This window comes from Methanosarcina siciliae T4/M (genome assembly GCF_000970085.1).
GTDB lineage: Archaea > Halobacteriota > Methanosarcinia > Methanosarcinales > Methanosarcinaceae > Methanosarcina > Methanosarcina siciliae.
This window is the reverse complement of the sequence record NZ_CP009506.1, coordinates 692057-748563: the sequence shown is the minus strand read 5'-3', so window position 1 is coordinate 748563 and position 56507 is coordinate 692057. Positions and strand designations below refer to the sequence as shown.

General features: G+C 45.6%; 53 protein-coding genes, 1 tRNA gene, 1 other RNA gene and 1 pseudogene (1 of these 56 cut by a window edge). 24 read left to right on the top strand and 32 right to left on the bottom strand.

Going from position 1 to position 56507, the window contains the following annotated elements; all coding sequences use genetic code 11:
- Positions 1–90 precede the first annotated feature (90 nt).
- The 6 genes from MSSIT_RS03400 to cofD form a co-directional block, all read right to left on the bottom strand.
- Complete coding sequence (locus MSSIT_RS03400; protein ID WP_231590396.1) at positions 91–705, bottom strand: exosome complex RNA-binding protein Csl4; 615 nt, start codon at positions 703–705, stop codon at positions 91–93.
- A gap of 758 nt (positions 706–1463) precedes the next feature.
- Complete coding sequence (locus MSSIT_RS03395; protein WP_048170022.1) at positions 1464–2057, bottom strand: METTL5 family protein; 594 nt, start codon at positions 2055–2057, stop codon at positions 1464–1466.
- 195 nt (positions 2058–2252) lie between these two features.
- Positions 2253–3260 carry a diphthamide biosynthesis enzyme Dph2 gene (dph2, locus tag MSSIT_RS03390; protein WP_048170020.1) on the bottom strand — a complete coding sequence of 336 codons (1008 nt, stop codon included), beginning with the start codon at positions 3258–3260 and terminating at the stop codon, positions 2253–2255.
- Positions 3241–3810: a hypoxanthine/guanine phosphoribosyltransferase gene (hpt, locus tag MSSIT_RS03385; RefSeq protein WP_048170018.1), complete on the bottom strand. Its 570-nt coding sequence runs from the start codon at positions 3808–3810 to the stop codon at positions 3241–3243. Before hpt ends, dph2 begins: the two co-directional genes overlap by 20 nt.
- 459 nt (positions 3811–4269) lie before the next feature.
- The gene (locus MSSIT_RS03380) at positions 4270–6342 is read right to left on the bottom strand and encodes an FmdE family protein (RefSeq protein ID WP_048170016.1); all 2073 of its coding nucleotides are present in this window, start codon (positions 6340–6342) and stop codon (positions 4270–4272) included.
- A gap of 334 nt (positions 6343–6676) precedes the next feature.
- Positions 6677–7600, bottom strand: coding sequence for a 2-phospho-L-lactate transferase (gene cofD, locus MSSIT_RS03375; RefSeq protein ID WP_048170014.1), 924 nt, complete (start codon positions 7598–7600; stop codon positions 6677–6679).
- Positions 7601–7724: 124 nt separating this feature from the next.
- Between cofD and MSSIT_RS03370 the strand changes: the two genes are divergently transcribed.
- The 5 genes from MSSIT_RS03370 (at position 7725) to MSSIT_RS03350 (ending at position 10891) form a co-directional block, all read left to right on the top strand.
- Positions 7725–8930, top strand: coding sequence for an HD domain-containing protein (locus MSSIT_RS03370; protein ID WP_048170012.1), 1206 nt, complete (start codon positions 7725–7727; stop codon positions 8928–8930).
- A 17-nt stretch (positions 8931–8947) separates the two neighbouring features.
- Positions 8948–9328, top strand: coding sequence for a prenylated flavin chaperone LpdD (lpdD, locus tag MSSIT_RS03365; RefSeq protein WP_048170010.1), 381 nt, complete (start codon positions 8948–8950; stop codon positions 9326–9328).
- On the top strand, positions 9328–9879 hold the full coding sequence (locus MSSIT_RS03360; protein WP_048170007.1) for a UbiX family flavin prenyltransferase: 552 nt from the start codon (positions 9328–9330) through the stop codon (positions 9877–9879). Before lpdD ends, MSSIT_RS03360 begins: the two co-directional genes overlap by 1 nt.
- Before the next feature lie 146 nt (positions 9880–10025).
- A tRNA-Pro gene (locus MSSIT_RS03355) sits at positions 10026–10100 on the top strand.
- A gap of 362 nt (positions 10101–10462) precedes the next feature.
- Positions 10463–10891, top strand: coding sequence for a hypothetical protein (locus tag MSSIT_RS03350; RefSeq protein ID WP_048170005.1), 429 nt, complete (start codon positions 10463–10465; stop codon positions 10889–10891).
- A gap of 215 nt (positions 10892–11106) precedes the next feature.
- Here the strand turns inward: MSSIT_RS03350 and MSSIT_RS03345 are convergent, their stop codons facing one another.
- Both MSSIT_RS03345 and MSSIT_RS03340 read right to left on the bottom strand, forming a co-directional pair.
- Entirely contained in the window at positions 11107–13224 is a 2118-nt protein-coding gene (locus MSSIT_RS03345; protein ID WP_048170003.1) for an ATP-binding protein, read from the bottom strand.
- Positions 13214–14554: a DNA double-strand break repair nuclease NurA gene (locus MSSIT_RS03340; RefSeq protein ID WP_048170001.1), complete on the bottom strand. Its 1341-nt coding sequence runs from the start codon at positions 14552–14554 to the stop codon at positions 13214–13216. Before MSSIT_RS03340 ends, MSSIT_RS03345 begins: the two co-directional genes overlap by 11 nt.
- 406 nt (positions 14555–14960) lie before the next feature.
- Here MSSIT_RS03340 and MSSIT_RS03335 point away from each other — a divergent pair, with 406 nt between their 5' ends.
- Entirely contained in the window at positions 14961–15551 is a 591-nt protein-coding gene (locus tag MSSIT_RS03335) for an O-methyltransferase (RefSeq protein ID WP_048169998.1), read from the top strand.
- A gap of 346 nt (positions 15552–15897) precedes the next feature.
- On the opposite strand, the gene MSSIT_RS03330 is transcribed toward MSSIT_RS03335, so the two are convergent.
- From MSSIT_RS03330 to MSSIT_RS03320, 3 genes and pseudogenes are all read right to left on the bottom strand, one after another.
- Entirely contained in the window at positions 15898–16260 is a 363-nt protein-coding gene (locus MSSIT_RS03330) for a hypothetical protein (RefSeq protein WP_048169997.1), read from the bottom strand.
- Positions 16261–16271: 11 nt separating this feature from the next.
- A pseudogene (locus MSSIT_RS21625) lies at positions 16272–17066 on the bottom strand (aldehyde dehydrogenase family protein).
- A 224-nt stretch (positions 17067–17290) separates the two neighbouring features.
- Positions 17291–17788: a hypothetical protein gene (locus MSSIT_RS03320; protein ID WP_048169996.1), complete on the bottom strand. Its 498-nt coding sequence runs from the start codon at positions 17786–17788 to the stop codon at positions 17291–17293.
- Positions 17789–17996: 208 nt separating this feature from the next.
- On the opposite strand from MSSIT_RS03320, the gene MSSIT_RS03315 reads away from it, so the two are divergent.
- Entirely contained in the window at positions 17997–19001 is a 1005-nt protein-coding gene (locus MSSIT_RS03315; protein WP_187151855.1) for a PHP domain-containing protein, read from the top strand.
- Between the two features lie 13 nt (positions 19002–19014).
- Here MSSIT_RS03315 and MSSIT_RS22820 read toward each other — a convergent pair whose 3' ends face one another.
- Positions 19015–19215 (bottom strand): hypothetical protein, encoded by a 201-nt coding sequence (locus tag MSSIT_RS22820; RefSeq protein ID WP_148704835.1) that lies wholly within the window; start codon positions 19213–19215, stop codon positions 19015–19017.
- Between the two features lie 379 nt (positions 19216–19594).
- On the opposite strand from MSSIT_RS22820, the gene MSSIT_RS03305 reads away from it, so the two are divergent.
- The 5 genes from MSSIT_RS03305 to MSSIT_RS03280 all read left to right on the top strand — a co-directional run bounded on the left by MSSIT_RS03305 (position 19595) and on the right by MSSIT_RS03280 (position 25199).
- A complete protein-coding gene (locus MSSIT_RS03305; RefSeq protein WP_048169993.1) occupies positions 19595–21394 on the top strand; it encodes an ABC transporter substrate-binding protein in 1800 nt (599 codons plus the stop codon).
- A gap of 253 nt (positions 21395–21647) precedes the next feature.
- The gene (locus MSSIT_RS03295) at positions 21648–22595 is read left to right on the top strand and encodes an ABC transporter permease (RefSeq protein ID WP_048169987.1); all 948 of its coding nucleotides are present in this window, start codon (positions 21648–21650) and stop codon (positions 22593–22595) included.
- Positions 22592–23563 carry an ABC transporter permease gene (locus MSSIT_RS03290; protein ID WP_048169984.1) on the top strand — a complete coding sequence of 324 codons (972 nt, stop codon included), beginning with the start codon at positions 22592–22594 and terminating at the stop codon, positions 23561–23563. Before MSSIT_RS03295 ends, MSSIT_RS03290 begins: the two co-directional genes overlap by 4 nt.
- Positions 23560–24519 carry an ABC transporter ATP-binding protein gene (locus tag MSSIT_RS03285; RefSeq protein WP_048169982.1) on the top strand — a complete coding sequence of 320 codons (960 nt, stop codon included), beginning with the start codon at positions 23560–23562 and terminating at the stop codon, positions 24517–24519. The genes MSSIT_RS03290 and MSSIT_RS03285 overlap by 4 nt, the downstream gene beginning before the upstream one ends.
- Complete coding sequence (locus MSSIT_RS03280) at positions 24510–25199, top strand: ABC transporter ATP-binding protein (protein WP_231590394.1); 690 nt, start codon at positions 24510–24512, stop codon at positions 25197–25199. Before MSSIT_RS03285 ends, MSSIT_RS03280 begins: the two co-directional genes overlap by 10 nt.
- A 114-nt stretch (positions 25200–25313) precedes the next feature.
- Here MSSIT_RS03280 and MSSIT_RS03275 read toward each other — a convergent pair whose 3' ends face one another.
- From MSSIT_RS03275 to MSSIT_RS03260, 4 genes are all read right to left on the bottom strand, one after another.
- Positions 25314–26033, bottom strand: a complete 720-nt coding sequence (locus tag MSSIT_RS03275; RefSeq protein ID WP_048169977.1) for a dihydromethanopterin reductase (acceptor) — start codon at positions 26031–26033, stop codon at positions 25314–25316.
- A 195-nt stretch (positions 26034–26228) separates the two neighbouring features.
- Positions 26229–26867 (bottom strand): DUF447 domain-containing protein, encoded by a 639-nt coding sequence (locus MSSIT_RS03270; RefSeq protein WP_048169975.1) that lies wholly within the window; start codon positions 26865–26867, stop codon positions 26229–26231.
- Positions 26864–27904 (bottom strand): triphosphoribosyl-dephospho-CoA synthase, encoded by a 1041-nt coding sequence (locus MSSIT_RS03265; RefSeq protein WP_048169973.1) that lies wholly within the window; start codon positions 27902–27904, stop codon positions 26864–26866. Before MSSIT_RS03265 ends, MSSIT_RS03270 begins: the two co-directional genes overlap by 4 nt.
- The gene (locus MSSIT_RS03260; protein WP_048169971.1) at positions 27891–29030 is read right to left on the bottom strand and encodes a methanogenesis marker 9 domain-containing protein; all 1140 of its coding nucleotides are present in this window, start codon (positions 29028–29030) and stop codon (positions 27891–27893) included. Before MSSIT_RS03260 ends, MSSIT_RS03265 begins: the two co-directional genes overlap by 14 nt.
- Positions 29031–29354: 324 nt before the next feature.
- On the opposite strand from MSSIT_RS03260, the gene rnpB reads away from it, so the two are divergent.
- Positions 29355–29716: RNase P RNA component (rnpB, locus tag MSSIT_RS21515), an RNA gene on the top strand.
- A 34-nt stretch (positions 29717–29750) separates the two neighbouring features.
- Here rnpB and MSSIT_RS03255 read toward each other — a convergent pair.
- From MSSIT_RS03255 to hdrE, 6 genes are all read right to left on the bottom strand, one after another.
- Positions 29751–30920 (bottom strand): geranylgeranyl reductase family protein, encoded by a 1170-nt coding sequence (locus tag MSSIT_RS03255; protein WP_048169969.1) that lies wholly within the window; start codon positions 30918–30920, stop codon positions 29751–29753.
- A gap of 238 nt (positions 30921–31158) precedes the next feature.
- Entirely contained in the window at positions 31159–32283 is a 1125-nt protein-coding gene (locus tag MSSIT_RS03250) for a geranylgeranyl reductase family protein (RefSeq protein ID WP_048169967.1), read from the bottom strand.
- A gap of 175 nt (positions 32284–32458) precedes the next feature.
- The gene (locus MSSIT_RS03245; protein ID WP_048169964.1) at positions 32459–33091 is read right to left on the bottom strand and encodes a DUF116 domain-containing protein; all 633 of its coding nucleotides are present in this window, start codon (positions 33089–33091) and stop codon (positions 32459–32461) included.
- A complete protein-coding gene (locus MSSIT_RS03240) occupies positions 33084–33719 on the bottom strand; it encodes a DUF116 domain-containing protein (protein ID WP_048169962.1) in 636 nt (211 codons plus the stop codon). The genes MSSIT_RS03245 and MSSIT_RS03240 overlap by 8 nt, the downstream gene beginning before the upstream one ends.
- A gap of 166 nt (positions 33720–33885) precedes the next feature.
- Positions 33886–35142, bottom strand: coding sequence for a dihydromethanophenazine:CoB--CoM heterodisulfide reductase subunit HdrD (gene hdrD, locus MSSIT_RS03235; protein WP_048169960.1), 1257 nt, complete (start codon positions 35140–35142; stop codon positions 33886–33888).
- Between the two features lies 1 nt (position 35143).
- Positions 35144–35926, bottom strand: a complete 783-nt coding sequence (hdrE, locus tag MSSIT_RS03230) for a dihydromethanophenazine:CoB--CoM heterodisulfide reductase subunit HdrE (RefSeq protein ID WP_048169958.1) — start codon at positions 35924–35926, stop codon at positions 35144–35146.
- 190 nt (positions 35927–36116) lie between these two features.
- Here hdrE and MSSIT_RS22810 point away from each other — a divergent pair, with 190 nt between their 5' ends.
- Positions 36117–36305: a hypothetical protein gene (locus tag MSSIT_RS22810; protein WP_156158779.1), complete on the top strand. Its 189-nt coding sequence runs from the start codon at positions 36117–36119 to the stop codon at positions 36303–36305.
- Between the two features lie 250 nt (positions 36306–36555).
- Here the strand turns inward: MSSIT_RS22810 and MSSIT_RS03220 are convergent, their stop codons facing one another.
- On the bottom strand, positions 36556–37230 hold the full coding sequence (locus MSSIT_RS03220) for a nitrite/sulfite reductase domain-containing protein (protein ID WP_048169955.1): 675 nt from the start codon (positions 37228–37230) through the stop codon (positions 36556–36558).
- A 683-nt stretch (positions 37231–37913) separates the two neighbouring features.
- Positions 37914–38297: a ferritin-like domain-containing protein gene (locus tag MSSIT_RS03215; RefSeq protein WP_048169953.1), complete on the bottom strand. Its 384-nt coding sequence runs from the start codon at positions 38295–38297 to the stop codon at positions 37914–37916.
- A 295-nt stretch (positions 38298–38592) separates the two neighbouring features.
- Between MSSIT_RS03215 and MSSIT_RS03210 the strand changes: the two genes are divergently transcribed.
- From MSSIT_RS03210 to MSSIT_RS03185, 6 genes are all read left to right on the top strand, one after another.
- On the top strand, positions 38593–38790 hold the full coding sequence (locus MSSIT_RS03210; protein ID WP_048169951.1) for an ATP-binding protein: 198 nt from the start codon (positions 38593–38595) through the stop codon (positions 38788–38790).
- Between the two features lie 37 nt (positions 38791–38827).
- On the top strand, positions 38828–39586 hold the full coding sequence (locus MSSIT_RS03205; protein ID WP_048169949.1) for an RNA methyltransferase: 759 nt from the start codon (positions 38828–38830) through the stop codon (positions 39584–39586).
- A gap of 116 nt (positions 39587–39702) precedes the next feature.
- On the top strand, positions 39703–41808 hold the full coding sequence (locus MSSIT_RS03200) for a minichromosome maintenance protein MCM (protein WP_048169947.1): 2106 nt from the start codon (positions 39703–39705) through the stop codon (positions 41806–41808).
- Between the two features lie 145 nt (positions 41809–41953).
- The gene (locus tag MSSIT_RS03195) at positions 41954–42244 is read left to right on the top strand and encodes a DUF424 domain-containing protein (RefSeq protein WP_048169944.1); all 291 of its coding nucleotides are present in this window, start codon (positions 41954–41956) and stop codon (positions 42242–42244) included.
- A 133-nt stretch (positions 42245–42377) separates the two neighbouring features.
- A complete protein-coding gene (locus MSSIT_RS03190; RefSeq protein WP_048174475.1) occupies positions 42378–43001 on the top strand; it encodes a hypothetical protein in 624 nt (207 codons plus the stop codon).
- Between the two features lie 31 nt (positions 43002–43032).
- Positions 43033–43992 (top strand): coiled-coil protein, encoded by a 960-nt coding sequence (locus MSSIT_RS03185; protein ID WP_048169941.1) that lies wholly within the window; start codon positions 43033–43035, stop codon positions 43990–43992.
- A 460-nt stretch (positions 43993–44452) separates the two neighbouring features.
- On the opposite strand, the gene MSSIT_RS03180 is transcribed toward MSSIT_RS03185, so the two are convergent.
- The 5 genes from MSSIT_RS03180 to MSSIT_RS03160 form a co-directional block, all read right to left on the bottom strand.
- On the bottom strand, positions 44453–45076 hold the full coding sequence (locus MSSIT_RS03180; RefSeq protein ID WP_048169940.1) for an S-layer protein domain-containing protein: 624 nt from the start codon (positions 45074–45076) through the stop codon (positions 44453–44455).
- Positions 45060–46037, bottom strand: coding sequence for a biotin--[acetyl-CoA-carboxylase] ligase (locus MSSIT_RS03175; RefSeq protein WP_048169938.1), 978 nt, complete (start codon positions 46035–46037; stop codon positions 45060–45062). The genes MSSIT_RS03180 and MSSIT_RS03175 overlap by 17 nt, the downstream gene beginning before the upstream one ends.
- Before the next feature lie 117 nt (positions 46038–46154).
- The gene (locus MSSIT_RS03170; protein WP_048174474.1) at positions 46155–47636 is read right to left on the bottom strand and encodes an acetyl-CoA carboxylase biotin carboxylase subunit; all 1482 of its coding nucleotides are present in this window, start codon (positions 47634–47636) and stop codon (positions 46155–46157) included.
- A 22-nt stretch (positions 47637–47658) separates the two neighbouring features.
- Positions 47659–49377, bottom strand: a complete 1719-nt coding sequence (gene oadA / locus MSSIT_RS03165) for a sodium-extruding oxaloacetate decarboxylase subunit alpha (protein WP_048169936.1) — start codon at positions 49375–49377, stop codon at positions 47659–47661.
- A 470-nt stretch (positions 49378–49847) separates the two neighbouring features.
- On the bottom strand, positions 49848–50834 hold the full coding sequence (locus tag MSSIT_RS03160; protein WP_048169934.1) for a class I SAM-dependent methyltransferase: 987 nt from the start codon (positions 50832–50834) through the stop codon (positions 49848–49850).
- A gap of 315 nt (positions 50835–51149) precedes the next feature.
- Between MSSIT_RS03160 and MSSIT_RS03155 the strand changes: the two genes are divergently transcribed.
- Positions 51150–51371 carry a histone family protein gene (locus MSSIT_RS03155; protein ID WP_226990742.1) on the top strand — a complete coding sequence of 74 codons (222 nt, stop codon included), beginning with the start codon at positions 51150–51152 and terminating at the stop codon, positions 51369–51371.
- A gap of 162 nt (positions 51372–51533) precedes the next feature.
- On the opposite strand, the gene MSSIT_RS03150 is transcribed toward MSSIT_RS03155, so the two are convergent.
- The 3 genes from MSSIT_RS03150 to MSSIT_RS03140 form a co-directional block, all read right to left on the bottom strand.
- Positions 51534–51797, bottom strand: a complete 264-nt coding sequence (locus MSSIT_RS03150; protein ID WP_048169933.1) for a 4Fe-4S binding protein — start codon at positions 51795–51797, stop codon at positions 51534–51536.
- A gap of 179 nt (positions 51798–51976) precedes the next feature.
- A complete protein-coding gene (locus MSSIT_RS03145; RefSeq protein WP_048169932.1) occupies positions 51977–52489 on the bottom strand; it encodes a COG2426 family protein in 513 nt (170 codons plus the stop codon).
- Between the two features lie 131 nt (positions 52490–52620).
- Entirely contained in the window at positions 52621–53625 is a 1005-nt protein-coding gene (locus tag MSSIT_RS03140; RefSeq protein WP_048169931.1) for a replication factor C small subunit, read from the bottom strand.
- A 232-nt stretch (positions 53626–53857) separates the two neighbouring features.
- Here MSSIT_RS03140 and MSSIT_RS03135 point away from each other — a divergent pair, with 232 nt between their 5' ends.
- The 3 genes from MSSIT_RS03135 to MSSIT_RS03125 form a co-directional block, all read left to right on the top strand.
- Positions 53858–54691, top strand: a complete 834-nt coding sequence (locus MSSIT_RS03135; protein WP_048169930.1) for a hypothetical protein — start codon at positions 53858–53860, stop codon at positions 54689–54691.
- A gap of 342 nt (positions 54692–55033) precedes the next feature.
- The gene (locus MSSIT_RS03130; protein ID WP_048169928.1) at positions 55034–56086 is read left to right on the top strand and encodes an epoxyqueuosine reductase; all 1053 of its coding nucleotides are present in this window, start codon (positions 55034–55036) and stop codon (positions 56084–56086) included.
- 282 nt (positions 56087–56368) lie between these two features.
- Positions 56369–56507, top strand: the start of a protein-coding gene (locus tag MSSIT_RS03125; RefSeq protein WP_231590393.1) for a DUF2284 domain-containing protein. The gene runs 416 nt beyond the window's last position; 139 of the gene's 555 nt are visible here — the first part of the coding sequence; its start codon is at positions 56369–56371; its stop codon lies beyond the right edge, outside the window.

Here is a 56507-nt window from a genome sequence, read left to right as displayed (position 1 = left end):
TATAGCTGGCTATATTACAGCCTGCCGCAAAATGCATAATCCGTCATAACATGCCGAACCCTGCATAAAGTAAGATGGGGAAAGAGAAATTTACTGGATTCCTTTCCCGTACTCGGTTGAGATCTTGCGGGTTTCAGTCATATTGCAGACCGGGCATTTAAGCTTTTTCCCTTCCAGGACAAGTTCGCCTCTGCAGTTTGAGCAGTAAGCTTTTACAACTCCAAGGGAATCTTCGGATGTTGTAAGGCGCATTCTGTCAACGTCAATGACTCTGGCTTTTATGATATCAGAGGGTCTGAACTCATCTGAGAGTCTCTTTACATAGGAGTCCCTCACATTTGAAACATGGACATCCCCTGGCCTTGAGTTGACAATTTCCCTGTTCTCTTTTCCTTCTATGCCTGCAACTTCCACCATCGCCCCGGACTCGCGGACGTCAGTGATCTTGCCGTAAACTATGTCCCCTACCTTAAGGATATTTGGGGTAAGGGTTTTTGGCTTAACCGAGACCACTCTGGCTTTTCTGTCAATGAGCACACTTCCTGTGGCAGTGGAATAGATATCCCCACCAATTATTGTGGCCCCGGAACCTGGCTTAAACTCTTCTGTAGTTCCGACAAGTTCACCCGGAAGGACAAAGCCTCCTTTTTCAAGGTCTTCTTCAGATCTGACGGGTTCTCTGGCTGGCGGCCTGAACCCCGGCATTTCCTTCCTATCTCGGGGAGATTTCTTAGAATATGGGAATCTTCTCTTTTTTCCAAGGTCACCTTTGAACTGGTCCTTTGACTGATCTCTGGACCCACGGGACTGACCTTTAAACTGATCCCTTGAACGACCTTTAAACTGGTCTCTGGACTGGCCGCGGGACTGATTTTTAAACTGATCCCTTGGCTGATCCCTTGGCTGGCCCTTAAACTGTTCCCTGCTTTCTGCAGCTACCGGAACCGATTTTTCAGCAACCGGTTTTCCTTCCCCAGGGCCTGTTAATTTTTTCCTGGTAGTCTTATTTTTTCGGATTCTAATAATGATCCCTCATTCGAATTATCGTTAATAGTAGGTGTAAATAAGTTGTTTTATCGAATTTCAGAAATTTTCAGAGAGTTTTTGGCGGCAATTGAACCCATAGAGAATTTGTCCTCGGGAGGAATAAGGATCAATCTCCTTCCGAAGTATTTTCCAGTCAATTCTTCCCTTACAGATGGCATACGTTTCTATGTATACAGATTGTTTTGCAGAGCAAATATTATTATAAAGTAGCCATCCAATTACCAGAATTACCTCCCCGATATATCTATCCAAACCTGGGATATTTCATTGTTGTGGAGAATTCCATTGTTACGGATATTCTCTACACCATTGACAAGTTCTCTATACAAGAGATTTATTATTCCGCCTTTCAAAGTGAGATCTGAAGATGCAAAGCTGTAAAACACGAAGCCGGAAATGGCTCCTGAACACAAGCTTTATTTATGAACAGAAATCCTGTAAATCTCTACCTCAATAATTTCTCTTTCTTTTTGATGGAAGTCGAAAGTCCTTTTAAGAGGAAATTTCGCAACGTATGAGTGTGTAATGACCGCAGGCTTAATGAACTTTTGGATAAAAGCAAGGCTTCCACGGTTGTGGATGGAATATATTACCTCACTTGTTCTTAATGCTGACGAAAGAAACGGCCTATCCCTGCCTTTAACTCTTGCCCCGAAAGGAGGATTCATAAGTGTGGTTTTTAAGTGCCCTGAAACGTCCGAAATATCCGAGCAAATGAACTCAACCTCCACTCCGACCTTTTTGGCATTTTTTCTGGCAACCTCAAGCGCTATTGGGTCCGTATCATATCCCACGACCTTCCTGGCTCCCAAAAGTTTTGCCCCTATTGCAAGAATCCCTGTACCGCAGCCCAGGTCCTGGACCGATTCTTTAAGGTCTCCCTGCATGTAAGCAAAATGGAGGATTTCCGCCGCAAGAGGAGAAGGGGTCTGGTATTGCTCCAGCTCAAGTTCGGGACTGGAAAAATCTTCTACTTCTTCAAGCAGCATCTCAAGTTTTCTCTGTTTCATGTCTGTTGAATTTTATTGGTTTCACATTTGATGCGCATTCTCTGTTTCGTTTTTCAAGTACTCTCGGATTTCTTTGTGAGTATTCTCGGATTTCTTTGTGAATATTCTCAGATTTCTTTGTGAGTATTCTCGGATTTCTTTGTGAATATTCTCAGATTTCTTTGTGAGTATTCTCGGATTTATATCCGTAAAGGGTTATACAGGCTCCTCGGTAATTTCATCGAGTACAAGCCTTTCCCATTCCCGTTCTTCAAGCACGATCTCAAACTCCTGGGGAGTCAGCATTGGAGAGGGGAAACGGCCAACTTCGTCCACGGCAAGCCGTGGGCAGGCAGTATTTACAAAAGCATCCACTTTGAACTGAAGTAACTGGTCAGGGGTTACGAGATCGATAAGGATCAGGTGAGCTTCTTTTCCGTGTTTTTTTGCAATTTCTTTGAGAGAAGAGGCGAGTTCCATCCTCATCTGTCCGTTTTTGCTTGAGACAATGATCCCGAAAACCTGTGCATCCAGAGACTTTGCAATTACCGCACTCCGCTGGCGGAGAATCCTTGAAGGGTCAACTTCCCGGACTTCTCCGGAAAAGGGGTCAGCTGCAAGGACACGTTTTTTTGTAGAAAGGGCTACCCCCAGCGGATGGAAGTCCCCGCTTCCGATATAAAGGTACTCATCACAGACTTCATCCCTTGCTGCCGAGAAATTGCAGCCGAGTACCTGCCCTGCATAGGCAAGCCTGGAGTCCCCGCGCCCGATGACGCAGGTCTTTCCCCCGCTCTCAAGCACCCTGCACACGTCAGGGAGTTTGTGGACATGCTGGACAGTGGTAATCAGTCCGATTATCTCTCCTTTAAGTTCCGGAAGAGCCTTCTCGACAACGGGTCGGACATCAACCGAGGAGCGGGTTTCGATAAAGTACACCTTATCCGAAAGCCGGACATCTTCCAGTTCCGCATGCCCGAAGTGGAAAAGAAGCTCAACATGGTCAAGAAGCGTCCTGTCAAGGTCGCACGCTCCGAAACAGGGATCGCCCGAGATGAGCACCTCAGCTCCGGTTGCCTTCTCAACGATTTTTGCAAGCTCCGGACCTTTGCGTTTCAGCCCTTCAGGAAACTGAAAGCCCACACGCTTTGCTTTCGTATCCTTTATCACGCTAATTATATAGTCAGGCCTTAAATCAAACGCTTCACTGATCCCCAAAGACATCCTGAATCTCCACGCCCTTCTCGCTCACATCAATTGTGACGAGAATCTTGGGTTCAACTCCGAGTTCCTTTAACTTAAGAAGTCCGTCTCCACGCCCTATAACGGAAATTACATCCGTGATCTCGACACCCATATTCTGCAGTGCCTTTGCAAGAGCGAGAAGCGTTCCACCGGTACTGACAACGTCGTCCACGATGACGACTCTGTCTCCCTTTTTGAGCCCGTTTATATAGAGAGTCCCTTTAGAATAGCCTGTACTCTGGGAAAGTTCAACTTCCCCTTCAAGGAAGTAAGGCCGCTTCCGGACAATAGTCAGAGGAATTCCTGTTTTCAGGGAGAGAGCATTTGCAACAGGGATACCCATAGCCTCTACGGTAAGAATAGTGTCAACATTCAGATCTGCTATCCTCTCAATGTAATCGGAGATCTCTTGTACCAGCCGTGGATCGATGGAAGGGACACCATCAGAAATAGGATGGATAAAATAGTTATATTCCCCTCGCTTGATCACAGGGGATTTAACCAGTGAGTCTTTCAGTCTTTCAAGCATGGTTTTAACCTTTTTCTGGCTGTTTCAATATTCCGGGAAGTAAAAAAACCCTGAGATCAGATCCTGCACCCTCAAGTATACTTCCTTTCAATGCGGATGCTAATAAACAAACCCGCTTTCCGGAAAGATAAATCGAAGTCAGGAAACATCGAAGTACTTGATATAGCTTTGGTTTTCCGGATGCTATTTCTATTTACACCGGAATGCAGGAAATTTGTAATATTGATAGTTAAGTCAGTGTTAATAAATTTAAGGATAATAAAGGTAAGAAATTATAAAAAATAAGGAAATATGTAAAACCCATTAAAAATAAACAGGGTAAAAAAGAAATCAAGGGAAAAAAGAAATAAGGGTAAAAAACCTCAAAGTTTTCAATCGTTAGCATCAGGAATTTTACCCTGTTTTAGACATATTCATCCCGTTACCAGTTCAAAGGATTCCATGTTTCAGACGCTCGCATCAGTTGAGCAGTCCGAGAACTTCATAGGGATTCGTATCTGCCAGTTTCATTTCGCTCAGGGTATCCGAATCAATGTCGATGACTGAGATTTCCGTAACAAGGCCATCCCAGTTATCCGGGTCCATAAGCCAGAGGTCTTTCAGGTATTTCGAGACCCATGCAGGATCGTCATCTTTTGCCCTGCACTGCGCATTTACAATATCAGAGTTATATCCGAGCACCACGGCTTTCAGAGTTCCGGCATTATTATCCTTGACAACGAAAATTCCGGCAAGGGAGCTGTCAATTGCTTCTATATCTTCGTCAGTCAATTCGGCAACCCAGATTCCTCCTGTTCCGGGAGTGGCATCCCAGCGCTGTAAGAAGACGTCCTCTTTACACCACTGAGGGGAGGAAAAAACCGTATAACTTACCCCATCCTCAAGCGGGTAATTATCTTCCAGCCAGTTTGCAAGTACATAGCCACTTGAAACCCCGGGACAGAAGTGGTTGTGCAGTCCCAGGCACTGCATCAGTTCATAGTCAAGATCTCCGGTGGCCCAGGCATTGCAGATTGTAAGAATGGCAAATTCACGCCCGTTAAACACCTTTGAGTTTACCTTTTCACTCCAGGCATTTACGGACTTCTTGTTTTTGGAAAGGGTATCAAAGTCTATATTTTCGGTCACCTGATAGCTGATCTCATTCTCATCTTCGTATGAAACCTCGATATAAGTGCAGTCCCCGCTGGATTTGTCAAAGAAAGCAAACCAGAGAGGGGCATTTCTTGCGTTCTGGACTGCAAGCAGGTTCTGTGTGTACTGTAAATCCCTTCCGTAAAACTCCGAATAGAAGTCATTCAGAAAAAGATCAGATTCTGCAGGAGAACCGATATCCGTCAGTATGAAAGTATCTTCAGAGCTAAGGTCTCCGAGACTTTCTTCGGCTGCGGCAAAAACCTGACCCATCAGCTCATCGGCCCCAGCTGAGGAATTACCATTTCCTTCCGGGTTGAGCAGGCCGAGAACAACATAAGGATTGACTCCCGCCAGTTTCATTTCGTTCAGGGTATCCCCATCAATGTCAATAACTGCAATTTCGGTAACAAGACCTTCTTCATCCCAGTTATCCCGGTCCATGAGCCAGAGGTCCATAAGATATTTAGAAATCCAGGAAGGGTCGTCCTCGTTTGCCCCGCACTCCGCATTCACAACATCAAAGTCAAACCCGAGTGCCACCGCTTTCATGGTTCCGGCATTCTTGTCCGTAACTACAAAAATCCCGGCAGGAGAGTTCCCGATTTCTTCTATTTCTTCGTCCGTCAGGGCAGAAACCCAGATTCCTCCTTTTCCGGGAGTGGTGTCCCAGCGCTTTACGAAAACATCTTCTTTGCACCAGTTAGGACAGGAGAAAACAGTATAACTTACCCCTTCGTCAAGCGGGAAATTATCTTCCATCCAGCTTGCAAGTATATAGCCGCTTGAAACTCCGGGACAGAAATGGTTGTGCAGTTCCAGGCACTGCATCAGTTCATAGTCAAGATCTCCGGTGGCCCAGGCATTGCAGATTGTAAGAATGGCAAACTCGCGTCCGTCAAACACTTTAGAGCTTACTTTTCCACTCCAGGCATCTATGGACTCCTGGCTTTCGGACAGGGTATCAAAGTCTATATTTTCCGTTACCTGATAACTAATCTCATTCTCATCCCCGTATGAAACCTCGATATAAGTGCAGTTCCCGCTGGATTTGTCAAAGAAAGCAAACCAGAGAGGGGCATTTCTTGCGTTCTGGACTATAAGAAGGTTATCTGTGTACAGTAACTCCCTTCCGTAAAACTCCGAATAGAAATCATCCAGAAGAATGTAAGATTCCGCAGGAGAACCGATGTCCGTGATGACAAGGGTATCTTCAGACCCGAGAACTCCCAGATCTGCTTCGGCTGCGCCAAAAACCTGAGCCATCAGCTCGGAGTTATCAGCTGCAGCTGCCATCCCGGGTATTGAACCCAGGAATAAAACGAGCATCGTCAGCAAAACAAAACCCGTGATTTTTGTTTTGATCTTCTGATTAGCAATTCCACTATTTCCAAACATAATTCTTCCTCTACTGCCTATAATTAAGCTATTTAACCTGACAAAAAAATAATATTTGCCAGGAGAATAGAGTTTAACAATTAAGATAAAATCCAAAATTTATGTTTTTTAGTGTTACAAAGAGTATAAAAAGTGATACATAAAACTTTCGAATTTTGTTAGCGTTGAAGACAACATATGTAAAAAAAAATGAGAGTAAAGAAAGATGAAAAACTAGGGAAAAAAGAGAAGAGAAAACAAAAAAAAGAAAAAAAGGGAAAATGAAAGAGAAGTGGGAGAAAAAAATCAGAAATAAAAGGGAAAAGAAAAAAGAAGGGAGAATAAATTAGATAAATCAGGAGACTGTATCAAAAATCCCGACTATGAACTCTGCCAGTTCCCTGCTTTTCTCCGTGGAGGTCATGAGGGTATCTGCACGGGAGGCCTGACACCCAAGCCTCTCAAAAGCGAATTCGTCCGCCCTGTCCCTTTCATCGAAGACAAAAACGTCAAGGAATTCCTGATAGTACTCCGCAACGCCCATGGAAGAGACCTCAAGCCCACAGGCCTGCATAAGCTTTCCGGCAGGACCGCTGACAGGAGCATTTCCTATTATGGGGCTAACTGCAATCACCTTTTTCCGTTTCAGCAGTTCTCTCATTCCCGGCAGGGAAATTATAGGCCCTATGCTGGTTATGGGGTTGCTCGGACCGATGAGGACTTTGTCGTCTTTCTCTAAGGCTTCCAGAACCTTTTTAGCGACCGAAGCTTCGGAAACGCCCCGGATATCAACTCCAAGTACATCGGGGTTCCCGTGTTTTCCGACCCAGAAGTCCTGGAAATGCATAACCCCTTGAAGAGTCTCGATATAGGTCGAAACCGGGTCATCGGACATTGGCAGAATGTTTGCATCGATCCCGAAGAAGGAGGAAAGCTTTACTGTTGCTTCCGTAAGGGATGAGCCTCCCCTGATGAGATTTGAGCGGATAATATGGGTTGCCCTATCCCTGTCCCCCAGCTTCATGCTTTCTTCGACCCCGAGTTCGTGCATGCGCTCGTAAGTCCTGAAGGTATCGTCTTCTATGCCCCACCATTTCTTCCGGTCGATCTGGTCCGAGAAGAGATAGAGCACCGTATCAAGGTCTGGAGAAATCAGGTTCCCAGAAACCCACAGGTCTTCGGCAGTGTTTACAACAACGGTCAGTTCCTCCGGTGGGAGGATTTCCTTGAGCCCGTCAAGGAGTTTGGGAGTTCCGGTGCCGCCTGACAATATGATCATGATAATACCTGTTCCGGATTTATTCAGCCATCGGGTAGCAGGTTATCCTGCAATTTTCACTTTCAAAGTAACAGCATCAAAGTAATAGATACAACAATATATAATGACATCTGTCTAAAGAACAATGAAAGTAGTCCTTGATCCCGTACACGGTTACATCGAACTGGATGAAATCGTCCAGGAACTTCTGGCTACCCCCCAGATCCAGCGACTGAGAAGAATCATGCAGCTTGGCTTTTCAAACCTTGTTTATCCGGGAGCAAACCACAACCGCTTTGAACACTCCCTGGGAACCATGCATCTTGCCACCATGCTGATGAAAAACCTCGACTCTATTGAAGAAGATAAAAAAATGGAGATCAGAGCTGCCGCCCTTTTGCACGATGTGGGGCACGGACCATTTTCTCACGTAACCGAGAACATCATAGACAAGTATACGAGGCGCAGGCATGATGACGTAAGGGACATTGTAAGGAAAGGGGAAATAAAAGAAGCCCTGAAAAAACACGGGATTTCCCCCGGGAACCTTGCAAAACATATCAAAGGTGAGACTTCATTAGGGCAGATCCTCAGCAGCGAGATCGATGTGGACAGGATGGACTACCTTGTCCGGGACTCCCATTATACAGGGGTTGCCTTCGGGGTTGTGGACTACAACCGCCTGATCAACCAGATGCATTTTTACGAAGACAGGCTTGTTATCGACTACGGGGGATTGAAAGCTGCCGAATCCCTCCTGGTCTCCCGGTTCTGGATGAATACCTCGGTTTACTATCACCACGTAACCAGGATCTCGGAAGCAATGTGCTCAAGGGCCGTGGAATATATGGTCGAAAACGGGGAACTTGACCCGAAAAGGCTCAGGCAAATGGACGACATAGACCTGGTAGCCGCCATGCGAAACTCAAGCGGGCATGGGGGAGAACTTAGCAAGCGGCTGGACGCACGCAAACTCTATAAGCGGGCGCTTTATACAGGACTTGGGGAAGCAGGGAAAGGAGTGCTCAAGTACCGGGATAAAATTGAGAGAGCCGAGAAGGAGATTGCAGAACTTGCAGGGGTAGACCAGGAATGCGTGCTTGTGGATATTCCGAAAACCCCGGAAATGCTGGAAATGAAGGCAATGATAAAAACAGACCACAAGATAATACCGCTTAAAGAAGCTTCCCACTTCGTCTCAATCCTGCAGGAAGCCCATATGGATAACTGGAGGATGGGGGCCTACAGCCCGAAAGAGCACTGTGAAGCCGTGGGGAAGGCTGCAAAGGAATACTTTAACATCAAGAAAGCCACAAAGCAGTTTAAACTGAGCGACCTTGAAAAAATATAAGATACCGGAGCAAAACTTTGTTCAGAACCACAAGGAAAGCCGGCAGGATAGAAATCATCCTCGAAGCAAAAAAGCTCGGAGAAGACTACCTGCTTACCCTTACCGGCGGAAAGGAGCATGCGGGCGCGGTTGCAGTAGGGCTTTTTGATGAAAAAAGCGGAAGAGCAAGCTCTTCTGTGCTTACCCTTCCCGGACACAGGGAAGAACAACTTGCCCTGGACAGTGCAAGGCGAATAAGCAGAGCAACAGGAAAAACTTCGGTGGTTGTTGCCGGCATCCATGCGGATAATATCAGCCCGGAAGAGATTAAGGAGATTGTCTCAGCCGCAGGGGAAATGATTGGGAGTTTCATCGCCTCCTGTGAAAAAAGTGACATGACAGCAAGGAGAAGCGAGTAATGGAAATAATCGTAGGTATAAGCGGGGCTTCGGGGGTACAGTACGGGATCCGTCTACTTGAAGTGATGGAAGAAAAAGGAATCGAAACCCATCTTGTACTGACAGAGGCTGCAAAACAGATAATCGAGATCGAAACTGATTACTTACCCCTTGAAGTGGAAAAGCTTGCGACCTGGAATTATTCCCAGAAGGATTTTTCAGCCCCAATAGCCAGCGGTTCTTACAAAACCACAGGAATGGTTATTGCTCCCTGCAGCATGAAAACCCTCGGAGCGGTTGCAAACGGGATATCTGACACCCTGCTTACACGGGCTGCAGACGTCTGCCTGAAAGAAGAGAGAAAACTGGTCCTGATGACAAGAGAAACTCCCCTGAACCTGATACACCTTGAAAACATGCTAAAGGCTAAACGGGCAGGCGCAAGCATTCTCCCGGCATGTCCGGGCTTCTATTCGCGGCCGAAAACCCTTGAAGATCTCATAGACACAATGGCTGGCAGGGCACTTGACCTTTTAGGAGTGGAAAACGAAATTTATCGCCGCTGGGAGTAAAGGAGAAGGCCGGAGAGGTGAAAGATCCCGGCACAAATACCATAAAGTAAGTAACCCGGAACTTTTGATCCGCAAAACCCGGGTACATGCGCATGTTCTAACGAAAGCTATATAAAGGATAATCCCCTTTGAGAGGAAGCCCTTATGGGATAGTAGGGTAGCTTGGTCCATCCTCGAGCGTTTGGGACGCTTGGACTGCGGTTCAAATCCGCGCTATCCCATTCTTTTTCATCTTTTTTATAGAATTCATGGTAGATTGTTTAAGAGTTTACTTTCTCTGAATTGCTTTCTTACTCTAGTTTTTACTTTCTTACCTGTTCACAGCGCAAAAAATAGTATATGGAAGGAGCACATTCTAAAAAGGTTAAATATTAAGTGCCATCTTTATAAATGAAGCGCGATTTTAATACAGAAAACAGATAATCTTGTATTGAGTGTGAATGAAACACTCCTCAGAATTAATTGATTTAGAATCATTTTAATACAGAAACTGATTACTTATTTTAGGTGTGAATAAGTAATCCCTGGAACTCACCCATTAAAATTACAATATGTGAGCCATTGAATGTAGGGGTAAAATATCATGAAACAGACTCTTGAAACATTAAAAGGAAAGATCGCCGAAAACACCCTGAAATCCGGAGACATCTTTGCATTTACGGATAAGCTTAAAGAAAGTATGCGGAAAGGAACTCCGATTGTCAGGAACGTCTCGCCTGCAAACATCGACCTGCTCAAAGTGTATGCTTTTGCCCTGCGGAAGATGGAGATGACAGAGGAAGATCAGGCAAGCGAACTGAGAGCCGGAGATTGGAGAGACAGTATCGATGACTTCAGCCAGCTCAAGTATTTTATAGATGAAATGCAAGAAAGCGAGCTTGTCAAAAACGTTGCCTGGAACGTTCATGCAAATGTAATTTATGATATCCCTAACCCGGATGCATATAAAAGGTATGTATACTGGAAGATCAAGTCAGTTCTCGATAATATGGAACTCTGTGAACTGGTTTAAGTTGAAAAGCAGGGACAGAACACATAGAAAAATAAAAAGAAAGAGCAAAAAAGAAGAAACCCATGCCTGTACTTCTAGCAGGCATGGGCTGATCACCCTTTCTTGAGAAAATAAATGACTCATTCTTGAGAAATAAAGTTTCATAAATATTCAGGCATTGTACATTTTTTATTAGTTTTCGGCTTTTATTTCTCATTTTTTTGTTTCAAACCTTCTTAGCGGTGCCTCACAACGCAATTCGAAAGCCCGAGGATTTCCACAATGTCACTGTTGTCAGGACTGTGAATTATCATCTGCCCTTTCTTGAGGTATGGAACCCTGCGTTCGTATTCTTTGGGAACTTTCAGGGACGAGATTGCGGCATCGTTATTGAGGTTAAGGATCAGCTTTGTGTTGATCTGCTTGATGACCGTGTCATCGATATCCTGAGGATCCTGCGTGATCAAAAAGAGCCCCAGCGCTTCTTTTCGGCCCTGGCGGGCCGCATCTGCGAAACGGGAGATGATAAGGCGAGCATGTTCCCCGTTTGCCTTTGAAAGGTAGCGGTGAGCCTCATCAAGTGCCAGGATAATCGGGGTTTCTTTGATGGCATCAACCCCTGTGGTGTTGAGCTTGTTGTCAACAATAAGGCTCATGATTGTAAGCACTATGAGATCCCGGATCCTTGGAGAACTTATGTACTCTGTCGGGAAAACCGAAATCTGCCCCGACTTGAAGATCTTGTCCAGGAGATCGGTGATCGGGGTTGCATCCCGGTCAAACACCTTTGAGAAAAAGCGGCTACTTACTCTCCGCACTATCCCGTCATATGAAGACTCATGGATTCTGTTACTATCAACATAATAAGAACGCGTACCTTCATTTTCAATATGGTTAATGAAGTTCCGGTAGGTATGCGGCACGCTTGACTTGAAGAAGTCCCCGAGAAGGACTTCAAGCCCTATATACTGAAGTTCGGACATCCCGGCTGCTGCAATCAGCCAGGAGTTGTGTTCCACAAGGGAAAAAGGAATTGTAAACTCGACCTGTTCCGCCCTTGACTTATCTCCGGGATACTTCTGCCCCTCGACCTTTGCCACAAAAGCCTTTGTGGACCGAACCCTGCCGTAAGTGACGTTTTCGGACTCAAACCCGAACTTATCCTCTTCGGTCAGGGTTTCGTTATCCTCGAAAATCTGGGAGTATTCGTCCTGGGGGTCCATGATTACCAGGCAAGGGTTTTTCCGGGCTTTGTCCTGAGAGTTCCGCAGCCTGTACCGGTTGTCTTCAGTCATGAACTGGCGCAGGATGTTTTTTGAGAGGAAAGTCTTTCCTGTCCCGGTACTCCCGCAGACCAGCATGTGCCTGAAAATTAGAGGGTCACCCATCAAGTAGTCATTTCTCAGGTAATAAGCAACGGTTTCGGGCTCGGAGTGGGTTTTTACAAGTTCTCCCCCTACACTGAGGTGCCCCAGGAAAACTCCCTCCTCCGGGATGTTAAGCCCGGTCTGGACTTCAAGCCTGTCCGTAACAGGCAGAATAGGGGTGTTCGGGCGGGGAATCCGGTCTGCCATCCTGCGTGTGAGGGCACTTTCAGCTTTTTTCCTGTACAGGATACAGAGGGGGTCAAGGCAGGCAAGGAACTTGTAATCGGCTTCGTTTACAGGATTTGCCCGGGCATTCAGCATGCGCCTTGAGTGGATTTCAGTTGCATCATCCACTGCAAACTCCTGCCTGTACTGGAGTTTTCCGACCCTTGCAAAGAGTTTTTCTCCGCCCTCATACGGCACGACAACATAGGTCCCGAGCCTGATCTCACTCCTGCGGGCAGAAGCAATGTATCCCGTGATTGTAGCTCCCGAGTGGGTAATTTCCAGAGGCTCTATGCCGGTAGTGACAATTCCGAAAGCTTCATCAAGAGAAGGAGAGGCTCTTGAGGGTTCAGAATCATAGTCGTCGAATAATTCAAAGGCAAGTTCGTCTTTATCGGAAAGAGTACTGGTGGCTGTAGTTGAAGCTGTAGTAGACCTCGTACGTGAATCACCATTTAAAGAGTTATGCGGATCGACTTCCGTGGGAGCTTCAGCCGAGGAAACGGGGAATTCTTCAAAATCCGGCAGCGAATCCGGGACGGAGGTCTCCGTAAGCAAATCTTTTTCCGGTTCTTTATGTTCCGGTTTTTTATGTTCCAGAGCTTTATGTTCCAGAGCTGTATGCTCCAGCTGTTCATTTTTATTCCCGGAAATTTCCTCCGGGCCTGTGTTCTTATCTGAGGAAGCGCTCTTTTCAGGAACCTGGGTCGGTTTTGACTTCCCGGAAATAAAAGCCAGAATATCGGCATCTTCATACTTCATTGAACTTACCCCACCGAGTATCGTTATAAGAGATATCAGGATTCATACTTTCAAAAAATTTATCGATCTCCTGCCTCTCCACTTTCCTGATTTTTGCGAGGTGGTCTGCCTTTGTGAGGGTGAGGGGAAAACCATGCAGAGAGAGGTCAAAGAGCACCTTTTTGGTAATTTGCATGCGCAGGAAATCATCCTTAATAAGTCCATAAGGAGCTTCAACCTTAAAAACCACATCCGTGGAAGGCACGAAAAGCATGAAGAAACAGAGGGCATAATCCTCAGGCAAAAACTTATGCCTGAGCTCTTGCTGGAACGCATCTCCTGCTGCAAGAGGAGAAGTCCCGTTAAGCATCCTTTCGTAAAACCTGTTGGGCTGTAAAAACCAGTTGGTGTAAGTAATGTAAGTATTTCTTGAACCGTTATACTTGCCGTTTTTCCCGTTAGCTTTCGAATTCCGGCCTTCAGGGCCCTGTCCTCTCTGGCCTTCAACTTTGGAAGGAGAGAGGAGATTTCGGAAAAATTGAGAATCAAGCATCCAGGGAAGGTCAAATCCTTCCTTCTTCTTCCGGACGCTGTCCATGATCTGCACGTCAGTCGGATTCTTTACAAAACCTATCACAGGTCTCTTTTTTTCCAGGAAATGATCCATAATATCAATGTAATTCTGGAGGATTTTTCGGGCATCGTTGTTCCGCCCAATCTGCACTTCCTCGTCGTCCAGCACCATCCAGTACATGAGTTGTTTCGGATAAAGAGGGCCATCCATTATGAAAAAGCTCTCCGGCTCCAGCATGTCCTTCATAAAAAGCATATGTTCGGATTCTGCAAGGTACATGGCAAAGCTGTGCACCATGTCAGGAGCCTTTCTTTTCAGTTCATCCGGAGCAATCGTAACCAGCTTTGCCCTCCCGAGCCCTTCATCGAAGGTTTCCCATCCCGATGTTGCCCTCATTGCTATCCGCTGCGAAGAAGAGTAAGCCGCACAGACAATTGTCCTGCACCTCTGAATATCAAGATCTGTAGGGGTTGCAGCCAGCCCGCAGTGACAGAAATCCACAAAAAGTCCGCTGTCATAAGTCCTGGGATTCGTACTCCCGCTGTCACAGGCATAAGTAACCGGATACGGGTCTTCTCCCTGTGCCATCAGCTCGGTCCTGACCATCCCCCGAAAGAGCCTGTCCACAGCCTTCAGGATCACTTTACCGTCAATCTTCAACTCCTTAAGCAGAGAATAAATATCCGTTGCCGTTTTCGGCTCATCAAGTTCAAATGAACGGTCAATCCTTTCTGCAAGCTCCGAGATTTTATGCATATGCACGGGCTCAAGGGTCATGAATAAAAGATACTTTAAGAGTAATATATATTTGTTGAGTGGAGAGAAGAAAAACGCAGCACTATTGAGAAAAATGTACAGGAGATTAATAAATAGGCCCTCAGTCTATTTATTAGAAACTTTTATTAAGTAACTGATAGTGCACAACATAAACAAAAAAGTTTTAGAATAATTTGAGCCAAATTGAGAATTTCTACAAAGCCGACTGTAGGGCTTCTTACTCATTCTCCTATTTTTAACTATTTTTTTTTCATTTACGTCTAAAATTTTAATGCAAGATAATTCGGTTTGTGGACGTATTTAAATAAAAAAATGACAAATAAACCGATATCTATGAAGGTTTAAAGATATGTCTTAAATACATAACGAGTTATACGAAATTTAAACTGATACTGAGGATGACGACATGTTCCATGACATATTCGACCCTATAAAGGAACGAATGAATTACCTTGAGTTTATCGATAAAAATGATAGAATTAATGGAACACCGAAATTACACAGGTTAAGACAGATTCCGCCGGAAACCGGTAAGTTTATTGCGCTCATGTTATCTGCCTCCCCGGATGGGGTAGCTACGGAGATCGGTACAAGCGCGGGTTATTCATCCATGTGGCTTGCACTTGCATGTATAGAGACAAAACGTAAATTGATCACATTCGAGATACAGGAAGAAAAAGTAAAAATGGCACGTGAAACCTTCTCTAAAGCCGGAATAGAGAACATCGTAGAACTCGTACATGGCGATGCCAGACACCTGATAAGCCGATACACCGGGATTTCCTTTTGTTTCTTAGATTGCGATAAAGAATATTATCTTGATTGTTATGAGGCAGTCATACCTAAAATGATTAGAGGTGGCATATTGATAGCTGACAATGTGATAAGTCACGCTGCTATGCTCAAGCCATTTCTTGACTGTGTGTACAATGATCAGCGAGTCGACGCAGTACTTGTCCCACTTAAAAACGGAGAGTTGGTTTGCCGGAAAAGATGAATTTCCCGAATGTACAAGAGCAGTATAAGTAGCCATATATTAAAAGCCGATCGGGGTACTATTAAGTCTTCGTCTGCTACATAGAATGTGTTCTTTCCGAGAAAGAAACCGCTAACAGTAAAACGGCTTCAATATATTCTAGAAGTTACGCACTTGAGATCAAAAATCAAGCACAATAGACGTTGTATTCATATATGAGAATTAATCTGAAAAATGTTTGCTGTTATTGATTTCTCGTTTCAGCCGCGTAAGTCCTACAAAAAAGAAGACTAAAAGGGTATAGAGTAAATTTTACAGAAAATTAGGCACACTGCCCACGTTACTCAGTTTACTTTTATTTATTATTTCATTTCTTTTTGCTTATTTCATCTTTTACCTCTACCAATTTACCGCGAAGATCACTATATTCGTTTTTTAAGTTTTCAATGTCTACCGGAATAGTTTTCATCCTTGTCTCTATCAGCTCTTTCATCTGTTCATTTTCAATTTCATCGGATATTTTGCAGCTTAAGTCTTTCTTGATATTTCCTATCTCTTCGAGATATTCATCGAATTTATCGACAAAAGCTGTCATCTTTAATTCTCTGGCTACAGTTTGCAGACTTTCTAATTCATCTATCAGAGCATTTGCAGTATTATTCAGATCGTTCATTCTCTGTTCTAACCTGGTTAATCTGGACAGTATATCCTGTTCAGCTAATTCGGACAACGCATTCCCCCTTAAGCTATTGAACATATTGTCGTATTATTTTGCCACATAATTGGTACATAAATTAAAATCAAAATTGTTCTGTAAGGGTCTCCGGACCAGATCTTGGCCCCAAGCCCGAATTCTGTGGAGTTTGCAATTTCCACTGCTTCGTCCTCGTCCTTTGCAGTGATAACCGGTGCAACAGGCCCGAAAATCTCAATATTGCATACTTCCATATCGGTACTGGCTGCCGGGATAATAGTCGGATTGAAGAAAAAGCCTTTTTCATGCTCTTCTCCGTAAGTTTGAGGCTCCGCTCCTTTCTTGCATCTTCCAGAATTTTTTCAAGTTTTTCGACAAATTTTTTTTGCAAGAGGGCCGAGATCGGTTTCTTCGTCCATCGGGTCCCCGATTTTCAGTTCCTGCATATGGCGTTCAAATGCCTCGATAAAATCCCCCACAACTTCTTTTACAATAATAAATCTCTTGGCAGCGGTACAGCTCTGTCCTTCATCTTTCAGTAATCCAGCCGCATTTTCTGCATAATAGTCACAGAGCCTGGCGCATTTTTGGACTTCACTTCTGGACTGCCTGATAGGTTCCCCCATCTCCTCCGTAATAACCCCGGCATAAATTTCAGTATTCTGTCGAAGTACCTTCGCAACATTCGAGAAAGATTTTGCTCTCTCCTCTGCCGGCAATGAACTCCACTCTGAAAAAGCAGCCCTCGATTTTTCAATCCGGGTTCTGCATTCTTCGATAGAAAAAGAATCATAAGTCCGGTTTATTTCTTCGGTATAAGGATTAACGGATTTGATTTTCATACTCTCCCCCAAAAAGAGTCACTTATTGATATTGAATTCCTCCGGTATTATAATTTAAGGAAAAATAAAATACGAAAAGGACGAAATGTATTGGGAAGTCTTATTGTTTTCGGAATAAAGGTACAGAGAAAGAAATATGTTTTTTCGGGGGAGAGACGTATGAATATGCTGGAAAGCGGAATGGGAAAAATAAAAGTTTAGATCTAAAATTATTTCAGTGCCTCTCATTTCAGCATCCCGTTTTTCCAGAGAAACCTCTTCTTCGGACTCCGTTCAAACTTCTCAAAAAGCTCCGGGGAAAGTGCAGGATAATTTGCCTCCTCAAGAGGGACACAGAACATCCTTTTTGGTTTTCGGGCCTTCCCACCGAGTCCTATAACCACAAAAAAAGGGACAAGATTATCGTTTGCAAAGGTTCTGTAACGCCCGAGCTGCTTTGGACTTGACCACTGGAGTTTGCCTTTGAAGAGTTTTGACCTGTACTTGCATTCCACGCAGAAGATTTCATTGGTCCGCCTGTAGCGAAGGACGAGGTCAGGGCCACAGTCGGATTCTACGAAACGGGTATGCTTTCTTGTCATATCCGTGGTCCACTGCACGATGGAGAAACCTTTTTCATCGAAGAGATCCACAACGTATTTTTCAAAGTCATCTCCTTTTTGCTCGGCTTCCTTTTCAAAAATAACACTGATAATTTTTCTTAGTTTTTGGAAGAACCCCATATCTGATCACTATCGTTTTTGTGAAACTATCGGGATACTTTAGCATATTTATAAACATGGTGGTATGAAACACAAAAAATATGGATTGTACGCCAAGAGAAATTCCCGGAAAACCTTAATTTAAAAAAAGGACTATACTATAGTAGGAGAAATATAAAGCCAAAATAAAATAATCCGGAATAAAATTAAAATCTCAGGATTCTACGCCATGGGGGGAAGGCAGAGGAATTACGAGGAAAAGCTGATTGCACCTGAACGGGCAGCCGAGCTTATGGAAGAGGGCTGGAAACGGGCAGACCTGCACGTACATTCTACCTGTTCTTTTGACGTGCTCCCGGCAAAAGATTTGAGCCCCGAGAGCCTCTATGAAAAAGCCCTCGGAATGGGTATGGATTTTGTCACATTTACGGACCATGATACGGTCGATGCATACGATATTCTCGGATGGGACAGAGAACAACTGGTCCCTGGCGTTGAAATGGCCGTTTATGACCCGGAGTTTGCAGGGCACACACTGCACGTGAATGTTTTTGAACTTTGTAGAGAGGACTTTTCAGAACTGACTGAGATTTCAAAAATAGAACATGACCTGAAGGGTTTTATAAGATACCTCAAACGCCATAAACTGCCCTTTATCTACAACCATCCCTTCTGGTTTGAGCTTCACCAGGAACCCGACATCTTTGCAGTGCCTAAACTGGCAAAACTCTTTCCCGTACTTGAATATAACATGCATGAGCTCAAGCAGAAAAACGAGCTTACGATCGCCCTTGCGGAAAAGTTCGGCAAAGGCATCGCTGCAACAACGGACAGCCACTCTGGAGGGATTGGGAAGGTGTATACGCTTGCAAAGGGAGACAGCTTCAGGGAGTATTTCAAAAACATAGAGAGAGGAAAAAGTTACATTGTTCCTGAAGACCTGACAAGGGAAATTCTGATGGAAGAAATGAATACATGGATAGACCTGATATTTGAAAAGAGCCAGAGAACCCGCGATATAAAAAGGTACCTGACAGGAATAAAACCCCTCGATACAATGGTAAGGATCTCGAGGAGCACACTTTTAAACTACTCTCCAAGGCTGAACAGGACAACCATGAGCCTGCTCTACATGATATCAAATACCGGGCTTCCGGCTTCCCTCTATATTCACTCGAAAGAAAACCTTGCACGAAAAATTGAAAAAAAGATTGAGATTAAAGGTCAGAAGTAAAACACATTTTTCCTTAACTGATTTTATCTGATGACCTCTCCTTATTTTTACCTGAAGATTTCTTCTTATCTTTACATGAAGACTCCTCCCTATTTTTATCTGAAGATTTCTTCTTATTTTTACATGAAGACTCCTCCCTATTTTTATCTGAAGATTTATTTTTATCATTGCCTGATGTATTTTTTCTTATTTCCGGGCAGCTTGGAACCCCCAATAAAAAAAGAGACTGCATCTGAATCTGTTTTATTAAATGAACATTAAAAATCAAAAGATTTATATTACAAATTGTTTAGAGTCTTTTACATAAAAAACAAAAATTTAGTATGATTTTTGATTACCTTAGAACTTATTGTTATTAAAAATACAGATAAAATTGAGAAAAATAGCACATAGAGGTTCCCATCGTCATTCCTACTAAAAATTCATGCAAGTATCCGGAATGCAAGAATTACTCAGAATCCACGCAAGGTACTGCCCCACACCTCTTATAGGTTGCGGGGACTGGACACCAATGAGTTTTTCAAAAGAACCGGAACCTTTGTGCTATTTCTGCAACTCAGGAGAAAGAAAATAAAACAGGAAGAGGCAGCAGGATGAAACTGGGGAACCATTTTAAGGAAAAAGAGTTGAACGGATCAGGACTAAACAGAAGATTGAAACAGGGACTGACATTTGCCGTACTCATTTTTATTTTTTGTGTGAACATGTATCCGGCAGGAGCGGCGGACTCTGAGGATTCCGGAGAAAACCTTACGTCTTCGGAAGGCGGAATTTTTGACCGGTTTATCACGTATATAAAAGCCCTGTTTGGAGGAGAAGAAGAATTGCAGGATCCTGAAGAGGTCTCCGAAGCAAAAGCCGCGGAAATGCAGCAGTCAGCAGCTTCCGAAGGAACGGTCCTGAAAATCGCAACTCCAAACGTAATAAAATCCGCATCATTCATCGGGGACTCAAACCTGGGGGTTTTCACCCATCTCTCAAACCCTCCCCTCATGAAAATGGACTCTGAAGGGCACATTGCAGGCCAGCTTGCTGAGAGCTACGAGGCCTCGGAAAATAACACGTGCTGGACCTTTTACCTGAAAGATAACCTCTACTGGAGTGACGGAGAACCGGTAACCCCGGAAGACATTGAGTTTTCGATCCGCTACTACGGGAAAGAGACTCCCTGGGCCAGCTGGATCAATGATACCCTGGAAAGTTCGTCCGTATCGGAAGCAAACAATTCCGTTACCTTCAAATTCAACAAGCCTTACACCCGTATTAACCTGGAGTTTGCAACCTACAATATTCTTCCTGCCCATGTGTGGGAAACAATAGAAAACCCGATGGAATACACAAACAACGGCCCATATGTGGGCTGCGGGCCTTACTATCTCAAGCTGATAGACCTTAATGCCGGAAAACTCGTTTTTGAGAAAAACCCTTACTGGAAGGGGAAAGTCCCGGAAGCTGAAACCGTGGAAATCCATTATTACTCAAACGTGGACGTTGCCACCCTTGCCCTCAAAAACGGGGAGGCTGACACATACTACAAATACGCAGGGTCATACCCATACTCCGGGATTGAGCAGCTTGAAGAAACAGGAGATTTTGAGTTTCTGGAAACGACAGGTATCGGACTTATCTTCCTTGCCCCGAACCTGGAAAAAGCTCCTTTTTCGGACCTGGAATTCAGGGAAGCTCTTGCCTATGCCATAAATTATGAAGAAATCGTCAGGCTTGAAACCCTGGGGTACGGGGAAGTCCCTAACCGTGGCTTTGTGCCCCCTGCAATGGAAAATTTCAAGGAAACCGAAAAACTTGAGTATGACCCGGAAAAAGCCAGAGAGCTCCTGGAAGAAGCAGGATATTCGGACAGCAACGGGGACGGAATCCTGGAAGGGAAAGACGGGGAAAACATCGAGATTGAAATCCTTATCCGGCCGGATTACGCCCGCACCGGAGAGCTCCTTAAAGAATACTTTGAAAATGTAAGCCTTGGCGCCGACCTGAGGACTGCGGATTCGGATACCTGGGTTACCCTGAAAGACAATTATGAATATGACCTGACCGTTACTCGTTCCACTCCCTGGGGCATGCTCATGCACGCAAGCTGGGGAAGCGGCTATTTCGATTCAAGGAGATCGGGCCAGGGAGTAATGCATAATCTGGACGACCCCGAGTATCTGGAACTCTGCGACAATATCCTTGCAACCACAGACTCTGCAGAGCTTCAGGCTTATGCGTACGAACTCCAGGATTATTATGCAGAGAACCTGCCTGCAATTCCTCTCTACTGGAACACCGTGCTCACCCCCTATAACAGGCACTTTGAGGGCTGGTATACTGACCCCCTATACGGGATTTACAACCTGGATAACTTTGTAAATGTAAGAAGAACGGAGGCATAAAAAAGTAGAGGGATCAGAAAAAGGGCATGAGGAAAAGAAAAAGCAGAAAAAGAGCATAAAGGGAAAGAAAAAGCAGAAAAAGAGCATAAAGGAAAGGAAAATTCAGAAAAAGGAAAAAAGGACTTGAAGAGTCAGGAAAAAGAGGAACGAAAGAAGAAAAGGATAAGGAAAAGGAGGAAATCGAAGGAGAGAAGGACCGGGAAAAGGAGGAATAAAGGAACAGAAGAAGCAGAAAAATGGGAAAATAATGACAATGCAAGGAATAACAAGAAAAATAATCCGATATTTAGCTTCGTTCGTGCTCATAACCATCATCAATTTTACCCTCCCGAGGATGATGCCCGGAGATCCGGTAAAAAACCTCATAGGGGAAGATGTTTATGTGCCCGAAGACGTGATGGAAGAGCTCAGGACAGAACTGGGGCTGAACAGACCTCTCCATGAGCAATTCACGTCTTTCCTTTCGGATCTCCTGCACCTTGACCTGGGATACTCCTACCACCTCCATGCTCCTGTTGCAGAGATCCTCCTGGGCAGGATGGGCTGGACCCTGCTTTTTGTGGGGATATCAGTGCTTATCGGAGCCTTCCTGGGGAGTCTGCTGGGAGCTCTTGCCGGCTGGAAACCGGAAAGAAAAATGAGCCGTTTTACCGGTTTTGCTTTTGTCATTTTCTCCTGTACACCGCCTTATTTTCTTGCTCTCCTGTCCCTCTATCTCTTTTCTTTCAAGCTGGGGCTCTTTCCCTCAAAAGGATTCTATGATGCGCCGGAAATAGGAAGTGTGCTGCACCATCTCTTTTTGCCTGTCTGTGTAATGTCAGTATTTTCAGCGTCCAGGAATTTTCTGGTCATGCGCGGAAGCGTGATCCAGGAAAAAAAGCAGCTCTATGCTTTGTATGCCAGAGCAAAGGGCCTTCACAATACCGGCATACTTTTCAGGCATGTGATAAAAAATGCCTCACTCCCGGTCATTACCCTCCTTGCCCTGGATTTCGGATTTCTCTTCAGCGGAGCCCTCTTCATAGAAATCATCTTCTCTTTAAACGGTATGGGAACCCTCATCTACGATGCAATAATGGGAAAAGATTATCCCCTGCTCCAGGGGGCTTTTCTGGTAATTGCCCTTACGGCCCTGTTTGCAAATATGCTTGCTGACCTGCTCTATACCTTAATTGACCCCAGAGTAAGGAGGCCTGCATGAACCCGGAAACCGCCCATATTGAAGGGACTTCCATCAAAGAAAACCGTGCTGAAGGCCATTCCGAAAAACAGCTGGTACGTCCTGAAACTCCCGGTTTAAGCATTCCGGGCAGAGGAGCGTTCCGGAGTATCCAAAAAAGGGAAGGGGTTCTCGGAAAATTCAATAGGGGAGGCATTTTTCTCCTTGCTTTTTTCCTGTTTATGGCGCTGTTTCCTTCCCTTCTTGCCCCCTATGCCCCGGATGAGCGTTTCACACCTTACGAAGAGCCTTCAAGAGAGCACTTCCTCGGGACAAACGACATAGGAAACGACATCCTCTCCGAACTTGTATACGGAGCCAGGATCTCAATGACTGTGGGCTTTGCGGCAGCCCTGATCTCCACCTTTATAGGGACTACAATTGGCCTCTGTGCAGGATACTTCAGGGGAGCTCTGGATGAGCTGCTGATGGGTTTTACCGACGTTGTCCTCATTATCCCGAAGATCCCTTTAATCATAGTCCTGGGCGCATTCCTGAGGCCGAGCATCTGGGTACTTGTCCCTGTCCTGGGATTCCTTTCCTGGGAGTCAACTGCAAGGGTCACACGCTCGAAAACCCTGCAGCTAAGAGAAGCAGGCTACGTTAAAAGTGCTCGATGCATGGGTTTTTCCTCCAGCCATATCATGACATCGGACATTTTCCCAAACATAGTCCACATCCTGCTGCCCAAATTCATGCTGGCTACGGCTTCGGCAATGATTTCCGAAGCCTCCCTCTCTTTTCTGGGACTCAGCGACATAAGTATGAAAAGCTGGGGGAGCATGCTTTCTTTTGCCTTTTTCCGGGGAGGTTTTATAAGGGACATGTGGTGGTGGTATTTGCCGCCCGGAATCTGCATCACCCTCTGCGTAATGGCTATCGCACTGATAGGGTTCGGGCTTGAAACAGAAGAAGAGAAATACTCGGGAGAAGGAGCGGATGCGGCATGAAGGCGAAGAACGAAGCCGTGAAAACATTGCTTGAGGTAAAGGATCTCGAAGTCTCTTTCCAGGGAGTAAAAACGGTCACAGCCCTTTCAGGGGTTTCCTTTTCGATTGAAGAAAGCGAAACCCTGGCTCTTGTGGGAGAAACAGGCTGCGGGAAATCCGTAGTCGCACACGCAATTATGCGCCTCCTGCCCCCTGAGTCCAGAGTAAAAGGAACTGTAGAATTCGGGGGAAGATCCCTCCTTGAACTGAACGAAAAAGAGATGGCAAAGATAAGGGAAGAAGAAATTGCCATTATTTTCCAGAACCCTTCCCTGGCTCTTAACCCTGTATATTCCATAGGGCACCAGCTCGCAGAACCTCTGAGGGTACACCGGAAGGAAAAGAAAAAAGAAGCATTCTTAAAAGTCGCAAAAGCCCTGAAAAAATCGGGTTTTGCAAACACGGCAGAGTGCATTCGCTATTATCCCGGATGGTGTTCGGGAGGAATGAACCAGCGTTTTTTGATTGCAGCTTCAACCATACTTGATCCTGCCCTTCTGATAGCAGATGAGCCCAGCAAGGGGCTTGATAGGAAATGCGTAACTGAACTGGAAACCGAACTTACGAAGTTGAAAAGGGAAAAGAAGACTGCCCTGCTCCTCATAAGCCATGACCTTGGCTTCGTACGAAGGCTTGCCGACCGGATCGCCGTAATGTATGCAGGTGAAATTGTGGAGATTTCCGACCCCTCAAGCCTTTTTGAAAGCCCCCTGCACCCCTACACCCGGGGGCTCCTTAACAGCCTGCCTGAAAAAGGCTTTGTTCCCATACCGGGTTTTTCCCCGCCTCTCAGCTCCCCTCCTGCAGGCTGCAAATTTCACCCACGATGTCCCTTAAGGGAAAAAAGATGCAGTGAGAGCCGGCCTGAACTTAAGGAAACAGGCAGAAGGGCTGTGAGGTGTTTTTTATGTCCCTGAGAGCAGCCAGCCTCTCAAAAAGTTACGGAGCTAGCCTGCTGAGCCCGGGAAAGTGTATTTTCCGGGAGATTTCCCTTGAAATAAGTCCGGGCAAAACTTTCGGGCTTATGGGCCCGTCCGGGGAAGGGAAAAGCACATTGGGGAGGACCGTTGCCGGGCTTGAGAAGCCAACAGCAGGCATCGTATATTACAAAGGCTCTCCCCTTTCCGGAATGAAAAAAACAGAGTATATAGCCTTCCGCCGCAAAGTCCAGATAATGTTTCAGGACCCAACGGACGCTTTCAATCCCGGGAAAAAAATAGAACACTCGGTTTCTGAAGTCCTTACTCTTCTGAGAGTCCCTAAATCCAAACATGTCCGAAAAACAGAAGAGCTGCTTATGACCGTGGGCCTCCCGGAAGAAGTGCTTACCCGCTACCCGTCCCAGCTCTCGGGAGGGCAGCTCCAGCGTCTTGCCCTTGGCAGGATTCTCCTGCTCGACCCGGAATATATTGTCCTTGACGAACCGACCTCTGCCCTGGACGTCTCGGTGCAGGCCCAGATCCTCCACATGCTTAAAGAGGTGCAGGCTGAAAGAAAAATAGGATACCTCCTTATCTCCCATGATGAGGCTGTGATTCGTTTTATGTCCGACAGCTATGGAGAGCTTGAAAGCGGAAAACTGAAGATAATTGATTAACGGCAAGAGAAAAACAAAAGATTTCACAGGTAGATGCGGGAGAAAGGAAGAAAGGAAAAGAAAACGGAAAAAAAGAAAGGAAAAGAAAAAAGAAAACGGGCTGAAATCCTGGATTTAAAATAGTTCCAGAATGGCTTCCGGACTTTCAAGCACGGTGATCCCCTGTAGTCCTTTTACAATCTCAACATTGCGCATGTCCACGTCCCTGACAAGGACTTCAACAGGCCCGCCCTTGATGGCGTTATAAGGGCACAGTTCCTTGCAGATCCCGCAGCCTTTGCATTTGAGGAGATCGATCTGGTCTGTAAAACCGTTTTTCTCAGTGATTGCCCCGTGAGGACAGTTTTCCCGCGGGGGGCAGGTTTCACAGTGCCTGCACTGTTTCCGGTCAATATTATAGGGCATTTCCGATATGATCGAGCCTTCGATATCCACGGGCACAACATAAACAGGAACCTTTCCCTTAACAGCCTGGGCAACGGCATTGGTTATAAGGGAATCGGCAATCCCGTAGGCGATTTTCGAGACTGTGTTTGAGGTTGCAGGCGTAACGAAGAGGGCATCGTACCTTTCAAGGAGAAAGCGCCCGACCTTGGGGGAACTTGAGCCCTGTTCGCTTTCCCGGAAGATCTCCTCAAGGTAGTCTCCTCCCGAGATTTTCACAAGCTTCTGCTCAAGCCCGTACATCCTGAGCACCTCTTCGGCTGCCCTGGAAATATACGTGTTTACGGAAAGTTCGGGGTCTCTTTGTTTGAGTTCCTTAAAGACCTGGTAACTGCGGTCCAGGAAATGCCCTGCTCCTGTAATACCCCATGCAATGCTCTTAAAACTCATGAAAAGAACTCATGCAGGAGGAGGATAATATAATTATCTAAAAAAGGTAACATGGAACAGAGAAAGGTAACTTAAAACAGAGTTAGATAATTACAACAGAGAGCTTAAAATTACAACAGAGAACCGAACCGAAAAAAATCAAAACTGGTATGAATTAGAAAGAAAACCCAAAAGGATCCGGAATTAGAAAGAAAATCAAATCCCCAGCACTTCATAAAGCAGCTTCATCGCCTTCTTTTCCCCATCGCCCCCGCATTTTGAAGCAAGGGTTTCATAGTGCCGGATCCATTCAAGGTATTTTTCATCCCCTGAAAGCTGATAGCGGGTTGCATGGACCGTGGCCTCAAGGACGGCATTGAATCCCCTATTGGGCACGGGGAGGTTTTTTCTGTGCTCTTCGTTAAAGCCCGCCTTTACAGGTACAAGCTCGGCAATAAGAGTCTGGTCTGTGTTCTTTACATTAACGCACTCGAAAATAACCCAGGCAACAGCTTCTTTGAGGACCGGGAACTCGAGACCGCCTGCAGGCACATATTCAAACTCGGAGGGCTCAAGGTCGAAGAAAGTCGAGCGTACAAAGAGCAGGGGGTCGTAAACAACGTTTGAAACAAGATACATCTCTTTAGCCACATTTGTCCAGGTGTGGCTGCCTTTGAAGAGCCTGACAAAAGGCTTTCCGCTCTTTGTGATGATACCTATGGGAGCAGCATTCGGGTTTTCAAAACCTGTACTTACTATTACTTCCGAGATCCCCTCCCGGATCCCAAAAGCCGAGAGGTTGATAGCATGATCTGACTTTTCAAATTCCCTGCAATCCGAAGAAAAAACGGTCAAAAGCGCAAGCCTCCGAGAAGGGCAATAAAAAGCCCTGCAATAATGATATCTGCCGTAGAACCCGGATTAATCTTTTTTTCCAGAAGCTCGGAGTCAAATTCCTGTACAGCAGGAAGGATTAAAGCAAAGTCCCTTGCTGTTTTCCCCGAAGCTTCCCAGCCTGAAAGAAGTTTGCCTGCCCTGGCAGAGACGTAATCTGCAGTTTCGGGGTCGAACTTGGTCTGGATGAAGGTGTCCCTGTGCCTGGAGAGCATTTTCAGGAAAGTATACACCACAGCCTCGTTGATTCCTGTGCCGGAACAGGTGGAAACCGAACCCCCGGTTAAAGCTTCGGCTTCACAGTTTCTCGCCTGCATGAACTCAAGGATGCTTTCCGCACCCTCCAGGCAGCGCCCGAAACCTGAAGTCCACTCGTTTGCGATCAGGTCATACCCTCTGGAAATTTCCATGAGGTCGTAAAGGGTAATGTTCTGTTCCCTGAGATCGGCAGTTGCTCCGGGATCTTCAAGGTCGAATTCGTCCACGCTGTTTACCCTGACTTCTGCATGCCCGAAAGCCCGGTAGAACTCAACAGCATCTTCACAGCTCGTTGCACGGGCAAAAATATGGGCGCGGGAAGCAAGGTTTTCAAAATACCCCGACTCGAGCCGGAAATCGGCTTTCCCGGTGGAGGAGGCTTCCCGGGAGATTTCACCTGCAGCCATTGCCAGAGGGATCAGGAGTAAGAAAGCTCCGAAATGGGTATTTCCTCCCCGCTGCCAGGCGAAACTTTCGTAAACCGCCTTCCTGAGAAGTGTACCTATCCCGTCTCTGCTCCTTGCAGCAAGTTCCAGGACAGGATAGACAGCAACCGAGGAAGCTACAAAATGCTCAAAACAGGTATCAGGATAATTGTGTTCTCTATCAACATTCCCCGGCTTTGGGGAAGCTGAGACCTCAAGCAGCATTGCAAGCTGAGCACAGCGTGCAATAAGGCTCGAGGCCCCTTCGGCCCATTCAGGGATATGGGAGGAAAAAGCAGTGTCAACGTGATTCATTTACCGGAATCCTGGCATGGTCAAGGATGTATTGTGCCAGCTGCTCCTTAAGCTTCATGTACTCTGCATCGGAGAGGTCAAGTGTGTTCAGGACACCATCCCTGATCCAGCAGGGCTTTGTAATTTTACAGCACCAGACAAGGCTGCCGAAACAGGTATCTTCCCCGTACTCCAGCAGTGTACCCCTGGCAAATTCCATCTTTGTCCGGGCAAATTCTTCTGCAGTATATCCCAGCTTTTTGAATTTCTCGTGCACAGGGCAGGGCTTTACGGGGAGGCAGCAGAAAGCCAGCGCTCTGAAGTCCCCTTCACTGCAAACGTGCTTGGGAGCATTGTACCAGCCTATAGATTTCTGATACGAAGTGACACTTTCGACCAGCTGTGAAATCAGCCCGGGGTTTTCCATCGTTCCCCTTGCAACCGAAACCATATCGGCTCCCCGGGAAAACATATCTTTTGCCATGGAAAAATCGGTAACCGAGTTGTTGCCTATAAGGAAAAGCCTCGTGGCATCCCTATAATTTACAATCGCATCAAGGTCGGCTCCGAAACCTTCGAGCATGGAATCCACATGGATGATATCTGCCCCGGCTTTATCAATAAGCCTGGCAAGTTCGACATCATTCACTACATTTGCCCTTACCTTTACGGAAAGCACGACTCCGGTTTCCTTTATTGCTTTTATCCAGGCAGAAAGCCTTGGAAGGTCCCGCAGAAGGGCTTCTCCTATGCCTGCCTCAAGCATTTCGGGCTGCTTGCAGTGGGCGTTTAATTCAAGGATTGCCCCTTCTTCCTTTACTATTTTTGCAGCTTCGATTAAGGGCTCAAGGGTGGTGCTTCTGACGTTTACCGCAACAGCACTGCCCGAGTTTACGGCCCGGATTTCCTTTTTTATAAGCTCCATAGGTTCATCGGAGATGAACTCTTTTCTACCTCTGGCTACGAGCTTGGATGCGACTTCAATAGATCCTTCATCAAGATTGAAGGCTCCAAGCACTACCAGCCCGGCATCACCTGCATACTGGTTGGCAAAAGTACTGTCGACAATTCCTGCCATTGGCGCCAGCGCTATGGGATTTCTAAAACGGACATATCCAATATGCAAATCAAATAGACAATCACTCATGTTTTACCTCTAAAAATAAGCCTGGAAACTGAACACAAAAATGATAGTTATAGTCACATATTAAGCTAACGAATCTTTTGCAGCTTAAGAGAATCTTCTTTCAGAGAATTTCCGGAAATGGAAAATCCATTACAGTTTCTTGATTACAATACATATATATTAATATTTAGGCATATCCCCGGCACGCAAAAGTTATAACCAGTACACGGAAGGAATCCACCTATCAGGAAGCTCTGGCCGGGGAGGATCCTGATACAGAGAATATCGCCCAATAAATATATATACCACCAAAAAATATATAGAACCAGTTAATCAGCAAGATGCGAGAGAGGCTGGGCGGCTGCCGGACCTGCTGGTCTGAGGAAAGTCTCCCCACCGCTCCGGACACACGAACATCTGTAAAGGATGTCGGGCGAGAGCCCGGGCCCTGGCACAGAAACGAAAACCATCCCCTGGAAATGCGATGATGCCATAAGCTGAGGTCACAGGGAGAGTGGATGAAACGGCGAATCCTCGTGGGTGCAAGTTGGAAATCGGGAAAGTACGAGCAGTCTGGACTCATCCCGATTGTTTTTGGTAACGCTTAGCCGAATGCCGTCGATGCAAGAGTCCCCAGGGACCGTTCCTCCCACTGATAGGTGGCAGGAATATTTGCATGAACAGAAGGGAGCTTACACGCCTCACTCGCATACAAACTCCATATCATACAAACTCACTATGTTACTGATTCTTCCCTGCCATGGACATAATTCTGGAAGCAGGTTCAGCCAGACTGAAATTGAGCAATAACCACCGGACATAGTCTTTATGGCTTCTATTTATTACAACTTCATCCAGATATTTGTCCAGGATTTCCTCCCTGCTGAGAGCAAGTTTAAAAGAGGTCTCGGGGAAACGGTGCATGACCTTTTCCAGCTTAAGGGAACTTACAAGAAAATTCCCGAATTCCTGTCCGCATCTGGATTCATACTCTTTAAGGTCGCTCAATTTCCGGTTATAAAGCACAAGATCCGCTACTATCTCCGCTGCAAGCTGCCCTGACCGGATGGCATATGAAATCCCTTCCCCTATGAAGGCATCCACGAAACCTGCGGCATCTCCACTCAGAAGAATTCTCGAACTCACGGTTTTTCGTTTTATCCCCCCCACGGGTATAATATGGGAACAGACCTGAAATTTCCCGGAAAAGCCGTTTGCCTGCAAAAAATTCTGCATTACCTTTTTAGGATGCTTCAGATGTTCGGCTGTCCCCACGACTCCCACGGAATAGTACCCTGCATGAGGGAAAATCCAGCCGTACCCTCCGGGTGCAACCCCGAAATGAATATCAAGTACATCTGGGAACCTCGTCCGTATCACCTCATCCCCTTCAGGGATTTCCGAAACAAGAGCAAGGTCGTATTCTGTTCTCCGGGCTCTCTGCGGTCTTACATTATATTTAAGTATACCTTGGGAACCTTCCGCGATGAGGACAAACTTTGTAAGGTAACTATTCTCCGAAGTCCGAACTTCAACCCATTCTTCCTCTTCTTCACAATCCAGTACTTTTTCTCCGCAGTGCACTTCAATTCCCGTCTCCCGGGCTTTATCAAGCAGAAGATTGTCAAAGGCATTTCTGGAAACCAGCAGAGCTAACCTGTAATCTCTTTGCCTTTCAAGACAGAGCTCCCTGAAATGAACCCTTACCTTTGAAATATCCCTCTCAACCACAGACTCGGGAAGTTCAAAATCAAGGGAGGAAAGGGCATACGGAGATAGAGCCCCTCCGCAGGGCTTATACCTCGGAAAATTTTCTTTCTCGAGCAGGAGGGTTGAGATTCCTGCATATCCAGCTACCCTTCCAGCAGAAGCTCCGGAAGGTCCACCCCCTACTATAATCAGATCATACATTTTAAGGACCCCTATTTATGATAAGAGGCTTGCCGTGAACAGACAGCCTCAAATGAATGCTTTACCCCAAAAGTAGATTGATGCTCGAATAATAAAAAGGTAGAGGAAAAAAGAGAATCAAAGAAGACCGGATAAAACCCCGGAGGGCTGTTGAAGATTCCGGCTTATTTTAGAAAGACACTGATTTCATGTGCGTTTTTTAGGCATGACTTGATTATTTTAAAAATCCCTCCTTTGATTACCTGAGTTTAAAATTCAAGAGGGACCAGCGGAGATAATCCTTATAATTAATCTTGAAATCCGCAACGTCAAGGTATTTATCAATCATTTTTTCGCTTGAGGTGAAGATCTTAAACGTCTTATCAGGGAAATGGTGCATTATCCTTGAAAACATAAGGGAATACTTAAGATGGGTTCCAAACTCAGCCTGACAGAGGTTCTCATACTTTTTCAGATCCTTAATTTTTCCATCGCACTGGCAAATTCCGGCAATCACTTCAGCAGCAAACTGACCCGAACTTATGGCATAGGCAAGACCTTCACCTGAAAAAGAGTCTACAAATCCTGCAGCATCCCCGCTCAAGAGAACCCTCGAACCTGCAACTCTGCGTTTAAGCCCTCCCCATGGAATCTTATGCCCGTGCAGTTTACAGTTTTCTGAAAAACCGGTGAATTTCAGGAACTCAAGCATAGCCTCTCTGGGATGGGGAAGGGCTTTAACAACCCCCCCGATTCCAACGGAATAATAAGTCCTGTGGGGAAAAACCCAGCCGTAACCACCGTCTGCAACCCCGAAATGCAGTTCAATGGCTTTTCCCAGACGCTCTTCTATTTCTTTTTCATCCGCAGGGATTTCGGTGACCACGCAGACTCCGTATTCCTCCTTAGTATCCACAGGCCGCACACAGGTTTTGATAATACCATGTGCCCCCTCAGCAACAATTGCAAACTTTGCCCTGTATGTGCTCCTGTTAGTCTCGATTTCGACATATTCGGGCATTTCCCTGCAATGAAGAACCTTTTCGCCGGTATGGACTTCAATCCCGGTTTCCTTTGCCTTTTCAAGTAGGAGATTATCAAACATGCACCGGGAGACAATCACCGATAAACAATAATCTTTATGTGCCTCGATAAGCTGATTTTTGAAAAAGACCTTTGCTCCTGTTACCTCCCACTCGATAATATCCTGAGGCAGCTCAAAGTCAAGGTAAGAAATCGCATGTTTCGAGAGCCCTCCTCCGCAAGGTTTGTACCTGGGGAATTCTTCTTTTTCAAGCAACAGTGTATTGAGGCCAAGTTTTCCTGCCCTTCTTCCGGCCGAGGCTCCGGAAGGACCACCACCTATGATTATTACGTCATACATGAAAGTAACACCTTCAAAAGTGTCCTGAAATAATCCGGACTTCACTTATATTCGATCAAGAGCTAATTTAAAGTGTTGATATTAATTCAAAATTACGATTGAATAAAGAAAAAGAGAAGAAGTGGGAAAAGAGTAAAAAAATGAGACAAATCGGCAGAAAATATTGATACTTACTTCAAACCGAGGGAAAACTTTTAAAATCTTCAAAAACACCAAGCACATTCTGGTAATCCACTACGGTCCCGAAACATCCATCGTTTTCCATGGGAACTCCATAGGTAGTCACTTTTTTGCCTTTGAGAGCCCTCATGACTTTGTTGATTTCATAGTCGCAGGCAATTAGAAGAACCCCGTCTGCAGCTTCCATTTTAAGGATATTCTTCACATATGATGAGCCTGTGAGGATAAACACCTTATACCCGTATTTTTCAGCATCCTTTTTTAACTGGGTAAAGACACATTTTCCGCAGGACTTGCACTGGATTCCTGTCTGGGTAGAGTGGGCAGGGCAGTCGAGGCTGCGCATGCAATGGGGAACCAGGATGATCCTTTTTTTCGTTTTTGCAAAAGCAGATTTATGAGCCCGGTTTTTTAGAGATGCCATCCACTTGTCCAGAACACGAGTATCCGAAAACTTGAGAAAGATCTGTCTAAGAGGCAGATAAAAGAAGTCGAGTACATCTGCAAAAAAACCTGCAAGATAGACACTGCGTGTAAGGCTCCACCGGCTGACAAGCAGAGCTATCCCTGAAAGGATAAAGGACACCAGCATTGAGATAAAAAGAACACGCCCGATAAGGTTATACATTGCACATCTCCATTTTATGGATTATTCCCTCTACATTTGCTTCCGTATTGAAGCAGCCATCCTTGAGGAGAAGAACCCCCTGGACAGGGACAAATGAAACAGCCTGCATGTTCTCAGAAAGTTCGTTATAACAGGCAACCCCCAGACAGGCCCCTGGCCTGTATTCTTTGAAAATCTTTTTAACAAAACTCCCCCCCGGAACGACGAAAACTTTAAAATTGCACCTGTCAGCAGCGTCGCAGAGTTTTGCAATATCGCAAAGCCCGCATCGCTTGCACTCATAACCATAAACAGGATCACACCTAGCCTTACAACTGGGATGGCGCAGACATTGCGGGAGAAGCAAAATTCTTCCCTCCTTTACATTAATGAAATCATCATACATAACAGCATTCCGGACATCAATCAGTATATCATCAACAAGGGTGTCCCTTATCCGGAAAACTCTGCAGATCCATTTTGCAGGAGAATAGAAAAGATACAATGTGAATAATACGAAGTCCGGAAAAATGATTCTGTGCTTTTTAAACGAATAAGCCCCTATCAGAAGGGCAAGCCCGGTGCCCAAAAGAGCCAGAAGCAGCATAAAGATGAAGATTTTTCCAAGAAATTCGTAGGGAATCTGCATATGAAAGGGGAAGAAAGTATCGGTATTTAAACCTTGCTATAAGACAGTAAAATACGGTATAGGAAAAAAGAGAAGTGAAAAAAGCTGGAAAACCAGCTTTCATTCTTTTTCGGATTACTCTACGCGGGGCCCAAAAAAGAAAAAAGGAAAAATTAACCCAGCGGGTTTATTCTCCTATAACCTCAAGTCCAAGAGCTTCTGCTACAAGGACGATAATGTCCTCGACTTCAAGCTTCTCTGCTCCGGGAGTGTTCTTATCCTTAAGGGAAGCTGTTCCATCCTGGAGATTTCTCTTACAGAACGGGCAGGCACTTGAGAGAATGTCTGCATTGGTTGCAAGAGCATCTTCTACACGGGACTCTGCAACTCCGAGCGCAAGGTCCGGAATACCTGCTTTCACACCGCCACCGGCTCCACAGCAGCGCTGGAATTCTTTAACTCTACCCATTTCAACGAATTTGACACCAGGGATATGTTCAAGCACATACCTGGGGGCATCGTATACGCCTACGTGGCGACCAAGGTGGCAGGGGTCGTGGTAGGTCACAGTCTTGTCAATGGACTTTTCCCACTTAATTTTGTCTTTCTTAATAAGGTCTGCCAGGAACTCGGTGATATGAACCACTTCGAAAGGAAGTTCTTCCCCGATCTGCCTTGGCCAATCTACTTTTGATGCACGGAAGCAACCGGCACAGGCATAAAGGACTTTTGTTGCACCTTTAGCTTTAATGGCTTCCACATTGTGCGCTGCAACCCTGCGGGCAATGTCTTCTATATGTGCCTGTCCGGTCCTGATCATAGCTGAACCGCAGCACCATTCTTCTTCCCCGAGCATAGTGAATTCTATGCCCAGTTTGTTAAGGACGCGGGCTGTTGCAACAGCCAGCTTGGTCTGCCTGAGTTCAGCAGTACAGCCACCGAAATAGAGAATATTTGCTTTCTCTGCGATCTTGACGTCGTCAGGAATCCATTTCAGACGGTCTTCAGGAGCTGCCAGGTAGGGGTTGTTGTACTGGTTGACCAGTTTGGGGAACATGCTCTGTTTCCCGTAAGGTCCGATTCCCTGCTTTACAAGGTTTGCACGGAGGGCTTCCCAGAGTTCCACAGTATTGATCCCGGACTCACAGACAGTTCCACAAATGCCGCAGGTTGTACAGCCGTGCACATCGTCTTTGAATTCTTCAAGTTCGGACTGGGGGATTTCCGTCGGGCCAAAGATTTTTGCTTTAAGCCCGTAGGATTTGTTCATGTACTGCCTCCAGCGCAGGATTTTGTCCCTGGGTGCTAACCCGGGCTTCTGGCCGGAAGCTGCATACGTTGGACACCATTTTACACATTCACCACAGCGGGTACAGGAGTCGAGCTCCATGAGCTGGACTCCTGTAAGGTTTTTGGTGTCAATAGATGGAGCTTTTTTTGCCATTTTATTCTCCTCCCTTGTTTGCAAGGATTGCAAGCGGGGTGGCGATTACGTGTATGTACTTGCTATACGGGATGTATGCGATACAGAAGAACAGGGAAATAACGGAGTGGAAGAGAGCTGCCGGTGGTGCTGTGGCAGGATCAAGTCCAAAGCCCCAGATAATTCCGGTCCTGATACCATCGGCGACAAACCCGGAAATAGTGACTAAAAAGACTCCTCCGATAAGGATCCAGTCATACATGATGGAAGCTTCCCTTACATCCGAGACAACAATTCTCCTGACTAATGCAATGAGGACTCCGATAAGCAGGATGTATCCAAAGATATAGTTCGGGATGGCGAGGAAATCCCTGAATTCGGCGGGGGTAAACGGGAGTTCGATTCCGAATTTTTCGATCATTTCGACTGCGAACATGAGCCCGGAAAGGGCAAACAGAGACATCCAGCCTGCAAAAATCGTGAAGTGCATGAACCAGCGAAGAGGGCTCCTCTTAAGGATTCTTCTCTGGAACAAAATGTCGAGGATTAGAATCTCCAGGATAGGCTTTCCGTGTCCGTGGTGAGATTCCTCTACTACCTGTTCCCACCAGGTCTTTAAAAATCTGATCGCGCTTCCCTTACTTCCTGCCTGAGGCTCAAGGGCATAGCCTGTCACCCCTGCTCCCCATTTCTGGAAGTTAAGGATCATACCGTATAAGAAAACCACAATGGCTATTGTGCTAAGTATCATTATCTGGACAAACGTCAGTCGGAGTGCATCCGTGAGCCCAGAGAAATATGCCATCTCACTGCTAATAGTTTATTCCTCCTATATATGGGTAAAAACTGAGAACTGATACTGCTAAAGAAGTATCGTTAATACTACAGAATATCAATAACAGTAAAGACAGAGCAGGAACCGTAGCAACTGTCTGTATAAGGTTTGAATAGTCTGTTAGTCTTTGTATCTATTATATTTAAACATTATCTTTAACATGCAATCCATCGAAAAGCTCGCAAGAGACGCGAAAACAGGGGAAAAATTTAAGAAGTCTGGCAGGGTGAGAAAAAGAAAATCCGGGAGAAAGAAGGAAAATTATAATAAGGGAATTATAAAGTTCCGTTCTGAAATTATTCCTGCTGAAAATGGAAAAAAGGACTTCAAGAAGAAAGAAAATTGCTGAAAAAGAAAAAAGGACTCGAAAAAACAGAGTAATTAGGATCGAGAAAATGCAATAAATAGCGGTTGAAAAAATCTGGGAAAAGGGAAATCCAGATGAGATTTCCATAAATACCTGGAAGTCCCTTTTGCTCTGAAAAATATCCAGTATTATTTTGCTTAACTCTTATCAACTTAGATGTAGATCTGTTTACAGCCCGACCTGTTTACAGCCTGATCTGTTTACAGCCCGACCTGTTTACAGCCTGATCTGTTTACAGCCCGACCTCTTCTTTGAATTTCTCAAGCCCGATTTCGTCTATAACTTTTCCGAGCCTTTTAGGCTTCCCGTAGCCTTTGTAAAAATTAATTATCTTTTCAACAAGGTCCAGCACCTGCTCCTCGGAAAGGCCCTTCGCCACTAAATCCCCAAGTCTCGGACTCGGCCCTGCACTTCCTCCAACAGTCAGATTATAGCCTTTTGCCGTCCCCATGATACCTAAGTCCTTTATGCTCGTTTCGGAACAGGAATTCGGACAACCCGAAACAGCCATTTTGAATTTGGAGGGAAGCTGCATTCCATGGTATTTTTTGTCGAGCTTCAGGCCAAGTCCGACTGAATCCTGTTTTCCCCTCTTACAAAACGTAGTCCCTGGGCAGATTTTTATACTCCGGACACAGAGGCCGATGGCAGCTCCCGGACTCATGCCCAGTTCACCCCAGGCTGCATCCAGGTCTTCTTCCTTGAGGCCTACAATCGCAATCCTCTGGGCCGATGTAACTTTCAGAGCTGCAGCCCCATATTTTTCTGAAATGTCTGCAATCTTTCTCAGGGTCTCCGGATATATGATCCCACCGGGGATGTGGGGAGCAATTGCATAGGTTTCTCCATCTCTTTGCAGGATTGCAGCCTTCTCAGGAAGGTCGCCTTTAACATATTCTTTTGTCATATTTTTACACTCTCCAGATGATAGTTTCAAGTTTGTTTCAGGATCTAATTCTCACTTATCCGGAGCCTGATGTCCGGACATCAGAGCAAAAACTAAGCTTAATGAACAGTAAAGTTCCCGAACAATAGCTTTGCTCCATACAGAAACGGATATGGAAACCTGTTTTAACTCCAGGAAATTAGACCCCCTTCATAACCATAGAACCTCGATAATCCGGCACCCTTCCGGATTAGAGAGATCGAACTTCTGGACCCGTAAAAGAGAGGACCAGACCAGATAATATATTGCTCGAAACAATATAAATTCTATGTGCCGCAAAGACCTGTTTAATGGAGTGAATTCAATTTTCGGAGCAAATGCGCAGCTGGCTCCGGATTAATCAGTTGAATCGACCTTGGAAACCTCATTAAAAATCACAGAGAAATACAAACACCTCCGCCAGCTTGTCTGGCAGCCTGCAAAAAAGAAGATAAAACAAAAAAAGATTTGTCGGTTCCGTAGGTCACTTTTAGATGTCAGTTTCTTACAGGCGCCACCAGTCGTTTTTACTTGATGGCTTTTAGCTCTTTTCTACGCTCTCTTTTTTGTCTTTTGGGAAAAAACGCTTTCCTGCGTCTAGCGGGAAAGGACAGGTTTAGGATAATGAATATGGTTGTACGGATCAGTAGATCCGTTAATAGTTTTTACTGCTGCTTTTTTATCCTTTCCAGAAAGCCCTTGAGCCCTGCTTTGTGCCTGGCTTCATCAAGGGACGCCCTCTCGAAGAAAAGAGCAGCTCTGGTATTGCCTTCTTTCCGGGCAAGTACTGCAGCTTCGGCTTTTTCGACCTCGGCTTTGCTTTCCCCTTCAAGCATCATCTCAAGGTTTTCAATTGTTGTGCCTTTCACAAGCCCCAGAATTTCAGCAACTTCGGTGGCATGCCAGGCTTCGTCCATTGCAATCTGACGGAGATAAACTGCAACATCTGCAAGCCCCTCCTGTTCAGCAACTTTGGACATTGCCAGGTACCATCCAACCTCGGTAGTCTCTCCTCTAAAGGTATCTTTCAGAATCATGTCAAGATCCATTTAATCACCATTTATCCTTAAAATAGCCTTATTTATAAATTAAACGCATGAAAGGCTTTTGAATCTAAGCTTTCTTCCCTGTTCTGGCAGATATAACTCACCGGGAGTATTTTATCCCTGAAAATTCAAGAAAAGGAGATATAAGCAAGAAAAATGAGCAGGAGATATAAACAGGGGTTCTGTGCAATACTTAAAGTTTAAAAAGATTCCAACTGGCAAAGAATAAAAATAAAAAGATAATAATAAATGAAAAATCCAGTATGATAAACTATATAATAAATGGAAAATAGCCAGTATGAAAATCTATATTGATGAAGAGAAATGTACAGGCTGTGGAAAATGCAAAGCTGCTTGTCCTAAAGGGCCTAGGATTTACTCTATAGAGAAAAAAGACGGGAGAAAAGTCTGTGTCTTGAAAGACCCCTCCTACTGTCTGGGCTGCAGAATGTGTGTTACTGTCTGTATGGAAGATGCAATCACCCTTGAAAACTGATTTTAAGTAATAAAAAATGCATTAGGGATTGAGAAATTTGTCACTTGAGATTCGCGTAGTGCTTGTAGAACCCATGTATCAGGGAAATGTGGGATCGGTTGCAAGAGCAATGAAAAACTTCGGATATTCGGACCTGGTTCTGGTAAATCCCTGTGAACTTGAGGGACAGGCAAGAGCAATGGCTTCCCACGCAAGGGACGTGCTCGAAGGGGCAAGAATTACCTCAACCCTTGAAGAAGCCGTGCAAGGGGCGGACCTGCTCGTCGGGACAACAGGAGTCTCAAGCCTGAAGGCAGGAGAACATATCCGTCTCCCCCTTTATCCGGCAAGGGAATTCAAAGAAAAAATCAAAGAATACAGCGGCACTATTGCAGTCCTCTTCGGGCGTGAAGACAACGGCTTTAGCAATGACGAACTTAAAAGTTTTGACATGCTCATTACGGTCCCGACCTCCGAGATCTACCCGATTATGAACCTATCTCATGCGGTTTCAATTGTGCTGTACGAGCTTTCGGAACTTGATGGAGGAAACAACCCGCTTGCAGAAGGCTTTGACCTGCAGCTCCTGTACGGGCACCTGGACGAATTACTTGAGGAAATAGACTACCCGGTTCACAAAAAAGACAAGACTTCCCTGATGCTGAGGAGGATATTCGGAAGGGCCGGGTTGACCCCGAGAGAGGTCCAGACCCTGAGGGGGATAATCCGGAAAACAGAGAGAAAAATGGGATTTTCAGTAGAAGCCGAAAACCTGCAAAAAATCGAAGATTCGGAAAGTACAGAAAAGTTCATATGATAATAAACCTGTTTTACATCAGAATTTATTGTACGTTTTTTAACTCTTTTTGGGGTCACTTTTAACCGGATCACAAATGAAAATTTTACATAAACCCAAATATTTTTGAGAATGCCATGACCGAAACAGAAAGCAAGTGGGGCGAGAAGCTAAAAAAGTTCTTTAAAGACTATTACTGGAATGAAATCCTCCAGCTTGCAAACGAATATCCTGACCAGCGAAGCCTTGAGGTGGATTTCACCGATATGGAAAAGTTTGACAGGGAGCTTTCTAAGGAGTTGCTTGAGCACCCCGGGGAGCTTATATTTGCAGCAGAAGCCGCCCTGAAAGAAATTGACCTGCCTGTAGAAAAGAGCCTTGAGCAGGCACATGTGAGAGTCATAAAAATCCCTAACAGGATCCCTATCAGGGAACTGAGAAGCAAACACCTCTCCCGCTTTGTTGCAATCGAAGGCATGATCAGGAAAGCCACGGAGGTCAGGCCAAGGATTACTAAAGCCGCCTTCCAGTGCTTAAGGTGCGGGCACCTTACCATTGTCGAGCAGAACAGTTTCAAATTCGAAGAGCCCTTTGCAGGCTGTGAAGAGGAAACCTGCGGAAAAAAAGGGCCTTTTAAGGTTTCAATTGAAGATTCCACCTTTATCGACGCTCAAAAACTCCAGATCCAGGAGTCCCCGGAAAACCTGAAAGGGGGGTCGCAGCCGCAGAGCCTGGAAGTGGATACCGAAGACGACCTCACAGGAAATATCACTCCCGGAGACCGCGTTATAATTAACGGAATCCTGAAGTCAAGGCAGCGAGCCCTCAAAGACGGAAAATCCACTTTTTACGACCTGGTGCTGGAAGCAAATTCCATCGAACGCCTGGACAAAGATTTTGACGAACTTGAAATAACTCCCGAAGACGAGGAACAGATCCTTGAACTTTCCCGCGACCCGGCAATCTATGAAAAAATTATAGGGTCCATTGCCCCCTCGATCTACGGATATGAAGATATCAAAGAAGCCCTTGCCCTCCAGCTCTTTTCAGGAGTTGTGAAGAACCTTCCTGACGGAGCGAGGATCAGAGGCGACATCCATATGATGCTTGTAGGTGACCCCGGTATTGCAAAAAGTCAGCTGCTGCGTTATGTGGTTAAGCTTTCCCCAAGAGGGGTCTTTGCTTCAGGGCGAAGCGCATCTGCAAGCGGTTTGACCGCAGCTGCCGTAAAGGACGACATGAATGACGGCCGGTGGACTATAGAAGGCGGAGCCCTTGTGATGGCTGACATGGGAATTGCTGCAGTTGACGAAATGGACAAGATGAAGACAGAGGACAAAAGTGCCCTGCACGAAGCAATGGAACAGCAAACCATAAGCGTAGCCAAAGCCGGGATAATTGCAACCCTGAAGTCTCGATGTGCTCTCCTGGGAGCTGCAAACCCCAAGTATGGCCGTTTTGACAGGTATGAAGGGCTTGCAGAGCAGATCAGCATGCCTCCGGCCCTGCTTTCCCGCTTCGACCTTATCTTCGTTTTGCTCGACACCCCGAACCATGCCCTGGACAGCAGGATTGCAAACCATATCCTTCAGTCGCATTATGCGGGGGAACTCTCCGAACAGAGGTTGAAGCTTCCGGGTTCCAAGGTCACGGAAGATTTTGTTGATGCGGAACTGGAAGTTATCGAGCCTGTAATCCAGGCAGAAGTTATGCGGAAGTACGTCGCATACGCACGAAAAAATGTGTATCCTGTGATGGAAGAAGATGCAAGGCAGCACCTTATCGATTTCTATACAGGCCTCAGGAAAAGCGGAGAAGGCAAGAATACACCCGTACCCGTGACTGCAAGGCAGCTTGAGGCTCTTGTCCGCCTCTCGGAAGCCAGTGCAAGAATCCGCCTGAGCAACGTGGTCACCCTGGAAGATGCAAAACGGACTATAAGAATTACCATGAACTGCCTTAAAAACGTAGGTGTCGATCCGGAAACCGGAGCCCTCGATGCAGACATCCTTGCTTCGGGCACAAGCATGAGCCAGAGAAATAAAATAAAACTCCTCAAAGACATAATAAAAAAGGTCTGTGAGAAACACCCTGGCGGAAAAGCCCCTCTTGAAGAAGTTTACGCAGAGGCGGAAAACGAAAACGGGATAGACAGAGGACATGCCGAAGAATATATAAAGAAAATGAAGCAGAGAGGGGACATTCTTTCTCCGGACCAGAACCATATCAGGCTAATTAATTGATTCAAAAAACGGCAGATATTACAAACCTGAGAGAAGTGTCCGATACCAGAAATTTCCAAAGGCAAGAGCCGCCTACCCATAAACAAAATAATGATGGTTAAGCTGTAAATACTAAAAGGGCAAATAGTATTTAAAAAGGGAAAATATGTATCTAAAAATCTATAAAAATGGAGGGCACGTGCTTATTGCAGCCTGTGATAAGGAAGTGCTCGGAAAAAACCTGAAACATGGTAACACCGTCGTAGAGATCAACAGGGCTTTCTACGGAGAGGAGCTTGCCTCAGAAGAAGAGCTTCAGAAGGCTCTGGAAGAAGCTACGACTGCAAATCTCTTCGGGGAAAAAACAATTAAATGCGCCATAAAGTGCGGATTTATCGATCCTGACTCCGTAATTATGATCGACTGCGTACCACATGCCCAGGTATTCAGAGTTTGAAAAACCCTATAATGCTGAATTGTATTAACGGCTAGTGGTATATGGCAATTCCCGGCTTAAGTTTCCGGGCCGGCTTTCCGGAGCCGGGTAAAAATAAAAGATATAATAAATAAAATTGCAAAATCGTGATACTGTGAGCGGAAATATAGAAGAAGCCGGGGTCAGAATGCTGACAGAAGGAGAACTGATTTCCGGGGTTGTGGAAAAACACAGAAGATTTCTGGAAGAATACCGAAAGGAGTTTGAAGAACTGGACAGCAAGATGGACCAGTTTGAAGAAGAAGCAAAAAATGCCAGAATCTCCAGAACCCGGATGGCGGAGCGAAAAGAGGTACTGAAGGAAAAACGCCAGCAATACTACCATCAGGTAGAAGGCCTGCTCGAAAAGGAGCTCTTTCCGGAGCTGGACCCGATAACTATCGATAAAATAATGGAAGATATTAAAAAACTCAAAGGACAGATCGAACCCGAAGAGGAACAGAAACTTATAGACTCTTTTATGGAACACCTGCAGGAACGCACCAGGGAAAAGGGAAGCGGAGAAAATCTTATCCAGCAAACCGGAGCCAGAGCGGAAGAAGCCAGGAACTCGAATCTGGAGTTAAAAGAGATAATAGAGTCTGAAAAACAACTTGAAGAGGATGACGGAAGCAAGAACAGTGAAATTTCCAAAAGCAAACCCCAGCACAAATGGCTCAGCAGCAAAATAAAAAGCCACGAAGAAGCCTTGAGTTACTGGGAAAAACAAAAGGTATAACAATTTTCGGAAAACACGTGGGTGGTAGGACATGAACAACGACGTTTCAACAGCAGAAACTGCAACGGCTGACCTTTCAAACCTTAATGAACGGGAGCTCAAGGTCAAGGTAAACGAGCTCAGGAGCAGGATAGAAAAAAGCGAAAGGCAATTGGCTTCGATATTTAAGGAACTGAAAATAAACAGGACCGATATCAACGAATTGAAAGAAAAGAGAGATGCTCTGAACCAGCAGGTAAAGGAAAGGGTTGCGAAAGCACAGTCACTTAGAGACCAGCGGGACGAGATTAATAAGCAAATTGGCGAGTACAAGGAAAAAAGAAGCGACGTAAATTCCAAAACTCAGGAGCTTTTTTCAGGAATTGCGGACCTCAAGGAACAGCGTGACGAGTGCAACAAACGCTCTCACGGAAGTGTAGAATCCCTCTCAAGAGCATATGAAGCTGAACTGGACGCTTTTTTAAATAAGGACCTCCCCCTTGCAGTGGAAATCAAGATACTCCAGAAATTAAATGACCTGAGCCAGCGCCTTGAAGCTGCAAAGAAGGCAAACGAGCTGCATGCACAGATTCAGGAGAGCTATAAAGAATCCAAGGGAATTCATAAAGAAGGGGACGAGTTCCACGAAAAAATTCAGAAACTTTCGGACGAATCTCAGGCGTGCCACCTGGAAATGCTCGAAAACTTCAAAGCGGCAGACGAAATCCGAAAAGAAGCAAATATGTACCATGCTCAACTTACGGACAAAATTGCCAACATAAATTCCATTAAAGAAAAAATAGATCCCCTCAAGAAAAATATCGCAGACAGCCGAAAAGAGCTCTCTTCATACCTTGATAGGCTTAAAGATCTTCAACTAACGAAAGATGAACACAAAGTAAGCCAGAAGCACAGTGATGCCCGCGAAAAGCTGCAAAAAAATGCCCGTCTCAGCCTGGAAGACCTCAAGCTCCTAATAGAGAAAGGCGATGTAAAGTTCTCAAACGACTGAGAAGGCAGAAGCAAGAGAATAATAAATCAGCTGCAGAAAACCGGGATTTAAAAAACCTATCTCCGATTCACCTATTATCTGGGAACTCAGTTCAAAACTTCAGTTCCCATTATTAAAAACCAGCTTCTGTTTAGACAGATAGTTTTGGCTTTCAAACCGGCCCCTACCCATTAAGTCAGAGGCTTAGTATTAAGAAGCTTAGTTTTAAGAAGCTTAGTTTTAAAACAGATTTTTCGGCAGACCCTGATTAATTTTTTGATCTATTTCCAGGGCCCAAGAAAGAATTTTTCTTTTTTCTCCCTGCGCTGTCCCGTGAGCAGGGCAGCCTGTCAGTCAGATAGATAGATGCTATCCTTAAACCCGGAAACCATTTTTCAGACAACACAAGATAGCGAAGATGGTTTGCGAGTCAAAAAGATCTGTGATTTAATTCTTCTTAACCCGAGCGCACGGAAGAAAATTACTTTTTCTTATACCTTTCAGCAAAAAAACCGGTTACCAGAAAAACGGCTCCGATGCTCAGAAGAAAAAGGGGTATATCAAAACCTTTTACCTGGTGTTCTTCAGGCACAGGAGATACAGAAGAGTTGTTCTCAGAGCTGTTGACAGGAGCAACCTGCTGGTTCTGTGGCATGGGAAGTTTGGGGTTAAGGTACTGATACACCGGAGAAAACCTTACCAGTACTCCATTCGTTCCGGCATAAATAGTATCCACTGTGAGGTTCAAAACTTCCGTAGAGTTATTCGAATATACAAAAGTGTCGCCTTCACTGACAATAGCGTCTTCCAGGAAAACTCCTTCTCTGCTGAGTTCGATCCAGACCCTGCTGCCTTCGGTATTAGCACCTTTTACGTAAATCCGGTATTCCTGAAGGAAATTATGATAGTCTCCTGACTGCACATAAATCTCCTCACCGTCGACCAGCACAATGGGAAGTTTCTCCCCCTCTGCACAGGCCGGGACAGAAAGGACTGAAAATAAGAGAAACGAAAAGGAAAACAAGACCAGAAAGGAGAAAAAAAATGCAGGCAGGATACCTGTTCCTTTCCTGCTTTTTCTTCCGTGTTTATTTGGGACGCGCATAAATGCATCTACCTGCAATAATTTCTTCCTTAGTATCATCAGCCTTCCTGATTATAAGGGCTCCGTCCGGAGTAATTCCAACAGCTTTGCCTTCTATAATCCTGGAAGGGGTGGTTACCTTCACCTCCCTGCCGATGGTATCCGAAAGAGCGAGCCAGTCATTGAGGATCTGGGAAAAGGGCTGGGTCTTGAACCTTATGTACTGCTGCTCAAGTTCAAAGAGGAAATCTTGCAGGAACGAAACTCTCCTGATATGCTTTCCAAGCTCGACTTTCAGCGTGGTCGAGCCTGCGCGGAAAGAATCGGGAATATCCTTTAACTCCATGTTTACATTAATTCCTATCCCGAGAATGACATAGTCCACCCTGTCCACCTCAGCCTTTGCTTCGGTAAGGATCCCGCAGACTTTCTTTCCATTTATGCGGACATCATTTGGCCACTTGATGCGAGCATCAAGCCCCATATCGCGGATTACATTTGCAACTGCAAGCCCGGCTACAAGGGTCAGCCTTGAGGCATGTCTGAGAGGAATCCCGGGTTTCAGGATCACGGACATCCATATCCCGCCGTGGGGTGAGACCCATTCCCTGCCCATACGGCCCCTGCCTCCCTTCTGTATCTCAGCTATAACAAGAGATCCTTCTTCTTCGGAAGCTGCAATTTCTTTAGCAACACTGTTAGTGGAGCTGACTTCTTCGAAGTAATGGATCTTCTGTCCCAGAAGAGTTGTTTTGAGCCCCATCTGGATCTCATCAGGGTACAGGAGTTGAGGCACGGATTTCAGGACGTAGCCCCTCTTGGGGGAAGATTCGATTTCATATCCGTCAGCCTGGAGAGATTTGATGTATTTCCATACCATAGTCCTGGAAATCCCAAGCTTGAGCCCCAGTTCTTCCCCGGAGACGGGGGTTTTCTGTGCATCCTTAAGTGCCTTTATAATTCGAGATCTTTTATCTCCCATCCGTGCACCCCATACAAATGTATACGTTCCACCGTATATATTGTCTTAGTCCAGACATATGTTCATACCAAACAATCAGGAAATCTCTCATTAATGATTTCCAAATAATAAGCGGGATCACCGCTGTGTTTTCTGTGCCATGTTAACATAGGCATGTACGGCAGCCGTGATCGCTGCGACCTTCTTATCCTTTGCCTCCAGGGCCGAAGCCAGAGTAGCTCCCTTTTCACTGTCAGCCTTAACGACATCTTCCACAGCCTCAAGGATATTCTGCTCTTCGATGAACCCGGTTGTCAGGTCTCCCCTGCGGAATGCAGGGTTCCTCATGACGGCTTTATGGAAGGGGATATTGGTTTTTACTCCCACTACCACATATTCGTAAAGAGCCCTTTCCATCCTGGCAATAGCATCCTCTCTTTTTCTTGACCAGACGCAGAGCTTGGAAATCATGGAGTCGTAATAAGGGGAGATTGTATACCCGGTGTGCACACCGCTATCCACCCTTACTCCGGGACCTCCCGCCGAACGGTATTTCCTGATCTTTCCCGGAGACGGAGCAAAGTCGTTTAAGGGGTCTTCAGCATTGATTCTGCATTCGATTGCATGCCCGTCAATAACTATATCTTCCTGCTTAAACTCGAGATTCTCACCCCAGGCAATTCTGAGCTGTCCCCTCACGATATCGATCCCTGTGACCATTTCGGTGATTCCGTGCTCCACCTGCAGACGGGTATTGACTTCAAGGAAATAGAAATTGCCTTTAGAGTAGAGGAACTCAACGGTCCCTGCATTCACATAACCGATAGCTTTTGCGACCTTTACGGCAGCCTCTCCCATCTGCTTCCTGAGTTCGGGAGTCATGATAGGGGAAGGAGCCTCTTCGATCAGCTTCTGGTGTCTCCTCTGGATGGAACATTCCCTGTCCGAGAGATAAACCGTATTCCCGGAAGCATCAGCAAGGATCTGAATCTCGATGTGCCTGGGTTCTTCCACGTATTTTTCAATAAATACCGAAGAATCTCCGAAAGCCGAACCTGCCATCTGCCTTGTGGAATTAAGGGATGCAGCAAGCTCTTCCCTGCAGTGAACAACTTTCATCCCTATCCCGCCACCGCCCGCAGACGCCTTGATAAGGACGGGATAACCTATCTTCTCAGCGATTTCAAGAGCTTCGTTTACGTCCTCAACCGCATCTTTTGTGCCCGGTACTACAGGAACCCCGGCTTTCATCATCAGGTTCCTTGCCCTGATTTTGCTTCCCATTTCAGCAATCACATGGCTCGGAGGCCCGATAAAGATGATACCCTCTTCCTCGCAGCGCTTTGCAAAGACAGGGTTTTCGGAAAGGAAACCGTAGCCCGGATGGATTGCCTCGGATCCGGTATTTTTTGCAACTGCGATGATCGCTTCCATGTTCAGATAACTCTGGCTGGAAGGGGCAGGGCCTATCAGATAGGCCTCGTCGGCATACTTGGCAAAAAGGGCATTTTGATCAGCCTCCGAACAGACAGCGACTGTGGAAATTCCGAGCTCTCTGCAGGCACGCATGACCCTTATTGCAATTTCACCGCGGTTTGCAACGAGTACTTTTTTGAACATAATACCTTCCACCTCGCTCAATTCACTCGATTGACAGGATAATGTCCCCGGGAGAAACCGTATCTCCTTCAGCAACAAAGATTTCCTTAACAGCGCCTGAACAGGGAGCATGGACCGCATTTTCCATCTTCATGGCTTCGATGACGACAATGGTATCTCCCTCCTTTACGACATCTTCCACCTTCACCTTCAGGGAAAGTACCATACCCTGCATCGAACTGCAAACCCCGCCTTTAATGGATTCGACACTGGGATTTTTAGGGGCTGCTTCCGAAATTGAAACGCCACCAAGTGGCTCGATCTTGACCTCATAGACCTCGTCATCCACCTCAACCTTGAAGTGGGTCGGGATTGCGTACTCAGGAGGAGCTGCAGGCGTGGGAGGAATAACTGCCAGAGATTCTTCTTCCATTTCCCCTTTCAGGAACTTCGGAGCAATTGCCGGGTAAAGGATATAGGTAAGGATATCTTCTTCGGATTTTGCAATACCCTTTTCCTCTGCTTCTTTCTTCCTCTTCTCATACTCAGGCTTGAGAAGATCGGCCGGACGGCAGTGAATCGGTTCTTCGTCCCCGATAATCTTTCCTATGATCTCAGGGCTGATCGGAGCAGGAGAGCGTCCGTAGAGCCCGCGCACATAGTCCTTTACCTCTTTGGGGATGACCTTGTAGCGTTCCCCCATAAGCACGTTGAGCACAGCCTGTGTGCCTACAATCTGGCTTGTAGGAGTAACTAGAGGCGGATACCCGAGCTCTTCTCTGACCCTTGGCATCTCTTCAAGCACAGCCGAATACTTGTCAAGGGCATTCTGCTCTTTTAACTGGGAAACGAGGTTGGAGAGCATGCCGCCGGGAATCTGGTAGATGAGAACGTTGGTGTCGATCTGTTCGGAAATAGGATCAAGGATCCCGCGGTACTTCTCTTTCAGGTCTTTGAAATACTTCACAGCCTCTTCAAAGGCTCCAAGGTCAAGCCCGGTGTCATACGGAGTCCCCTTAAGGGCTGCAACGACAGTCTCGGTAGGAGGCTGGGAGGTTCCCCAGGCAAGGGGAGAAAGAGCCGTGTCCAGAACATCTACCCCAACAGCACAGGCTGCCATATAACTCATCGGAGCCATTCCCGAAGTACAGTGGCAATGGAGAGAAATAGGGATTGATATTTCTTTTTTCATGGCACTGATAATCTGGGTAGCGTCAAGGGGAGAGAGAAGCCCTGCCATATCCTTGATGCAGAGAGAATCACATTCCAGTTCCTCAAGTTGCTTTGCAAGCTCCACATATTTTTCTACGGTATGTACCGGGCTTATGGTGTAGCAGACCGTACCCTGGACATGAGCTCCCAGGCCTTTTGCCACCTTGATTGAAAGTTCCATGTTCCGGACATCATTAACTGCGTCAAAAATTCGGAAGATATCAATACCGTTTTCATAAGCTTTGGTGACGAACTTTTCAACAACATCGTCCGAATAGTGCCTGTACCCTACAAGGTTCTGGCCCCGGAGCAGCATCTGAGCATATGTGTTATTCATCTTTTTCTTGAGATCCCTGAGGCGCTGCCAGGGGTCTTCGTTAAGGTAGCGAATAGAGCTGTCAAAGGTGGCACCTCCCCACATCTCGAGGGAAAAATACCCGATCTGGTCCAGTTGTTCAGCCACTTCAAGCATATCCCTCGTCCGCATCCTGGTTGCCAGGAGGGACTGGTGTGCATCCCGGAGGACGGTTTCAGTAATTTTTACGCGCATGGATGAGCCTCTTAAATCGGATCAAAAAACAGAGGTTATTAAAAGATACTCAAAGCTACTCTTCCAGAGTGACTAATTCAGATCTTCGAGTATATGGGAACTTGTTTTTTGATACGGTTTCTGTCAAAGCATTATTAGTCTCCTGAACGCGGTTAATTGCAGCAGCCTGCAATTTGTGGAGAGGGGGTCAATTCGGCGTAGATAACCGAATCTCCGGTACCGCATGATGTCTCAGGAGAGGATTAATATGATACACACGCAAAACACAACGTGTCCTGCGTCAATGAGAATATTTTAATTAATACCATTGTTAACAAGTAAATACTTTTCGCTGCCGTTAACATTAGGGGATTCTCTTCCCAAAAGAAGCTCCCGGGCCAGAAAAATAATTAGAACACAATAATAAAGAACTCCCGAACTGAGGAGGGGAAAAGGAAGAAAAAGAGAACTGAACGAAAAGAAAAAGAGAATTAAACAAAAGAAAGCTCATTTTCGGGGGATATAGTTTTCTGCTTTCGCCCTACAAAGAGCCACTGGTCATAAGTACCTTCCGAATCCGTGTTGTCTACAATCTCTCCCTCGACCCCTGCCTTAAGGAGGGTATCTGCAAGAATTTCAATTTCGGGTTTGCTGCTTACGGTGAAAAGCAGGACAGCCCCATCAGCTGCAACCGAGACCGCCTCTCTCATAATGCCGGTCCAGAGCCCTTTGTTAAATTCGTAGACAAGCCCCAGCATAAAACCCATTACCGCATCAAAACTGCCCGGCTCAAAGTATTTTGAAATGGCTGTTGCATCCATAACCACTGTCCTTTGGGGGTTCAGAACCTGCTGCTCAAGCCCCTGGCAGACAGTACACTTATTGATTTCTACGGCCAGAGGGTTCAGCCCGAGCCTGTAGAGGGCAAGCGTAGACATTCCGTTCCCACAGCAAACCTCAAGGAGCCGACCTTCAGGGTAATAGCCTTTTTTTCGGAGAAGCTCAAAAATTTCCGTGACTCTTTTTACACGATTTTCTGAAAAAACACTTTTGTAGGACTCGGGTTTGACCGAACAAACAGGACAGAGATTCCGGCTGACAAGCATCAAGGAGTAATATTCGTTTATTGCGTCCCGCCAGGTTTCGGAAGAAAGCTCGACATCCTTTTCAGGGGGATTTGAAGCAAGAATAGAGTCTGCAAGGGCTTCAAAATCGGCCTTCAGAGGAGCTGACGCAAGGGCTCCGGTAAATACTGACCAGAAATCCACAGGAACTTCTTCATCGGCAGGATTGAAAAAAATCAACCCCATCGTGTGTCCCCCCTCTCTGACCTTTATAAGCCGAATGCTTCCCGCACCCGGAAAGTTTCTAACACTGTTAAGGTACCGGAGCGTAAGCCCAGGAGTCCTCTGAACAGTGTAACTTTCTTCTACAAGGTAGATCTCTTCATCTATACCAAGGAGTTCCTGTAAGAGCATGCTGGACTAGATTCGAATAATCCAATATCAAGATTTCGAAAAAGAGGGAGCGAATAAAATGAGAGGAATTAAATAAAAGTTTAGAGAAATAAAAAGGCAAAAGATTTCCAGGAAATTCACGGATATCAGAGAATCCTTATAAAAATAATAAAAAATAAAAAAAGAGGTAAATAGGCTTTACAAAGTAAATAGAGGGGAAAAAAAGGGTAAAAGCCCGAATAAGAAGTAAAGAAAACTCCGATATAAGCAAAAGTATTTATAGAATCCGATTACAAAATCAGAGATTAGAAGGAATTTATATTAACAAAAAGAAGCTTGGAGGATAATATGGCAAAAGTTATACCATTTGCACCAATCGAACGCCTGATAAGGACAGCTGGTGCCCACAGAGTAAGCGAGAGTGCAGGAATGGCCCTTACGGAGATTCTGGAAGAATATGGGCTTCAGATTTCAAAAGAAGCTATAAAACTTGCAGAGCATGCGGGCAGAAAAACAGTAAAAGCTGAAGATATAAAGCTGGCAAAAGAAATGCTATAATTTAAAACGGTACCCCTGAAAAAACGATATCCCTGAAGAATATGAAAAAAGGGTTCAAAAAGGTTTCTAGTTCTCTGAAATCCCGGTTCAGAAATAAGAACCTCGCTGAAAGAGATAAAAAACGAAATGCTGAAAAACAGCATTTCCTATTTTTACCGAAGATTAAGCGGTTGCAGTTTCAAGCTCAACCAGAGTAAGAGATTCCACGGGACAAATCTTTGAGCAGGCTCCGCAACGGATGCATACATCATCACTGATGATTGCCACTCCGTCGATGATCCGGATTGCAAGTTCGGCAGTCTCGGGGTCAAAATCATCTTTTTTCATTAATTTTGCATTCACAGGGCAGACGGAATAGCATATCCCGCACCCAATACACTTTTCGGACTGAACTATTTTTTTGTTTTTCTTATCTGCCTTTGCCATTAAAAATCACCTTGAAAAACTCCAGAGAATTGCCAGACAACGGAAAATATACCGTAGAAGAAACTGTAAAAGCAGGCCTGACTGCAAATATGAAGAGAAATTTATATTTGTTTTGTTTATGAATGGTATATTTGATATTATTAAGGTATATGAAGATTTCGAAGAGCCGGGATCCAGGGTCAAACTCCGAAAAGAAGATCAGCCAGGCTTATGCCCATCATCGTCAGTACAGTTACAACAACTCCTGCTATCATTACCCCTGCAGTGATTGCGGGGAACGAATGTCTGAACTTGATTCCGAACACAAAAGCGGCTGCACAGCCTGTCCAGGCTCCGGTAACCGGCAGAGGCACGGCAACGAAGAGGGTCAGGGCAAGGAGCCCGTATTTTTCAAAGTTTTCAGTGTGCTTTCTCCTGGTCCTTGCAAAGAGCCAGGTGAAAAAAACATCGAAGATGTGGTATCGCCTCAGGTACCCGGAGACTGGCTCGAGGTAAAGCAGAAGAGGAACCACCGGAACAAGGTTTCCAAGTACCGAAAAGAAATAAGCCTCAAAAGGTTTCATATTGTAAATGCCCATGGCAACGGGGATTGCCCCCCTCAGTTCGGAGATCGGAAGGGCTCCTATAACCATTACTGCAAGCCATTGGGGTACGGACCCCAGCATATCTACCAGTAAATTTTCAACAGACATAATGATCAGGAGTGATAACTATAAATCTTTTAACAGAAAAAGGCTTGCTTAAGTCTGCCTTTTCCATATTCAATTCAGAGATCCGGATGGAGAGCCTGTAACAAAACCGTTTTTCAGGAATGCCGGAGATCTCAGTTTTCTCTTGAAAGAGCAAAATGTGCGAGCAGGGCTTCCAGCTGGATTTTCTCGCTGGCTCCTTCAGTTAGCCTGAAATCGGTCTCCCCTATGACATCCACAAGGGTGACAATATCCCTCTCTGTTAGCCCGAGGTCCAGAACCATAAGGTTGTCCATTTCGGAAACCACCCTGTAGATCTGGCCCACAATATCTTCGCCGGAAAGACCTTCTTCATAGAGCAACCTGTTAAGCTCTTTTCGGGCAATCCTGAAGTTTCCGCGCAGGGCAGTCTCAATAAGGTTCTTAATCTCCTCAGGATTCGCAGTTGCCGTGGTCCTGTAGATGGTTTCCCGGGAAATAGGTTTGTCCGTATCAATGAAGGCGGCCGCCTGAAGTGAATTGACAGCTTTTCGCATGTCTCCCTGAGCTACGTAGATCAGAGCTTCATACCCACCTTCGGTAATGGACAGACCCCGGTCTCCTGCAATATATTCAAGGCGCTCTTTGATGGCTTCGTCGGAAAGCCGCCTGAACCTGTAAACAGCACACCTGGACTGAATGGGCTCAATGATCTTGGAGGAGTAATTGCATGAGAGGATAAAACGACAGTTGCTGCTGAACTTTTCCATGGTCCTGCGGAGTGCTGACTGTGCATCCGCGGTTAGAGCATCGGCTTCATCAAGGAAAATGATCTTGAACGGAGCTCCACCAATTGGAGCGGTTTTTGCAAAGTTTTTAATTTTGTTTCTGACGATATCAATGCCCCTTTCATCGGAAGCATTGAGTTCGGTAAAGTTTTCCCTCCATAGATCTTCCCCGAAAATCTCCCTTGCAATCGAAACTGCAGAGGCTGTTTTTCCGACCCCCGGAGGCCCGGAAAAGAGGAGGTGAGGAAGGTTTTTAGTTGCCACGTAAGACTTCAGGCGTTCGATTGTTTCGTCCTGCCCTGCCACCTGGTTCAGCCTGACAGGCCTGTATTTTTCAATCCAGATCTCTTCTTTAATCTTAGAGTCCTCCATTAATGCTTGCACCTTAATTAGAGAAGATAATATTTAAACTTTCGAATGTTTGCGATATTTAAGGCATACCGACTGCATTTCGAAACAGGAAAGCTCCGATTGTGAAACACGGTGGACGAAAATGAATAAGAATGTAAGCACAAAAGAATATAATGGTTTAAAAAAAAGTTTCGAACTTAAAAGAAAGTGAAAGTTGAAGAAAAGATATTAAATTGAGAGGAAGAGGAGAGATATGAAAATAAAAACACTGATGGCAGCTGTGATTGCCTTTGCCCTTATAACCTTCGGAGCCGGATGCGCATCTGATTCAGGAGGAGAAGACAGCCCTGCAACAGAAGAAGGAACCGGGGAAGGGATCGAAGAAGCGGAAGCCGGAGAAGAGGTGAACGAAGAGGGGTTTTCCGGAAATGAAAGCGAGTTAATGACCGCTGAATTCGATGCCCTGATGCAGAAAGCAAACTCAAATTATGTTAAAGCTCTGGTTTCAACCAGCAAAAAAGACTACAATGCCTCTTCAGAAGCCCTTTCCGGCCTTGTGGAAGACCTTACCGCAGTAAGTGAAAGCTATGCTGAAAACCCACCCGCAGTCTACGCAGATGATGAACAATGGCCTGAAACCATTGATGAAGCCCTTGCAATTGCAGTAGATTCACGGGAAAAATTGCTGGAGAATAACATCGATGCCGCACACACCGCCCTTGAACCCATGAGGGACCTTTTCTTTGAACTTCACGTAAGGAACGGGATCGACCTGGTGGGAGACCGCATGACTGAGTTCCACACTACAATGGAAATTGCAATTGGAGATGCAAATGAAAATGATACTGCTGCAGTTGCGGCCCTAATCCCCGAACTTGAAGCGGAATGGGAAAGCGTAAGCAATGCCGAACCTCCCGCCAGCGCGGACGAAAACTACGAATCCAGCCTGCAGGCCGTAGAGCTGAAGATAACCGAGTTAGGGAGCGCTGCAAACCTCAATGATACGGAAGAAGCAATAATAGTAGCAGAAGAGTTGAGACAGGCATTTGCGCAGGTTTTTGCCAAATATGGAGTTGTGATTGCATAAAACCCTGGTTAAGCCAGCAGAGTTGAGCCAGCAGAGTTGAGCCAGCAGAGTTGAGCCAGCAGAGTTGAGCCAGCAGAGTTGCGGCTCTGCAGTGCGCTGTCCGTTTCACTCGCTTCGCTCGCTCAAGCGGACTAATTTTTCTTTTATTTATATATTTTACATTTTTTTAGAATGGGGTTTCTCAATTCAGAAAACCGTTTTCGTACAGGCTGCTGAAAGGCAAAAGGTCACTGGACTATACCTGGAGGCTCAGAGTCATTCCAGAGCCGATCAAATAGATAAGAGTGACCTTACATAAATTAATCCGGAAATTAAAACCTTTTTTGTGTGGAGGACTGGAAAATGAGCGAATTGACCGAAGAACTTAAAGAGATGGCTCTAACTCTTGGAGCTTTCAAAGTGGGAATTGCAACAACTGAAACGCTTGCGGGAGGGCCTCCTTCTGCTGACCTGACATACGTACTGCCCGAGGCAAAATCGGCTGTCTGTTTTGCCCTGGCTTTTGACCAGAATCTTATTGACCCGTACTTTAGAAAAGAAGACCACGAATCCCTTGAAACAAATAAGGTACGAACCACCACTCTTGCTAACGGGATCGCCCTTGAAATGGCAGGGTTCCTGCAGCAGTACGGATACAAAGCTGTCCCCCAATCCGCAAATTTCGTTTACCGAACGGATACCGAAAACTGGATGCAGGACATGAACCCCCCTATTTCCCACAGGTATCTGGCTGTCCGCTCCGGGATAGGAAATTTCGGATACTCGGGAAACATTATCACAAAAGAATACGGATCTGCAATTGTCCTGGCATCGGTCGTTACGGATGCTGAACTTGCCCCGACAGACCCCCTTCCGGAAGAAGAAAACTACTGTGACGAATGCAAACTCTGCCTTTCGGTCTGCTCTTCCGGATACGTGGATCCGGTTGAAAAGGTCACCGTAACCCTCGGAGGGAAAGAGTTCAGCTACGGGAAAAGAAGGAGCAATAGCCGTTGCTTCCTTGTCTGCGGAGGACTTACAGGTCTGAATACTTCCGGGAAATGGTCCACCTGGTCTCCGGCACGCTTTGAGATTCCGGAAAAAGATGGAGATTTCCTTGCTGCAGTGCCCGATACAATAGAAGCTTACCTTGAAAGACCGAAGATAAAAGGTGGATTTTTTATATGCCTGATTCCAGGATCCAGAATGGAATATACCTGCTCCAACTGCCATTTCGTCTGCCATCCTGATAAAGAGATCCGAAAAGCAAGATACAGGATGCTCACGGAAAGTGGCGTGGTCATACAGGAACCCGATGGAACCCGCAGGGCAGTCTCACCTGAGGAAGCAAAAGAATATCTCAAATCCATGCCCCCGGAAAGGAGAAAACTTTACGAATCGGTTTCGGAGAAATAAATAAGCAAAAGATTACAAATGTATTCTTTTTTCACATTATTTCTTTTTTTCACATTATTTCTTTTTTTCACATTACTTCTTTTTTTCACATTACTACCTATGACTTACGTACTTGAGGTTCAGAATCAAGAGCAATAGACAGTGCTAAAAAATATGTAATATAGGCAGAGGAAGTTTTAACGCGGTTGGTTTTCAGTTCAACCGCGTACGTCCTATATTTTAAATTAGAGATGATAGAAATTAAAGTACAAGAGTAGAAGGATTAAACTTAAAAGAACTGGAGTGAGAGGGATTTTACTGCCCGAAAATGCACAGATCCTAATTGAAAAAGCTTCAAGTCTTGGACTTAAAGCTTTCCCGCTCAAATCAGGGGACCTTGCGGTGGAAGACCGTACAGCCCTGAAGTGCGCCTACGGCTGCC

Bases quoted from the DNA above. Each gene is read 5' to 3' on its own strand.
- MSSIT_RS03275 (WP_048169977.1), bottom strand. From the start codon at position 26,033: ATGAGTTTTAAGAGCATTGCATGGGGTATTACAGGAGCAGGGCATTTC.
- MSSIT_RS03260 (WP_048169971.1), bottom strand. From the start codon at position 29,030: ATGAGTGATTGTCTATTTGATTTGCATATTGGATATGTCCGTTTTAGA.
- MSSIT_RS03285 (WP_048169982.1), top strand. From the start codon at position 23,560: ATGAAGGCGAAGAACGAAGCCGTGAAAACATTGCTTGAGGTAAAGGAT.
- MSSIT_RS03240 (WP_048169962.1), bottom strand. From the start codon at position 33,719: ATGCAGATTCCCTACGAATTTCTTGGAAAAATCTTCATCTTTATGCTG.
- MSSIT_RS03180 (WP_048169940.1), bottom strand. From the start codon at position 45,076: ATGCGCGTCCCAAATAAACACGGAAGAAAAAGCAGGAAAGGAACAGGT.
- MSSIT_RS03335 (WP_048169998.1), top strand. From the start codon at position 14,961: ATGTTCCATGACATATTCGACCCTATAAAGGAACGAATGAATTACCTT.
- MSSIT_RS03280 (WP_231590394.1), top strand. From the start codon at position 24,510: ATGTCCCTGAGAGCAGCCAGCCTCTCAAAAAGTTACGGAGCTAGCCTG.
- MSSIT_RS03185 (WP_048169941.1), top strand. From the start codon at position 43,033: ATGAACAACGACGTTTCAACAGCAGAAACTGCAACGGCTGACCTTTCA.
- dph2 (WP_048170020.1), bottom strand. From the start codon at position 3,260: ATGTCTTTGGGGATCAGTGAAGCGTTTGATTTAAGGCCTGACTATATA.
- MSSIT_RS03320 (WP_048169996.1), bottom strand. From the start codon at position 17,788: ATGGGGTTCTTCCAAAAACTAAGAAAAATTATCAGTGTTATTTTTGAA.
- MSSIT_RS22810 (WP_156158779.1), top strand. From the start codon at position 36,117: ATGCAATCCATCGAAAAGCTCGCAAGAGACGCGAAAACAGGGGAAAAA.
- MSSIT_RS03175 (WP_048169938.1), bottom strand. From the start codon at position 46,037: ATGGGAGATAAAAGATCTCGAATTATAAAGGCACTTAAGGATGCACAG.
- hdrE (WP_048169958.1), bottom strand. From the start codon at position 35,926: ATGGCATATTTCTCTGGGCTCACGGATGCACTCCGACTGACGTTTGTC.
- cofD (WP_048170014.1), bottom strand. From the start codon at position 7,600: ATGATCATATTGTCAGGCGGCACCGGAACTCCCAAACTCCTTGACGGG.
- MSSIT_RS03380 (WP_048170016.1), bottom strand. From the start codon at position 6,342: ATGTTTGGAAATAGTGGAATTGCTAATCAGAAGATCAAAACAAAAATC.
- MSSIT_RS03145 (WP_048169932.1), bottom strand. From the start codon at position 52,489: ATGTCTGTTGAAAATTTACTGGTAGATATGCTGGGGTCCGTACCCCAA.
- MSSIT_RS03215 (WP_048169953.1), bottom strand. From the start codon at position 38,297: ATGGATCTTGACATGATTCTGAAAGATACCTTTAGAGGAGAGACTACC.
- MSSIT_RS03305 (WP_048169993.1), top strand. From the start codon at position 19,595: ATGAAACTGGGGAACCATTTTAAGGAAAAAGAGTTGAACGGATCAGGA.
- MSSIT_RS03135 (WP_048169930.1), top strand. From the start codon at position 53,858: ATGAAAATAAAAACACTGATGGCAGCTGTGATTGCCTTTGCCCTTATA.
- hdrD (WP_048169960.1), bottom strand. From the start codon at position 35,142: ATGGCAAAAAAAGCTCCATCTATTGACACCAAAAACCTTACAGGAGTC.
- MSSIT_RS03370 (WP_048170012.1), top strand. From the start codon at position 7,725: ATGAAAGTAGTCCTTGATCCCGTACACGGTTACATCGAACTGGATGAA.
- MSSIT_RS03140 (WP_048169931.1), bottom strand. From the start codon at position 53,625: ATGGAGGACTCTAAGATTAAAGAAGAGATCTGGATTGAAAAATACAGG.
- MSSIT_RS03220 (WP_048169955.1), bottom strand. From the start codon at position 37,230: ATGACAAAAGAATATGTTAAAGGCGACCTTCCTGAGAAGGCTGCAATC.
- MSSIT_RS03195 (WP_048169944.1), top strand. From the start codon at position 41,954: ATGTATCTAAAAATCTATAAAAATGGAGGGCACGTGCTTATTGCAGCC.
- MSSIT_RS03160 (WP_048169934.1), bottom strand. From the start codon at position 50,834: ATGCTCTTACAGGAACTCCTTGGTATAGATGAAGAGATCTACCTTGTA.
- MSSIT_RS03345 (WP_048170003.1), bottom strand. From the start codon at position 13,224: ATGAAGTATGAAGATGCCGATATTCTGGCTTTTATTTCCGGGAAGTCA.
- MSSIT_RS03360 (WP_048170007.1), top strand. From the start codon at position 9,328: ATGGAAATAATCGTAGGTATAAGCGGGGCTTCGGGGGTACAGTACGGG.
- MSSIT_RS03315 (WP_187151855.1), top strand. From the start codon at position 17,997: ATGGGGGGAAGGCAGAGGAATTACGAGGAAAAGCTGATTGCACCTGAA.
- MSSIT_RS03200 (WP_048169947.1), top strand. From the start codon at position 39,703: ATGACCGAAACAGAAAGCAAGTGGGGCGAGAAGCTAAAAAAGTTCTTT.
- hpt (WP_048170018.1), bottom strand. From the start codon at position 3,810: ATGCTTGAAAGACTGAAAGACTCACTGGTTAAATCCCCTGTGATCAAG.
- MSSIT_RS03170 (WP_048174474.1), bottom strand. From the start codon at position 47,636: ATGTTCAAAAAAGTACTCGTTGCAAACCGCGGTGAAATTGCAATAAGG.
- MSSIT_RS03290 (WP_048169984.1), top strand. From the start codon at position 22,592: ATGAACCCGGAAACCGCCCATATTGAAGGGACTTCCATCAAAGAAAAC.
- MSSIT_RS03340 (WP_048170001.1), bottom strand. From the start codon at position 14,554: ATGACCCTTGAGCCCGTGCATATGCATAAAATCTCGGAGCTTGCAGAA.
- MSSIT_RS03250 (WP_048169967.1), bottom strand. From the start codon at position 32,283: ATGTATGACGTAATAATCATAGGTGGTGGTCCTTCCGGAGCCTCGGCC.
- MSSIT_RS03255 (WP_048169969.1), bottom strand. From the start codon at position 30,920: ATGTATGATCTGATTATAGTAGGGGGTGGACCTTCCGGAGCTTCTGCT.
- MSSIT_RS03150 (WP_048169933.1), bottom strand. From the start codon at position 51,797: ATGGCAAAGGCAGATAAGAAAAACAAAAAAATAGTTCAGTCCGAAAAG.
- MSSIT_RS03295 (WP_048169987.1), top strand. From the start codon at position 21,648: ATGCAAGGAATAACAAGAAAAATAATCCGATATTTAGCTTCGTTCGTG.
- MSSIT_RS03400 (WP_231590396.1), bottom strand. From the start codon at position 705: ATGCCGGGGTTCAGGCCGCCAGCCAGAGAACCCGTCAGATCTGAAGAA.
- MSSIT_RS03395 (WP_048170022.1), bottom strand. From the start codon at position 2,057: ATGAAACAGAGAAAACTTGAGATGCTGCTTGAAGAAGTAGAAGATTTT.
- MSSIT_RS03265 (WP_048169973.1), bottom strand. From the start codon at position 27,904: ATGAATCACGTTGACACTGCTTTTTCCTCCCATATCCCTGAATGGGCC.
- oadA (WP_048169936.1), bottom strand. From the start codon at position 49,377: ATGCGCGTAAAAATTACTGAAACCGTCCTCCGGGATGCACACCAGTCC.
- MSSIT_RS03210 (WP_048169951.1), top strand. From the start codon at position 38,593: ATGAAAATCTATATTGATGAAGAGAAATGTACAGGCTGTGGAAAATGC.
- MSSIT_RS03245 (WP_048169964.1), bottom strand. From the start codon at position 33,091: ATGTATAACCTTATCGGGCGTGTTCTTTTTATCTCAATGCTGGTGTCC.
- MSSIT_RS03350 (WP_048170005.1), top strand. From the start codon at position 10,463: ATGAAACAGACTCTTGAAACATTAAAAGGAAAGATCGCCGAAAACACC.
- MSSIT_RS03130 (WP_048169928.1), top strand. From the start codon at position 55,034: ATGAGCGAATTGACCGAAGAACTTAAAGAGATGGCTCTAACTCTTGGA.